Here is a 56,325-nt window from a genome sequence, read left to right as displayed (position 1 = left end):
ACCCGTTCCAGGAACTGCGCAACCAGACCATCCACCCGTACACCGACGTGCTGCTGCACGACATGGGCGCGGAGCTGGCCGACACGATGACCGAAGGCCAGGCGGGCCCGAGCATGTGGCGCACGCAGCCGCTGTGGGGCCTGGGCTCGCTGAAGTACGTGCAGAAGGAAACCGGCTTCGCGGATGCGAGCCCCGTGCGCTACCTGCACGACGGGCGGGCGCGGACGCTGGTGGAGGCCATCGGCTGGCACGGCGGCGAGGGCAGTGGCAGCCGAGCGAAGTTCGAGGCGATGAGCAAGGCGGATCGCGATGCGGTGGTGGCGTTTCTGGAGTCGCTGTGAGCGCAGCGCCCGTTCGCCAGCGTTGAACTACATGGCAATGCGCGAAATTCCTTGAAAATGGGAATTTCGCGTGTTATTTTGTAGTCATGAACGGAGTTTTACCAGCCAACAGGGCTCGTCTGGCCACAGTCCTGCGCGCCACAAAGGACGTGATTTCCATAGAGACTGCGGCGCAGTCGCTTGAACTCGACCGCAACGCAGCGGCGAAGCTTCTTTCCCGATGGTCCAGCCAAGGCTGGATGCGCCGCATCGGGCATGGACTGTATGTTCCCGTGCCACTCGACCTGGCAACAAGCAATCAGGTGGTCAGCGACCCGTGGGTGCTGGTGCCTTCTCTTTTCGGCGAGGCGTACATCGGCGGCTGGACTGCTGCCCACCATTGGGACCTCACGGAGCAACTGTTCAACGAAACCGTGGTCTTCACAACGCGGCGCGTCGGCGAGCACCGTGTGATTGCGCAGGGCGTGACCTTCCTCGCCCATCACCTTTCGAAGAAGCGCTACTTCGGCGTCAAAGCGGTGTGGCGCGGAACGACGCGAGTCAACCTTTCGGATCCTGCGCGCACGTTGATCGACATGCTCGCATTGCCGCAGACGGGAGGCGGCATTGATCACGTCGCAGACTGCCTTCTCGAGTATCGGAAGCTGCGCCATGCCGATCAGGAATTGTTGCTTGCGCACGCTGCGAATTTCGGCAACGGCGCCATCTTCAAACGCCTTGGCTTCCTGGCGGAAGTGCACCTTCACGATGAAGCGCTCGCTGCGGCCTGCCGCGAGCGCATGACCCAGGGCAATGCCAAGCTGGATCCCGGGCTGGACTGTGGTCAGCTCGTCACCGCGTGGAACCTGTGGGTTCCTGCACGCTGGAAGGAGCGGCTTGCATGATCGACAAGCGCGAGATTCTCGAGACAGCGTCATCGCTCGGCTTGCAGCCAAGCGTCGTCGAGAAGGACTATGTCCTCGGGTGGTTGCTGGCAGGGATTCACGCGCATCCGGAGCTCGCAGACGCATGGGTGTTCAAGGGCGGTACCTGCCTGAAGAAGTGCTACTTCGAGACCTACCGCTTCTCGGAGGACCTCGACTTCACGCTGCGCGATGAAGCCGGCCTCGATCAAGGCTTTCTGCGGCGCGTGCTGGGTGACGTTGTCGAGTGGGTGTCCGACGAGTCCGGCCTTGCTCTTCCTGCGGATCAACTGTCTTTCGACATCTACAAGAATCCGCGAGGCCGCCTTTCGTGCCAGGGCAAGGTTGGCTATCGCGGCCCCGTCTCGCCGACGTCGGGGGCGGGCGGTTGGCCGAAGATCAAGCTCGATCTCACGGCCGACGAAGCGCTCGTGCTTCCCTCTGTCAGGCGTGCTGTGTTCCACCCGTACACCGACAGTCCTGAAGGCGGCATGTGGATCAACAGCTATGCCTATGAAGAGGCGTTCGGCGAAAAGATCCGTGCACTTGGAGAGCGCACGCGTCCGCGTGATCTCTATGACGTCATCAACCTCTACCGCCACGGCGATACGCGGCCCTCGGCGGCATTGCTGCGCGATGTGCTGACAAGGAAGTGCGACTACAAAGGCATCGCCTTGCCCTCGCTCGAAAGCCTTGAACCGCACCGGAGCGATCTGGAAGCGATGTGGGACAACATGCTCGGCCATCAGTTGCCGGTGCTTCCGCCTGTCGCGGACTTCTGGGCGGCGTTGCCGGAGGTATTTGCCTGGATCATGGGTGGTGAGGAAGTGCCTCATCCCGCCGCGATCTCGACCAGTGGCGCCGAAATCACGGTCCGTACGCGTGAGCTTCCGCGTGGCATTCCGATGCGAACCCGAGGCCCGCTGGAGATCATTCGATTCGCAGCGGCCAATCACCTTTGCGTCGATCTGGCCTACGACGGCAGCGCGCGCCGGATCGAGCCGTACTCGCTCAGGGAAACGCGCGATGGGAATTTCGTTCTGTATGCGACACGCAGCGATTCCGGGGAGTCTCGCGCCTACAGGATCGACCGCATCCAGGGCGCGTCGGTCACCGATCAAGCATTCAGTCCACGCCATCTCATCGAATTGACGACTGAAGGACCTCTTTCCATTCCTCCGACAGCCCGCTCCGCCAACAGGGGACGGTCGAGCCGCTGATGCCTCACCGCCGAGCTGCCACCAACCACCCCGTCACCGGCTTCCCACCCTCCTGCCGCAGCGTCTCGCGGCCGATCTCCACCAGCGTGAACCCGTTCGCCGCCAGCGCCGCCTCCACGTGCGCCCGCGCATGCGCATAGCGGCCGTGCGGCTCCAGGTGGAACATCTCCGGGCGGTCGTCGGGCAGCGCCTCGACGGTGAACACCATCAGCCCGCCCGCCTTCACCGAGCCGCTCGCCGCCGCCATCAACGGCATCAGGTCGCCGAAGTAGCACAGCGTGTCGGCCGACAGCATCACGTCCCACTGGCCCGGTGATTCGCGCAGGAACTCGGTCAGCTCGGCCTTGTACAGGTCGCCGTAGACGCCCTTGGTCTGAGCGTGCTTCAGCATGCCGCCCGACAGGTCCACGCCGGCCAGCACGCGCGCCCACGGCGCCACCAGCGGGCCGCACAGGCCGGTGCCGCAACCGGCATCCAGCACGGTGAACTGCTTCGCCGCCGGCGGCAGCAGCCGCGCGAGCATCTGCGCGCACAGCTGCGGCGCGCGGTAGTCGAGCCGCTCGTTCAGCTGCGTCTCGAAGCTGTCGGCAAAGTGGTCGAAGGTGTATTCGACGTAGTCGTCCGAGGCCCGCTCCGGCGCACCGCTGCCGGAACACGCCGCGAACATGTGCTGCGCCATCGGGTGGCCCGGCTCCTCGGCCAGCCACTGGCGGAACACCTCGGCCGCCTCGCGCACCTTGCCCATCGTGTAGTAGGTCATGCCCAGCAGCTTGCGGCCGTCCGGGTGCTCGGGCAGCAGCTCGATCGACTTGCAGTACCAGCGGATCGACTCCGGCAGGTCGTCCTGCGCGGCCGCCAGCAACCCGAGGTTGTTGTGCGCGTTCAGGTGCCGCGGGTCGAGCTCGATCGCGCGCAGGTACGCGGCCCGCGCGTCGGCCGGGCGCTTCTGCGCGCGGTACAGCGAGCCGAGGTTGTTCTGCAGGTCGGCGCTGCCCGGCTGCAGCGCGCCCGCGCGCTCGTAGGCCGCGGTGGCCTCGGGCAGTTCGTGGCGCGACACATGGATGTTGCCGAGGTTGTTGTGGTAGCCCGCGTAATCAGGCACCAGCTCGATCGCGCGCCGGATCGACGCGATGCCTTCGTCGCCGCGGCCGGTCTGGTGCAGCACCATGCCCAGCAGGTGCAGCGCGTCGGGGTGGTCCGGCGCCACCGCGAGCACGCGGCGGTAGACCTGCTCGGCGCCTTCGAGCTGCTGGTTCTGGTGCAGCCCGATCGCGAACTGCAGCGCTTCGTCGAGGCCGAGGTCAGCGGGTTCGCTCACGGTGCGGTCCTCAGGACTCACATGTCCCCGAGCGTCGCGCCCAGGCGGTTGTTCGGCACGATCATCGGCACGCCGCCGCTCAGCAGCATCAGCACGTAGGCCAGCCGGGCGGCGCGCTTGTTGCCGTCGGTGAAGGCCTGCGTTGTGATGATCGCGCCCATCAGGTACAGCGCCAGCTCGTACCAGTCGTCGCTGCCCTGCGCCGGCATCGGCGAGGTGCTCAGGTCGGACAGCACGTCGCCCAGCACCTTCGCACCGCCGACGTTCGACGGGTACTTCTGCATGCCGGCGGCGTTGTTCCAGCCCCGATAGGCCGGTGCCAGCGGCACCATCCGCTGCCAGGCCGCCTGCAGCGGCGCGAGGTTGCCGCCCAGCGGGAAGCTGCCGTCGCGCTTGACCAGCCCGAGCAGCACCTGCGAGTAGGCCGACGCGTCGCCCTGCACGCCGTTCGTCAGCCAGGCCAGGCCCCGGGCCTGGTCGAGCGAGCGCTCGGAGCGCGGCGGCACCGCCGGCACGCCGGGCTTCGGGGCCACCGGTATCGGCGCCTGGTAGTAGCTGTCCTCGGACTGCGTCTCGGCCCGCAGCTGCGGCAGCAGCAGCTTGGAGCCGGCCTTGCCCTTCAAGCCGTTCGCGTAGGCCGCGCGCCGCTCGATCAGCTTCAGGTCCATCTCGAACATGCCCTCGATCGCGGTCATGAAGAAGTTCAGGCCGGCCGCATCGGCAAAGCGCAGCGCGCTCGGGTTGCCGAAGTTCGCATTGGTGCCGAAGTGCCAGAAGCCGTCGGCGCCCATCGCACGCAGCGATTCGGTGAAGGCGTTGTCGAACGCGACACCGGCCGGCAGCAGGCCCACTGCCTGGCTGTACTGCCGGTAGATCGGCCGCGGTCGCACCGTGTTGATGAACTGCGTCCTGTCCATCGTGACCGGGCCGGTCGGTGCAACGTACGGGGCGACCTTGGGCTTGCTGTCGAAGAGGGCCATGGATGTTTCCTCAGAACCCGTAGTGGAAGTTGTTGTCGACGACGCTGACCTTCACGCGCTCGATCGGCGTGCCGTCCATCATCCGCGTCAGGAATTCCTTCGAGATGTCCGGCAGCATCGTGTTGGTCAGGATCGCGTCGATCATGCGGCCGCCCGATTCGCTCTCGGTGCAGCGGCTCACGACCAGCTTGACCACGTCGTCGCCGACCTCGAACGGAATCTTGTAGCGCGTCTCGACGCGCTTCTTGATGCGCCCGAGCTGCAGCTTGACGATCTGCCCGAGCATCTCGTCCGACAGCGGGTAGTACGGGATCGTCACCAGCCGGCCGAGCAGCGCCGGCGGGAAGATCTTCAGCAGCGGCTCGCGCAGCGCCTTCGCCAGCCCCTCGGCCTCGGGCATCAGCTCCGGGTCCTTGCACATGTTGGCGATCAGCTCGGTACCGGCGTTCGTCGTCAGCAGGATCAGCGTGTTCTTGAAGTCGATGAAGCGGCCTTCGCCGTCTTCCATGAAGCCCTTGTCAAACACCTGGAAGAACATCTCGTGCACGTCGGGGTGCGCCTTCTCGACCTCGTCGAGCAGCACCACCGAATACGGCTTGCGCCGCACCGCCTCGGTCAGCACGCCGCCTTCGCCGTAGCCGACGTAGCCGGGGGGCGCGCCTTTCAGCGTCGAGACGGTGTGCGCCTCCTGGAACTCGCTCATGTTGATCGTGATCAGGTTCTGCTCACCGCCGTACAAGGCCTCGGCCAGCGCGAGCGCCGTCTCGGTCTTGCCGACGCCGGAGGTGCCGGCCAGCATGAAGACGCCGATCGGCTTGCTCGGGTTGTCGAGCCCGGCCCGCGAGGTCTGGATGCGCTTGGCGATCATCTCCATCGCATGGTCCTGGCCGATCACGCGCTGGCTCAGCAGCGACGCGACCTTCAGGATCGTTTCCATCTCGTTGCGCGCCATGCGGCCGACCGGGATGCCGGTCCAGTCGCCGACCACGCTGGCTACCGCCTGGTAGTCGACCGTCGGCAGGATCAGCGGGTGCTCGCCTTGCAGCGTGGCCAGCTCGGCCTGCACCTGCTTCAGCTCGGCCAGCGTCGCGGCGCGGTCTTCATCGGACAGCTTCGGTGTCTCGGCCGCCACCGTCGCTGCAACCTTCTCGGCGTTCTTCTCCAGCGCGCTGCCGGTGCCTTCGACCGCGCCGGCCGCGCCGCGCAGCTTCGAGCGCAGCGCGAGCAGCGTGTCGACCAGGCCCTTCTCGGCCGCCCAGCGCGTCTTCAGTTCGTCGAGCCGCTTGCGCTCGATGCCGAGCTGCTCGGTGACGAGCGCGCTGCGCTCGCGCGTGTCGATGCCGATCGCCGACTCGCGGCCGATGATGCCCTGCTCGGTCTCCAACGCCTCGATGCGCTTGCTGCAGTCGTCCACCTCGGCGGGCGTCGCATGCAGGCTCACCGCGACACGCGCGCACGCGGTGTCGAGCAGGCTGACCGATTTGTCCGGCAGCTGGCGCGCCGGGATGTAGCGGTGGCTCAGCTTCACCGCCGCCTCGAGCGCCTCGTCGAGGATCTGCACCTTGTGGTGCTTCTCCATCGTCGACGCCACGCCGCGCATCATCAGGATGGCCTTCGGCTCGTCCGGCTCGTCGACCTGCACGCTCTGGAAGCGCCGCGTCAGCGCCGGGTCTTTCTCGATGTACTTCTTGTACTCGGCGAAGGTGGTCGCGCCGATGGTGCGCAACTGGCCGCGCGCGAGCGCCGGCTTCAGCAGGTTGGCGGCATCGCCGGTGCCGGCCGCGCCGCCGGCGCCCACCAGCGTGTGCGTCTCGTCGATGAACAGGATGATGGGCTTCGCGCTCGCCTGCACCTCGTCGATCACCGAGCGCAGCCGCTGCTCGAACTCGCCCTTCATGCTGGCGCCGGCCTGCAGCAGGCCGACGTCGAGCGCGCGCAGTTCCACGTCCTTCAGGGCCGGCGGCACGTCGCCGCGCGCGATGCGCTGCGCGAAGCCCTCGACGATGGCGGTCTTGCCGACGCCGGCCTCGCCGACCAGGATCGGGTTGTTCTGGCGCCGGCGCATCAGGATGTCGACCACCTGGCGGATCTCGTCGTCGCGGCCGACGATCGGGTCCATCGTGCCGCCGCGGGCCTGCTCGGTCAGGTCGGTCGTGAAGCGCTTCAGCGCCTCCTGCTTGCCCATCGCCGCCGGCGCGATGGCCTCACTGGCCTCGCCCGGCGCGCCACCGTCGCTGGCGGCCTGCGCATGCTCGGGCGAGCTGGCCAGCAGCGAGCCGAAGCGGTCGATCAGGTCGTCGAGCTTGATGCGCTCGAACTGCTTGCTGATGGCCAGCAGCGCATTGCGCAGCGACGGCGTCTTCAGCGCGCCCACCAGCAGGTAGCCGGTGCGCACCTGGCGGTCGCCGAACATCAGCGAGCCGTAGACCCAGCCGCGCTCGACCGCGTTCTCGACGATGCTCGACAGGTCGGTCACCGAGGTGGCGCCGCGCGGCAGCCGGTCGAGCGACTGCGTCAGGTCGGCCACCAGCTGCGCGCCGTCGAGCTCGTAGTGCTTGACGATGCGGTGCAGGTCGCTGTCGTTGCCGTTGAGGATCTGGTAGATCCAGTGCTGCAGCTCGACGTACGGGTTGCCGCGCAGCTTGCAGAACACCGTGGCGCCTTCGATGGCCTTGTAGGCGATCGGGTTGAGCTTGCCGAAGAGGGCGGTGCGACTGATTTCAGCCATGGTCGTTCCTTGGGTCCCTTAGGTGGAGGAATGCGAACCAGCGGCATGCATCTGCGCCGGGTTCAGGAGGAGTTCGCCGCGGTCGGGATGCGGTGTCTTGCGGCCGAGCCAGCTGGTCAGCCCGAGCGCGGCCGGGGCGGCGTTCGACAGGCCGAGTGCCGGCACCGCGCTGCCCTGCAGGATTAGCCGCAGGTCCCACAGCATCTCGAAGCCGAGCAGCTGGCGCATCCAGTCGCGCAGCTCGACGAGCGAGCGCTGGCCGGGCAGGAACTGGCGGTACTGCGCGAGCGTCAGCGGGCCGATGTGCAGCCGCAGCTTGTACTGGCGGTCCCAGACCTTGCTGCCGGCCACTGCCGAGACACCGAGCGCCGCGCCCATGCTGCCGCGGCCGCCGAGGCGGGTGCGGTCTTCGGGGCGCAGCGGCAGCCAGTGGCCGACGTGCGCCTCGACGCGGATCGGCACCGCGAAGTACTGGCGCAGCACCTTGACGATCGATTCGGGCCGGCGCGTCGCGCTCGCCAGGTGGCCGCCCACGAAGCGCTTGGCGGCATCGGGCACCTGGTCGGCGCGGCGCAGCGTGGCGGGCGCCTGGCCGAACAGCGCGCTGACCCACTTGGCGAACTGGTCGTCGCTCGCGCGGTCGGCCTGCACGGCCGGCTGCGACTGCGCCCAGGCGCGGTAGAACAGCAGCAGCATGCGGTGGTGGAACATGTCGGCGAAGCGCGCGAAGGTGGCGTCGCCGTGGTTGCGCAGCCGGTCGCGCGCGTGTTCGGTGTAGTGCAGCGGCAGCGGCCCCATCGGGCCGAACAGCCCGAAGAAGCGCACGCCGATGCGCGGCACGTTGCGCTCGTTCGCTTCGAACGACATCACGCCGGCCGGCGCGAAATCGAGCTCCGGGTCCTGGCCCAGCCGCACCGGCTCGGCGCCGGGCCGCAGCGCCGAGCCGAGCCGCGGCGACTGCGGCCACAGCGCGTCGATCTGGCGCATCACCGCGAAGAAGTCGTGCGCCCAAGGCTGCTTCGCGATCTCGTCGAACAGCCGGGTGCGGCGTTCGTGCAGGGCCTGTGGGTCGGGCGGCGGCGTGCTCACAGCATCGCCTTCGATCCGATGCGCGGTTGCGATCGGAGGATCTCGCCGCGCGTCGCCGAGCGGACGATGGTTTCTGAAAAGCTGTTGGCCGACGCATGCCGGGCGTAGAAGTGCTCCAGCACGCAGCCGAGCAAAAAGGCGCTCGAGCCCTGGAAGCCGAGCTCGTCGACGGTGGTCGTCACCTCGACGCCGCAGCCGAAGGTCAGCGGCCCGGGGAAGGGCAGGCGGCGCACCACCGCGCGCGCGTCCACCTCCTGGATGCCCTCGACCTGCTTGGCCCAGCTGACGTCCTGCTCCGGCCCGTGCAGCGCCATCAGGCTGCGCAGCGCCGAGGCGGCGCGGCGCGGGTCTTCGCCGGCGATGCTCAGGTAGTTCAGCGTCAACAGGCTCACCAGCGACCAGCCGACATCGCCGCGCGCGATGCGCTGCACCGGCCGCGACGGGCCGCGCATCGTCTCGATGCGGCCGGCCGGCCCGGCGACGTCGAGCGCCCAGGTGCTGGCCGAGCCGGGCAGCAGCGTCGGCAGGTCGCGGTTGGTGACCAGCGCGGTCAGCGAGACCTGGCGGATGTCTTCGCGGTACGGTGCGTTGCGCGGGTCGACCAGCGACAGGAACACCTCCTGGCCGATGTAGGCCGAGCGCGGGCCTTCGAGGCGCTGCCGGCTCGACAGCAGGCGCGGCTCGCGGCGCAGCGTGTAGAACGCGCCGTGGTTGCGCGACTCTTCGTGGAAGGTGGCATACAGCGGCAGAAAGCGCTGCTCGGCGACCTGGCCGGTGCCGAAGCCGGTCACGCTCTCGATCGTGTGGACCTCGTAGTCCATCGGCCGCGTGCGGTCGGGCACCGCATGGTGCTCGAAGCTGCCCGGGCCGAGCTGGATGCGATCGAGCCGCTTCGGGAACAGGTTGATCGCCGGCGTGCAATACAGCGCGAGGCTGTTCGCATCGACCAGCGATTCGAGCGCCGGCTCGCCGCGCCCGAACAGCAGCACGATCTCGCATTCGCTGCTCTCGATGCGCGCCAGCCGCCGCGCCAAGTCGGTGACCGAGAAGAACAGGAAGCGCTGCGGCAGCGCCGCGTATTCCTGCAGCAGCCGGTGGCCGCTGAAGCCGCGCAGCGTGTCGGGCAGCAGCGCCTGGTCGTCGTCGTAGCCGACAGCCTCGACCGACGCGGCGTCGGCATAGCCCTGGTTCGGCGAACGCGACGCGCCGCCCTGCACCCAGGTCGCGAGGCTCGCGCCCAGCACCAGCTCGTGCAGGCGGAACGCGACGTCGTCGCCGGCGCTGATGTAGAAGCTCAGCTGCTCCATCGGCAGCTGGCTGAACTTGAGGCCGGCGCTCGCCTTCAGCCGGATGCGCAGCCCGCCGCGCACCTGGCGGGCCGGCGGCAGGTGTGCGATCGGCAGGTCGGGCGCGTGCGTGAAGTACTGCACCGCGTCGATCTCGACCGGCCACAGCGTCACGTCGTGCGCGGTGCGGAATTCGCAGCGGGTGTTCTGGCCGCGCAGCATGTCGCTGTGCAGCGCGCTGCCGCGCTTCACGCTGAAGCCGCGCGCCAGGTTCGGGTCGAGCGGATCGGGCCGCATGCGCGCGATCATCGTCGACGGCATCGGCGACAGGAAGCCGGGGTAGACGGTCTCGAGCAGGTGCTGGATCAGCCGCGGGTGCTCGGCGTCGATCTTCAGCTGCACGCGCGCAGCCAGGAAGGCGAAGCCCTCCAGCAGGCGCTCGACATACGGGTCGGTGACCTCGACGCCGTCCATCGACAGGCGCGCGGCGATCTTCGGGAACTCTTTCGCGAACTCGGCGCCGACCTCTTTCAGGTGGCCGAGTTCGTCGTTGTACAGGCGCAGGAGATTCGGATCCATGCTGGCGGGCGCGTCAGGTCTTGCGTTTGAGGCTGCTGCTCGCGGCGTCGCGCACCTGGATCTGGCCGGCTTCCAGGTCGACCTGGGTGCGCAGCAGCAGCTCCAGCGGCACCGGCTGGGCCCACATGAAGCCGCGGATCTCGAACTCGATCACGTTGTGCGTGTCGAGCACGCTGGACGGCTCGAGCGCACGCACGTCGAGCGAGTCTTCCATCACGCGCGGCTCGAAGCGCAGGATGGCCTGCTTGATGGTGCGTTCGAGCAGCGGCACGTCGATGCGCGACGCGAGCTGGCCCGACATCGGCGGCAGCCCGAAGTTGATCACCGATTCGCCCGCCAGCGGGTACTGCTCCGACAGCAGCGGCATCGGCTTCACGGCATTCAGCAGCCACGACAGGTCGCGCAGCACCGCCTCGCGGATCTGCGCCTTGTTCATCACGCGGCTGTCGTCCGACTCGACGCGCGAATGCGGCTCGAGGTCGGTCAGGCGGTCGAGCAGGACCGGCTGCAGGCGATCACGTACCTCTTGGGTCACGGTGCAACGGGGTCGTCGTCGTCGGGCACCGGCAGCGGATCGAGCGTGATCTCGCGCACCGCGAGCAGGTCGCTGTCGTGCTCGCCGAGCGCCAGCACGCGCTGGCCGATGCCGCGGAAGTGCTCTTCATTCAGTGCCTGCCACTCGGTGCGGCGCGCCAGCTGCGCGAGCGCATCGCCTTCGGTCGCGGTGCCGGGGTAGCGGGTCGGGATCAACGCGACCGACTGGCCGCCGTTGGTGAATTCGAGCTGCGCGGCGCTCCATACCATGTCGCGCAGGTCGGCCGGTTCCTCGATCGTGATCTTCGCCAGCGCGCTGAACGGCACCCAGCAGTAGCGGCCGTTGATCAGCGCCTCGAGCACCGGGCCGAGCCGCGAATCGGCATCGGCGATCCAGTCGAACGGCTGGCCGTTCAGCGTGCCCGGCGTCGGCGGCGCGGCCTCGAACGCATCGGTGCGCAGCTTCGCGGCCAGCGCCGCATCGCCCCGCGCATCGGCCATCAGCGCCTCGACCAGCCAGGCCACCCAGGCCTGCGGTCGGCCGAACACCATCGGCGTGGTCTTGCCGGCAAACACCGCCTCGCGCAGCGTCTCGCACTTCAGCGCCTCGCGGTAGGTGTTGACCATCGGCAGCGTCGACGCGTCGAGCTCGCCGCACACCTCCAGCTGCGTCATCGCGCGCGGCCACTGGCCGAGCACGCACAGCAGCTGGAACAGGAAGACGCGCAGCTTCGGGTCCGCCGGCTTGGCGCGCACGCCATCCTGCAGGCTCTTCAATGCGGCATCGGTGCGGCCCTCTTTCAGGGCCTGCTCGGCAGCTTGGACGGGCGTCATGTCAAGCTGCCTGTACTTCGTTCTCGAAGGTGTTGACGCCCTTGGCGGCGCCTGCCAAGTCCTGTGCGCGGTACTCGACCTTCACCTTGAAGAACGCGATGCGGATCTCCTCGATCAGCTCCGGTGCGCCATCGGTCTCGTTGCGCAGCCGGTGCGACAGGATGCGCGCCTTCTCGGCGGTGATCGTCAGGTACGGGATCGATGCGGCGCCGCCGGCCTTGTGCACCGCCAGCGTCGCCTTCTTGATGACTTCATTGCTGCGCAGCGCCGACATCAGGCCGGTGCTGGCCGAATCGACGCGCTTGCGCACGACCAGTTCCTGCATCGTCGTGCGGGCGGCCGCGCTGCCGAAGGCCGTGGCATTGCCGTCCAGGCCCCAGCTCCAGCCGACGACCTCGATCTCGTCGGTGTGATTGGCATCGCGCGATTCGCCCTTGATCGGGCCCTGCGCCGTGCCCTCGACCTTCAGGTACATGTCGGCCTTGGCCATGGTCTTTCCTTGCTGGCGTTTTCAAAAAGGGATCGCCACGAAAAGGCCCGAAGGCCGATCCGTGGCGTGCGCAGGAAGCCTGCGACCGATCACTTGACTTCGTTCTTCTCGCGATCGATGCCGACGGTGCTGGTGGAACCCTTGCCGCCGGTGTCCGACTGCGTGGTGTATTCCATCTTGAACTTCGCGAAGTTCAGGCTGATGTTTTCCGTCAGCCGGTCTTCACCACCGCTGCCGCCGGTCGACAGCGACGACACGATGACGCTCTCGAGCGTGATCTTGATGTACTCGAGCGGCTTGTCGCCGGCCTTGCGCACGGTCAGCACGGCCTGCTTGATGTGCGTGCCCTTGAAGCTGGCCATCGCCAGTGCGGTCGACGATGCGTCGACGTACTTGGTCAGCGACAGGTCCTGGATGCTGACCTTGCCCGAACCGCCGCCGGCGCCGTTGCCGAACGAGGCGCTCTGTGCGCAGCCCCAGTTCCATGCCAGGACGTCGATCTCGTCCTTGTGCGAGCTGTCCTTCGACTCGCCCTTGATGTCACCGATCTTGATGAACATGTCTACAGCCATGATGCTTCTCCTTCAACTAAGTTGACCCGCTTGTGGGATGCCGGGAGAGGGGTGCCGCGACGTCTGGGTGATTCCGTCGCGCGCCCGGCGTTTCTGTTTCGTTTCCCGGCAAGCTGAACCTCCCGGGCTGCGATTCGCGCGGCACGCCGTGGGAGGTTCCACGTCGGCCACGCTTTCCTGCACCTGTGTGTCAGGCCACCTTCTGCGAGGGCAGCTTCGACACCAGGCGCAGAGACACTGTCAAACCTTCCAGCTGGTAGTGGGGGCGCAGGAAGAACTTCGAGCTGTAGTAGCCCGGGTTGCCCTCGACCTCTTCCACCACCACCTCGGCCGCCGCCAGCGGGCGACGTGCCTTGGTGTCTTCCGACGAGTGGGCAGGATCCCCATCGACGTAATTCATGATCCAGTCCTGCAGCCAGCGCTGCACTTCGTCGCGCTCCTTGAACGAGCCCACCTTGTCGCGCACGATGCACTTCAGGTAGTGCGCGAAGCGGCAGGTCGCGAACAGGTACGGCAGGCGCGCGGCCAGGTTGGCGTTGGCGCTCGCGTCCGGGTCGTCGTACTCGGCCGGCTTCTGCAGCGACTGCGCACCGATGAAGGCCGCGAAGTCGGAGTTCTTGCGGTGCACCAGCGGCATGAAGCCGTTCTTGGCCAGCTCGGCCTCGCGCCGGTCGCTGATCGCGATCTCGGTCGGGCACTTCATGTCGACACCGCCGTCGTCGGTCGGGAAGGTATGCGTCGGCAGGCCTTCGACCGCACCGCCCGACTCGATGCCGCGGATGCGGGAGCACCAGCCGTACTGTTTGAAAGAACGATTGATGTTGACCGCCATCGCGTACGCCGAGTTCGCCCAGGTGTACTTGGTGTGGTCGGCGCCGCCGGTGTCTTCTTCGAAGTTGAATGCCTCGACCGGGTTGGTCTTCGCGCCGTACGGGATGCGCGCCAGGAAGCGCGGCATCGCGAGGCCGATGTAGCGGGCGTCGTCCGATTCGCGCAGCGAGCGCCAGCCGGCGTATTCGGGCGTCGTGAAGATCTTGCTCAGGTCGCGCGGGTTCGCGAGTTCCTGCCACGAGCCCATCTGCATCAGGCCCGGGTCGGCGGCGGCGATGAACGGCGAGTGGGCCGCAGCCGAGACCTTGGCGATCTCGCCCAGCAGCTCGACGTCGGGCGGGGTCTGGCCGAAGTAGTAGTCGCCGACCAGGCAGCCGAAGGGTTCGCCGCCGAACTGGCCGAACTCTTCTTCATAGACGCGCTTGAAGATCGGGCTCTGGTCCCAGGCCGTGCCCTTGTAGCGCTTCAGCGTCTTGCCGAGTTCCTGCTTGCTGATGTTCATCACGCGGATCTTCAGCTGCTCGTCGCTCTCGGTGTTGTTGACGAGGTGGTGCAGCCCGCGCCACGCGCTTTCCAGTTGCTGGAATTCGGGGTGGTGCATGATCAGGTTGATCTGCTCGCTGAGCTTCTTGTCGAGCTCGGCGATCATCGCCTCGATCGAGTTGACGACATCGGTGCCGATCAGCTTGGTCTGCGACAGCGCCTGCTGCGCCAGCGTCAGGATGGCCGTCTCGACCGCGGATTTCGCCTCGTCGCTCTTGGGCTTGAATTCCTTGTTCAACAGGCTCGCGAAATCGCCGCCCTGGAATTCGACGCCCTGCAGCGCGGAGGATTGGTTCTGTGCTTCTGCCATGTCTTTCTCCTGTGACGCGCTGCGCTTACTCGGCCTTCGGCTCGTCGCCGGCCTTCTTGGCCCCGGCCAGGCTGCTCAGCAGCGCCGGGTCGGCCATCACCTTGGCCAGCAGTTCCTCGGCGCCGCTCTTGCCGTCCATGTAGGTGATCAGGTTCGACAGCTGCTGGCGGGCTTCGAGCAGCTTGCGCAGCGCGTCGTTGTTGCGCGCGATGGCGGCCGGCGAGAAGTCGTCCATGCTGTTGAAGGTGAGGTCGACGCTGACGTTGCCTTCGCCGGTCAGCGTGTTGGGCACCTGGAACGCGACGCGCGGCTTCATCGACTTCATGCGGCTGTCGAAGTTGTCGACGTCGAACTCGAGGAACTTGCGGTCGGCCACGGGCGCGAGCGGATCGGCCGGCTTGCCCGACAAGTCGGACAGCACGCCCATCACGAACGGGAGCTGCACCTTCTTCTCGGCGCCGTAGAGCTCCACGTCGTATTCGATCTGGACGCGCGGCGCACGGTTGCGGGCGATGAATTTCTGACTGCTGGTGGCCATGGTGGACTCCTCTGGGGCGGGTTCGGTGGTTTAGGGCCTGTTGACCTGGTTCACTGGTCGGGACTGCCGGCGATGCGTTCGACCTGGCCGAGGCCGTCGGACGCGAGGTCGCGGATGATGTCCATGAAATTCTTGCCCATCAGCCGCTGCGCGCGGCGGATCAGCAGCGGCGCCGGGTTGCTGGGCTCGTTGCGTTCGATCCATTCGCAGACGCGGTCGAGCGTGCGGCTCACGTCTTCGCGGCTGCGCAGTGCGCCGACCGCGACGGCGCTGCCGCCGGTGGCCGCGCCGCCGGCATCGGCGCCGTCGCCGGCTTCAGCGGCGGCCGCGTCGGCATCGGAGGCCAGCGCCTGCGCGGCGGCGCTCGCCAGGCACTGGGCCAGCACGCGCAGCGGACGCAGCTCGGGGCCCTGGCTGCCGCCGACCTTGTCGATCAGCACCGCCTCGATGCGGGCCATCTCGTCGCCGGTCTGCTTCAGCGCGGCCAGCGTGCCGGGGGTCTGCGCCTCGGCCGCCTTCAGCGCCTGCTGCACGCCTTCGGCCGTGGGCACGGTTTCGCTGCTGCCGGGCTGGGCCTTGCCGGCGGCGAGTTCGATCTGGCGCACGGTGAGCTGGGAGCGGCCGCCGCCGACCGGGGCGTGGCGCAGGTCAGCGAGGCCGAACGACGGGTCGACCAGCGGCGCCAGCGCGTTCAGGCGCATCGTCGGGTCGTTGTTGTCGTCGGCGTCGAGCAGCGGGTAGGCGTGGTCCCAGTGGCGTTCCAGCAGGCCGGCGATCAGCGCCAGCGCGCCGGCATAGACCGTCACGCCGTGCTGGCGGGCGCCGGAGCGGGCCAGCAGCACCGCCACGCGCAGGTCGCGGGTGCGTTCGGCGAGCTGGCGGGATTGCTCGAACACGGTGCGCCAATCGGGGTCTTCGGCCGGGATCACGGTGTCGCCGAACTGCTGCTCGGGCTTGCCGCGCGAGGCTTCTTCCAGCGCGAGGAACGCCGGGTCGTACTCCAGATCGGGCCCGCAGGGCGCGTCGTCGGAGAGCGGCGCCAGCAGTTCTTCGACGGGGAGGGCGTTCATGGAGGTGCGCGACGGCAGACAGTGACGATGGGGTGGACTCTAGAAAGGAGGGGAGCCCTCCACATCTGCCGAAAGTCACTTCTTCACGTTCTGGCCTCGCTTGTGCCCTCTCAGGCCCCCACGTCCGAGGGGGTGGCGCCGAACCTGACCGAGACCTCGAGTCCCGGTTCGGCCGCGCGGATCTGCAGCGCGCTGCCGTGCGCCTGCGCGACCAGCCGGCACAGGTAAAGCCCGAGGCCGACACCGCCGGTGGTGCGCTGGCGCGAGCGGTCGAGCCGGTAGAAGGCCTCGCTGAGCTGCGCCAGCTGCTCCGGCGGCACGCCCGGGCCGTGGTCGCGCACCGTGAGCGTCACGCCGCCGTCATCGGCGAGCCGGGTGCTGACGACCGGCGGCCGTGCCGCGTCGGCCGCATGCCTCAGCGCGTTGTCGACCGCATTGCGCAGCAGCAGCCGCACCCGCACCCGGTCCAGCGCCAGCATCGGCAGCGCCGGCGCGAGCTGCTGCTCGACCGGCTGGCCGGCGAAATGCGCCGTCAGCGTGTCGGCGACCAGCGCGTTCAGGTCGGTCGGCTCGCGCTGCAGCGCGGCATGGCCGGACGCGAGGCGCTCGCTTTCCAGCAGGTCGCTGACCAGGTCGCGCATCTCGGCCAGGTCGCGCAGCAGCGCGCTGCGCTCGGGGCTGTCGTCGACCAGCTCGGCATTCACCCGCGCCCGCGTCAGCGGCGAGCGCAGCTCATGGCTGATGGCCAGCAGCAGGCCGCGCTTGGCGTCGAGCATCGCGCGGATCTCCTGCGCCATCGTGTTGACCTGGCGGGCCAGTTCGCCCAGCTCGTCGTCGCGCCGCACCGGAATCGCGTCGTCGAACTCGCCGCGGCCGAAGCGGATCGCGCCGGCGCGGATGTCGTCCAGCGGGCGCATCAGCCGCCGCACATGGCCGAACGCCAGCCAGGTGATCACCAGCAGCAGCGTCAGCGTGCCCCAGCCGACCCATTTCGGGTGGGCCGCCGGGCTGGGCGGCGCGAGGCCGAACACCAGCCGGTGGCCGTCGGCCAGCGTGCGGATGTGGATCATCCCCTCTTGGTCGCCGGGCGACGGGAGGCGCTGCCACGGCGCCGAGCGCTGCGGGTGCGAATTGGGGTGCGAGTCCCACTGCACCTGCGGCCCGTCGATGTGCAGCGAGATCGGCAGCCGCGCGACCAGCGCCTTCGCGCGCTCGATGTCGGGCGGTGTGCCGATGTCGGCGGCCAGCAGCGTGACGTAGTCGGCCAGCAACGGCCGGCCCCAGCCCTGCCAGCCCTGGCGCACGATCTCTTTCACGCCGACCAGGAAGATCACCGTGGTGCCGATCGCCAGCAGCAGGAACAGCCGCACCAGCTTCCACTTCAGCGAGTGCCTGACCCGCTGGCGGGCCTGGTGCCAGGGCCTGGACCAGGGATTCATTCAGCGGGGTTCCCGATGCGCCCCGCGGCGAAGCGGTAGCCCGCGTTGCGCAGCGTCTTGATGCAGTCCAGCGGTTCGAGCTTCTTGCGCAGCCGGCTGACGAGGATGTCGACGGCGCGGGTGACGAGGTCGTCGGCCGACTGGCCGCGCAGCTGTTCGAGGATTTCCTCGCGCGTGAACACCCGGCCGGGCATCTTGGCCAGCAGTGCGAGCAGCGCGAACTCGGTGCTGGTGAGTTCGAGCACCTGGCCGTCGCGGCGCGCCTCGTGGCGTTCGAGGTCGATCTGCAAGCCGTCGAAGTTCAGCACCGTCGCGACGCCGAGGCGCAGCGAGGCCGGCCGCGTGCGGCGCAGGATGGCTTGCATGCGCACCAGCAGCTCGCGCGGCTCGAAGGGCTTGGGCAGGTAGTCGTCGGCGCCGAGTTCGATGCCGACGACGCGGTCCATCACGTCGCCGCGCGCGGTCAGCATCAGGATCGGGATGTCGCTGAAGCGGCGGATCTCGCGGCAGACCTGGAAGCCGTCCATCTCGGGCAGCATCACGTCGAGGATCGCGAGGTCGTAGGCGTGGTCGCGCAGCAGCGGCAGCGCGGCGCTGGGCCTCGTCACTGCATCGAGATCGAGGTCATGGCGGTGGAAGTAGGTCCGCAGCGGCCCCGCCAGGTGCTCGTCGTCGTCGATCAGCAGGATGCGTTGCATGGACGGATTGTCAGCTCCACGGGCCGTGCCTTCGCTGGAGGAAATCTCGCACCTGCCGCTGCTGCTCCGGCCGCAAGCTGTCATAGAAATCCCCGACCGCCGCCACCAGCTTCGGGCTGCCGTCGCGCACGCTCGCGAGCTTGCCGTTGATCAGGTCCTGCGCATGCCAGCGGTCGAAGGTGCCGTCGCCCATCAGCGCCTGGAACTGTGCGCGCGGGTCGGCGCTGCCGCGCAAGGCCTGGCGCTGCTGCTGCAAGGTGTCGATCAGCACGCCGAGCCGCGCCTGCTGCACCGCGTCGAGGTCGAGGCGGCGGGTCGCATGGTCGATCGCCCGCGACTTGAAGCGCGCGACATCGGCCTCGCTCATCGATTCCCAGCGCCCGAAGCCGTGCGGGTGCTGCGACCAGGCCGCGAAGCCGCCGAACAGGGCCGAGGCGCCGAAGACGCCGATCAGGGTGCGTTTGAGCCAGGGTCGCATGAAGATTCCTCCTGCAGGTGTGAACATGGCCTGCATGGTCGGCGCTGCGGCACCCGGCGGCTTGTCGTGGCGGTATCGCTGTGTTTCGTTTCTTTTCAGCGCACCGCGAACACGTAGTGCAGCGCCTGCTCGAAGCGCTGCCCCGGCCGCAGCACGCAACCCGGCCACTCCGGGTGGTTCGGCGTGTCGGGCGAGTACTGCGGCTCGAGCGCGAAGCCGGCGTGCTGCGCATAGGTGGCGCCGGCCGTGCGCGTCGGCGTGCCGGGCAGGTAGTTGCCGCTGTAGAACTGCAGCGCCGGCAGCCGCGTGTGCAGCGCGAGCGTGACGCGGCCGTCGCCCGACAACACCTCGGCGGCCGGCGCCCGGCCGTCGGCGCAAGCGTCGTCGAGCCAGTACGAGTGGTCGTAGCCGCGCGTGAGCTGCTGCTGCTCGTCGCGCATCAGCGCTTCGCCGATCGGGCGCGGCGTGCGGAAGTCGAAGCCGGTGCCGGCCACGTCGCGCCGCTCGCCGGTCGGGATCGATTCGGCATCGATCGGCAGGAACTGCTGCGCCGCGATGCGCAGGCGGTGCGCGCGGATGTCGCCGGCGGGCGCGTCGCCATCGAGGTTGAAGTAGGCGTGGTTGGTGAGGTTGACCGGGCACGGCGCGCTGACGGTGGCGCTGAGCTCGACGTGCACGCTGAGGTCGTCGCCGAGCCGGTAGCGCACGGTGGTCTCCATGCGGCCCGGGTAGCCCTGGTCGCCGTCTTCGCTGACCAGCGACAGCACCAGCTCGGCCGGCGTGTGCGAGACCAGCGTCCACAGCCGCTTGTCGAAGCCGACCGGCCCGCCGTGCAGCTGGTTGTGGCCTTCGTTCGCGGCCACGCTCACCTCGCGCCCGTCGAGCGGGAAGCGCGCGCCGCCGATGCGGTTGGCATAGCGGCCGATGGTCGCGCCGAGGTAGCCGGTCTGCCGGCGGTAGTCGTCGAGGCGCGCACAGCCCAGCAGCACCTCGCGCGCTGCGCCGCCGGGCAGCGGCACGCGGCAGGACACCCAGGTGGCGCCATGGTCCATCACCTGGATGGAGAGGCCGGCGGCGTTGGTCAGCGTGAAGACGGCGGTATCGAGGTCGAGGCTCATGCGGATGTGGCGGATGTAGGCGAAGGACTGCAGCGAAATCAGCCCGCCAGTGTGCCTCGGGTTGAGGGTCCTCTGCTAAGGTCGCCCGGATGCACGCCTTCCACCTCCTGCTGCTGGCGAGCGGGCTGTTGATGTTCGTCAGCCTGCTCGCGGGGGTGTTCTCGGCGCGGCTCGGGCTGTCGTTCCTGCTGGTGTTCCTGGCCGCGGGCATGCTGATCGGCGTCGACGGCCCGGGCGGCCTGCGCTTCGACGACACGCAGATGACGGCCTGGGTCGGCAACGCCGCGCTCGCGGTGATCCTGCTCGAAGGCGGCATCAGCACGCCGATGGCCAGCGTGCGCGTGGGGCTCAAGCCGGCGCTGTGGCTCGCGACGCTGGGCGTGATGCTGACGGCGCTGGTGATCGGCGCGGTCGCGATGGCGGTGATGGGCGTCGACTGGCGCTACGGCTTCCTGCTCGGCGCGATCGTCGCGTCGACCGACGCGGCGGCGGTGTTCTCGCTGCTGCGCCATGCCGGCATCCAGCTGCCGGAGCGGGTGTCGGCGACGCTCGAGATGGAGTCCGGCCTGAACGACCCGATGGCGGTGTTCCTGACGCTCGCGATGACGGCCGTGATCCGCACGCATGCCGGGGCGGGCGAACTCGCGCTGCTGCTGGCACAGCAGGCCGGCTTCGGCCTCGCGATCGGGCTGGCCGGCGGCTGGGGCGTTGCATGGCTGCTGAACCGGCTGACGCTGACCGTCGAGCACAGCGGCCTGCTCGCGCTGATCGTGCTGTCGGGCGGGCTGGCGGTGTTCGCCGCGGCGGGGCTGGTCGAGGGCTCGGGCTTCCTCGCGGTGTACCTGTTCGGGCTGCAGGTGCGCGCGCGCGCCGAGGCGGCGGCGCATGGCGCGTCGTCGGCGCTCGACGGCTTTGCGTGGGCCGCGCAGGCCAGCCTGTTCATGCTGCTCGGGCTGCTGGTGTCGCCGCGGCAGATGCTCGGCATGGCGGTGCCGATCATCGCGGTGGTGGCGGCGCTGCTGTTCGTCGCGCGGCCGCTGGCGGTGTGGCTGTGCCTGGCGCCGCTGCGCTTCTCCGCGGCGCAGCGGCTGTTCATCGGCTGGGTGGGGCTGCGTGGCGCGGTGCCGATCGTGCTGGCGCTGTTCCCGCTGATGGCGCAGGTGCCCGACAGCTATCGCTTCTTCAACGTCGCGTTCGGCGTGGTGCTGGCATCGCTGCTGATGCAGGGCATCTCGCTGCGCTGGGTGGCGAACCGGCTCGGCGTGGTCGAGCCGCCGGCGCTGCCGCCCGACACCGAGCGCGCGGTGCAGGGCCGACTGACGCTCGATGCTCATCTGCCGCTGGCCGACGTGTTCGCGTTCTTCCAGCTGCCGGTGCCGCACAAYGCCGGGCCCTCGCTCGGTGACTGGCTGACCGACAGCCTCGCGCGCGGGCACACCGAGGGCGATGGCGTCGAATGGCACGGCGCGCACTTCGAGGTGAGCGAGATGGTGGACGGGCGGGTGTCACGGGTCGCGATGGCGCTGCGCTCGCGGGACCCGCAGGCGGAATGAGCGGGCGGGYCGGCCTCGGCGCGCGCTGGTTCGCGCAGCGCGGCTGGAAGCCGTTCCCGTTCCAGCGCGAGGTCTGGGCCGCGATGGCCGAAGGCCGCAGCGGCCTGCTGCATGCCACCACCGGGGCCGGCAAGACCTACGCGGTGTGGTTCGGCGCGCTCGCGAACGCCGCGCGCTGCGGCATCGACCCGCTGGCGCCGCAGGCCCCGCGGCTCGGCGTGCTGTGGATCACGCCGATGCGCGCGCTGGCCGCCGATTCGGCGCGCGCGTTGCAGGTGCCGCTGGCCGAACTGGGCAGTGGCTGGAGCCTCGGGCTGCGCACCGGCGACACCGCCTCGGCCGAGCGCGCGCGGCAGGACCGGCGCTTCCCGACCGTGCTTGTGACGACGCCCGAATCGCTGAGCCTGATGCTGACGCGCGAGGCCGCGCGCGATGAACTCGCCGGCGTGCACACCGTGATCGTCGACGAATGGCACGAGCTGATGGGCAACAAGCGCGGCGTGCAGGTGCAGCTGGCGCTGGCGCGGCTGAAGCGCTGGAACCCGGGACTCGTCACCTGGGGCCTGAGCGCGACGCTCGGCAACCTCGACGACGCGATGCGCGTGCTGCTGGGCGACACGCCGGGCACCGCCGTGCGGGGCGGGCTCGACAAGACGCTGGTGATCGACACGCTGCTGCCGCACGAACCGGGCCGCTTCTCGTGGGGCGGGCACTTGGGCAAGCAGATGCAGCAGCCGGTGGTCGACGAGATCGAGCGATCCGGCACCACGCTGGTGTTCGTCAACATGCGCTCGCAGGCCGAGGCCTGGTACCAGATGCTGATCGCGCAGCGCCCAGAGTGGGCCGGAACGGTCGCGCTGCACCACGGATCGCTCGACCCTGCGGTGCGCGAGTGGGTGGAGCTGGGGCTGAAGGAGGGCCGGCTGAAGGCGGTGGTCGCGACCTCGTCGCTCGACCTGGGGGTCGATTTTTTGCCGGTCGAGCGGGTGCTGCAGATCGGTTCGGCCAAGGGCATCGCGCGGCTGCTGCAGCGCGCCGGCCGCAGCGGCCATGCGCCGGGCCGGCCGAGCCGCATCACCCTCGTGCCGACCAACACGCTGGAGCTGGTGGAGGCGGTGGCCGCGCGCCGGGCCGCGCAGCAAGGCCGCATCGAGAAGCGCGCGACGCCCGACAAGCCGTTCGACGTGCTGGTGCAGCACCTGGTGACGGTGGCGCTCGGCGGCGGCTTCACGGCCGATGCGCTGTACGGCGAGGTGATCACCGCGCACGCCTACCGCACATTGGCGCGCGACGAGTTCGACTGGGCGCTGGCCTTCGTCGAGCGCGGCGGCACCAGCCTGGGCGCTTACCCGGAGTACCACCGCGTGCAACTGGTCGACGGCGTCTACCGCGTGCCCGACCGCGGCATCGCGCGGCGCCACAAGCTGCAGGTGGGCACGATCGTCGCCGACTCGGCGATGCAGGTGAAGTACCTGAGCGGCGGGCGCATCGGCACGGTGGAAGAGGGCTTCATCTCACGGCTGCGCGCGGGCGATTGCTTCGTCTTCGCCGGCCGCACGCTGGAGTACGTGCGCACGCAGGAGATGACCGCCTACGTGCGGCGCGCCGAGGGCCGCAAGGGCGTCGTGACGAGCTGGAACGGCAGCAAGATGCCGCTGTCGAGCGAGCTGGCCGACGCGGTGCTGGAGGTGCTGGCCGCGGCCGATGCCGGCGATTTCGATGCGCCCGAGCTGCAGGCCGCGCGACCGATGCTGCACGCGCAGCAGCGCATCTCGCGGCTGCCGACGCCGGGCACGCTGCTGGTCGAGCGCATCCAGTCGCGCGAGGGCCAGCACCTGTTCCTGTACCCGTTCGGCGGGCGCAACGTGCACATCGGCCTGGCGAGCCTGCTGGCCTGGCGGCTGGCGCGCGACGCGCCCAACACCTTCAGCATCTCGATCAACGACTACGGGCTGGAGCTGCTGAGCGCGTTGCCCATCGACCCGCAGCCGCTGCTGGCGGGCGCGCTGTTCGGCGACGAGCACCTGCAGGACGACGTGCTCGCGAGCCTGAACTCCAGCGAGCTGGCGCGCCGGCGCTTCCGCGAGATCGCGCGCGTGGCCGGGCTGGTCTTCACCGGCTACCCGGGGCAGCCCAAGAGCGCGCGCCAGCTGCAGGCGTCGAGCACGCTGTTCTACGAGGTGTTCCGCAAGTACGACGGCGGCAACCGGCTGCTCGGGCAGGCGGAGAACGAGGTGCTGAGCCAGGAGCTTGATATCCGGCGGCTCGCCGCCAGCTTGGAGCGCATGCGCGGGCAGCGCATCGCGTTCGTCGAGCTCGCGGTGCCCAGCCCGTTCGCGTTGCCGCTGATGGTGGAGCGCTTTCGCGAGAAACTCAGCACCGAGAAGCTCAACGACCGCCTGGCCCGCATGCTCAAGGACATGGAGCGCGCGGCCGGCTAGTGTCAACCGTCCCGAGGACCCCTGATGATGTTGCGCAAATCACGGCTGCTGCGCGCGGCCAACGCCGCCCGGCTGGCCACCTACCTGATCGCGCTGTGGAAGCTGTTCAAGCACCCGCAGGCGCCGCGCGGCGCCAAGTGGGTGGCGGTGGCCGTGCTCGCGTACGCGGCGAGCCCGATCGACCTGATCCCCGATTTCATCCCGGTGCTCGGGCAGCTGGACGACCTGCTGATCATTCCGCTGGGCGTGGCGCTGGTGCGACGCATGACGCCGGATCCGCTGTGGCAGCAGCTGCTGCTCGACGCCGAGAAGACGCGCGAGAAGCTGCCGCGGTGGTGGTGGGGCGCGCTGCTGGTGGTCCTGGTGTGGCTGCTGCTGTTCGGTGGCTTCGTCTGGTGGCTGGTGCGCGGGGTCTTCGGCGAATGAGGTGGCTGGGGGGTGTGGGGCTGGCCGCGCTGTTGGCGGCAGGGTCGGTGCACGCGGCCAGCGGCGTCGTGACCCACGTGACCGATGGCGACACGCTGTGGGTGCGGGTCGATGGCGCGTCGCCGCGGGCCAAGCCGAAGAAGCTGCGCTTGCGCGGCGTCGATGCCCCGGAGCATTGCCAGGCCTGGGGGCCGCAAGCCAGTGAGGCGCTGGCGCGGCGCGTGCTGCACCGGCGCGTGCAGTTCGAGACCGTCGCGCAGGACAGCTACCACCGCAGCGTGGCGCGCGTAGCGATCGACGGCGACGACGTGGCGGCGTGGATGGTGGCGCACGGGCATGCGTGGAGCGATCACTACAAGCGCCGCGATGGTGGTGCGTACGGCGCGCTCGAAGCGCAGGCAAAGGCCGCGCGGCGAGGCCTCTTCGCGCAGCCCGGCGCGATCGAACCGCGGGTGTTTCGTAGGATGCACGGTCGCTGCGAGGTGATTGCGCACTGACCGTTACATCGCTTGCCGGTGCAGAAGACGAATCGATGACAGCCGCGCCCTACCATCCGCGCGGGTTCAACAGGAGCGTCGATGAGCAGGACGATCAGGCGCTTCGCGCGAGGGGGTGTCGTGGCCGCGTACAGCGTGGCGGCGGCCTGTGTGCTGAGCGCTTGCGGCGGTGGAGGAGATGGCGGCGCAGGCCCGACCACGCCCGACCCGGGGCCGCCGACACCGACCGGGCTGACATTGAGCGGCAAGGTGATGCGCGGCTACCTGCAGGGCGCGGTGGTGTGCGTCGATGCGAACGACGACCTGCAGTGCAATGGCGACGAGCCCTCGGCCGTGACCGATGCACAGGGCGACTACACGCTGGTGCTGAGCGCGGCGCAAGCGGCGCTGCTGGCGAGTGCACGGCTGGTGGCGCAGGTGCCGGCCTCGGCGATCGATGCATCGACCGGCGCGCCGGTGGGCAGCGAGCAGGTGCTGCTGGCCCGGCCGTATGAGGCGGGGCGCACGGCGTACTTCTTCACGCCGGTGCGTACGCGCGTCGAGCAACTGGTGTGGGGCGGGGTTGTGCGCGAAGAGGCCGAGGCCGTCGTGCGGCGCGGGGCCGGCCTGGTGGACCTGGCGATCGATGACGACTACATCGCCGGTGTGGCCGGATTGCATGGCGACGAGGCCGCGTGGGTGCGCGAGCAGGCGGTGGCGTGGTTCGGCCAGCAGACGCGCGGGCTGATGGCGATGCTGCACCGGCCGTCGGACGCGTGGTTCAACGCGCAGGCGGGTGCCGGGGCATTCGAGCTGTCGGCGGATCCGGGCCGTGATGGCACGGTGTTCACCGCGACGGCCACGAACCTGGCGCCAAGCCCGGTGGCGGGCGAGATGCTGGCCTCGCGGCGCACCTGGAGCTTCGATCCGGCGGTCGATACCGCGTTTCACGGCTACGCGCCGATCAGCGAGCGATCGGATTTCCTCGACGAGACGGCAGGCTGGCTGGACGGCGATCCGCAGGGCACGCTGGCACAACGGCTCGACGCAGGGCGGGTGCTGCAACTGCGCAGCGGGATCGCGATCGCGGCCGAGTTCCGCGACGTCGAAGACCTCGCGGGCCGTGCGATCACGCGCGATGACGTGGGCGGCAGTGCTGACGTGGCGGTGACCGGCACCTACCCCGAGGGCGCGCAACGCTTTCGCCACCACGCCCGCGTGCAGTGGCGCGCGGGTGGCTATGCGCGGGTGCACGAGGAGGGCGAGCCGTTCGGGATGACGCTCGCGAGCCTCGACCAGTTCATCGCACTGCGCCAGGTGCAGCCCGACGGCAGCGGCTCATGGCGCGCGCTGCGCGGGATGGACGCGAGCGCGGTCGAGATGGGCTTTGACGGACAGGGCGGCGTGATCTTCCGCGACACCGCGACGCTGCAGCCGCTGGGCGGGGCTGCGATCGAGACCTTTACATTCGGCGGCGTGCCGGTGCTGCGCGTGCCGCTGAGCGATCAGGCAAGCGCGGCGGAGTTCGGGGCGTTCGGGGTCAGCCTGTATTTCGCGGTGTACCGCGGGGTGCATCAGCTGGACATGGTGGAGGCGGGGGGGATGGAGGTGGGTGCGGAGGGGCGGTGGGTCAACCGGGTGGCGACAAATGCGCTGACGCAGGCCCTGACAGTGCCCGTCATCGGAGATTGACGTCAGACGAAGATGCTCGCGGCTGCCAAGCCTTCGGCGTACTCATCCGATGTCTTGTCGGTGCCTTTGACGGTGCGCCTGTCGGCCTTCGGGCCGGCACCGATGTCGTAGGGTTCCTCCGAATCACTGCCGCTGGAAACGTCGCCCCTTGTCATTTCCGGCGGCTTCTTTCTCCGTCGTGCCAGCCTCGACGTCGCTTGAGGATCGAGGTCCGGCGACCTGGGCGGTTCCAACGTCGCTTGAGGATCGGGGTCCAGCGAGCCGGGCTTGCGAAATGGTGGGCCGGCCCACTTCTTCAACACCTTGCTGGAAAACAGCGGCTGCGGCTTCGTCATCTGCTCCCACATGTCGCGCATCACCGAGATTTCACACTCGTAGTCGAAGGGCGGTGGAACATCTTCCGGTGCGATGAACGGCGGGATGAGGGTGTCGAAATTGTCGGCTCGCCGCCGCATGGTGGACAGGCTGAACACCGGCATGAAGTCGTGTTCGCCCTGCATCTGAATGCCGCTGTTGGGTGGCGCGATCACGTCGGCTTCCTTGTCGGCCGCACGCCCCTCGTTCTTCAGCTTCACGGTCCTGTATGCATAGCCGGAGGTCGAGCCGCAGACGGGGCCGCAGCAGGAAAAGACTGCCGTGGCGAGATCGATCCAGTCGCTGGCCTCGCTCGGACTGTCGATGCCTGCCCCCAGTTGCACGCCCGATGAAACCGCGGTGCCAAGGGCCTTGATGGCGAAGAAGCTGCCGTTGCCACCAAAGATGTTGCTGAAGGTCGGTCCCCCTTTGGCCGAGATCTGTTTGCCATTGCCGGTCAGCACGCGAATCTCGGTTTCCGCTCCCCAGCGGACGAGACGTTCGTCGCACCCATAGGCGTAAGCGTCATAGTCATCGCCCGAGTACAAGTGCTGCGCATGCTGGAGTGCTCCGACGAGCACGTTCATGACCTCGGGCGCGAGAAGCTCGTCTTCGTCGAGTTCGCTCAGCCTTCCCCTCTTGCACGCCTTCACCGCACGATCGTTGGTCGAAATCTGTCGACAAAGGCGTTTGACGGACGCCTTGGTTTCATCACGCACCCGGATGCGCTGCAGTGTTTTCTTGACAAAGGCATCAATGGGTTCGTCTGCCTTGATGAGGGCATTGAACTCGCGCTGAAGTCCCAGGAACGTCAGCGGCACTTTCCTGTGGCCATCGAGGCTGAGAACGTCACTGATCACTGCGGACGACTTGATGTGACCAATGATGGCCAGCATGTGGACGGCGCTGTTGAAGTTCAGTCCCTTGACCAAGGTCGTCATGCGAGTCATGCGAGGGCCGATCACAAGCTTGTCCAGCGCCTTCGGGTCGATCCTGCCGGTCCTGGCGGACCGCAGGTCCCCCCGCCTGGTCTGGCCGATCAGCGCGAACAGGCTGGCGATCTTGGCGCAGTGGTCCTCGCCCGAGGCCGACCCCTGCGTGCATCGATAGAGCAACACCTGAGTGACGGTCAAGGCAGTTGAAACCAAGCCGGCAGTGATGATGCCAAAGTCATAGCCACTCGCGTGGCCATCGGCGATTTCGTGAGTAGCCTTGATGATCGAGGTCAGGCCGTTGCTCATGTTGAACATGCTGCGCCACCACTTGCCATTGCCGACACGGTGCTGGACATTGGCGCGAAGCAATCGGTCTGCGACCGCCAGTTCGTCGGACAGTCGTGCCTGGTGCCGGAAGACGAGCATCACCGGATCGGGGCGAGGTCCCTCGAATGTGTCTTCATCGCCGTCGGCCGAGCCTGTGTCATCCGAGTTGGTTTCGACTGGCGTCAACGCCTTGAGAAGATCCTCGATCAGGCCACGGTGTTCATCCAGTCGCTTCAATTCGAGTTTCTGGTGTCCCGCCGGGTCCGGATGCTTCCTCCTCTTCTCCTCGATGGCGCGTTCAACCCGCTCACGCCGCGTCTGCAGGCTCTGCAACAAGTTCTCGGCCGATTCGCATCCTGCATCCTTCCGGATGGTGCGGACGACCGCATTGACAAGCCTGAGGCTTTTCTTGACGTGGGGCAACGAAGGAGGAGGCGCCTCGTCGCCGAGCACGTTGGTGTAGCTGGTGGTCGGCTGGTCGGGCATGAATTCGGTTGCGAGGTGCAATGTCCTCTGGTAGACATCGCTTTGATGCGTACCGCTGCCCACCGTGCTTACACAGCATGTGACGAACGACTGAAGAACGGCGTAGCTGAGATTGAAGGCGATCTTGGTGCCATGCAATGCAACTGCATGCGCCGGTGACCCCATCGCCGCGACGTCGAGAATCAAGCCCAGGAGTGTCTTTGCGATGAGGAGTCCGCTGCTGAGGTCATTGACGAACACGGACGGATAGACGTAGGCATCGCCCATCTCCTTGCACCGGCGCTTCGTCTCGTCCGTCCAGCCCTGTTCGTTGGCAAGTCCGTATACGCGCGCGAGCAAGGTTCCGAGCGCGGTTGCACGATGCTCCATGTCGTCGATGCTGACGGTGCCGGCCTCGCGCTCCGTCAGCAGCCTCTGATAGCCGGCGTCGTACTCGTCTATCAGTTTCCGCAGTGCGTCGCCGGACTCGGACTTCGACTTGTATTTCTTTTGCCACGTCGAGCGTTCGGCCTTGATGGCTTTGTCCAGCGCATCAATCGTCTTTCGGAGGCCGTCCTTTGTTCCCAGAATGGACGGGACATCGACGTGGGTCGAGAAGTTTCCGCGAGGAAGAGACCTGTCGCGACGGGCCGATGCGGATTTCATGCCCTCATCGACAGGGGCCTCGCTTGCGTCGTCGAACGCGTCGACGACGATGTGCTCCGGTTGATGGTTGCGAAAGGTCTTGAAGCAATCGAACATGATGGACAAGGAGTACGAATTTCGGAATCAGGCACAAGAAGGGCGTGCGGTTCGGATCGGCCTCAGGCATCTGTCTCGGACAGGATCCGGCGCCATTGGCGAACGGACGCCGCGAGGTGAACCGCACTGCCGTAGATCTCGTCAGGGCTGGTCGCGTCGAGCCGGTACGTCGAGGCGCAGATCACGTCCGCGCTATTCGGGCAGAGGCTGAAGCCGCTGCGTTGCAATGTGCAAAGCTGGAAATTCAGCGTGAGCAATCGTTCATGCCAGAGCGCTTCACGACCGGGCGGAATGCGGCCCAGCCGACACTCGATGACCAGTTGATCGCCCGTTTCGATCCCGCAGACGCGTGTCAGCGTCAACGACTCCCCGTGCAGGGTGAGATTGATCGACACGGACGGCATGACGCCGTTCGAAGCGGTGAACAACGCGTCCGACATGCTGAAGTCGCGCCTCGCACATCAATGGCACGCCTGCGGAATCAATGCTCTCCAATGGTGAACCATCGGGACCATGCCTTCCATCGTTCGCAGTACGCCGGGCGCGGATGCGTCTTGCAAGGGCGACAACAGGCTGAAGATCAGCTCCCGCGTATCGGCATCGAACACGAACATTCCGGCAGCTTGCCGGGCAAGTCCGTGGTTCAGTTCCAGCGCGGCCAGCATCAGATCGGCCGGCGGTTCTTCCGCAATACTGCAGAAATGACACTGCAGCAAGAAGTTGCCGATGCTGTCGTCGGGATCGTCATGCAGAAGACGGAATCTGACGTCGCGCAGCTGCAGCGTTGTCTGCCAACTGCCCTCGAGCGCGTCGGCAACGGGTGGCGGCACCTGGCCCCGAAGTCGGTACAGAGATTCGGTCAGCTCGATGAAGCGTCTCCGCCATAAGCGACTCTCAGTCGTCATCTTGTCTCCTGCAATTGCTTTTGTGGCTGCAGGCAACATCCCTGCAGCATCGTGCAGGCTGAGTAACGCTTCGCGGCAGACAGTTCCCTCGCCGGGAAACGGATGACGCGTCTGGGCCTTGGAGCGGCCTGTTCGCCCCTACTTCCTCATCAACGTACTCTTCCCGAACAACGACTCGATCAGATCCACCGCCACCTCGGCCGTCCGGTTGCGCACATCCAGCGCCGGGTTCAGCTCCATCACGTCGAGCGACCCCAGCCGCCCGGTGTCGGCGATCATCTCCATGCACAGCTGCGCCTCGCGGTAGGTCGGCCCGCCGCGCACCGTGGTGCCGACACCCGGCGCAACGTCCGGGTCCAGGAAGTCCACGTCGAAGCTCACGTGCAAATGCGTGTTCGCGTCCAGCGTGGCCAGCGCCAGCTCCATCGCATGCCGCATGCCCATCTCGTCGATGTAGCGCATGTCGAACACTTCCAGGTCCATCTCGTGCACGAAGCGCTTCTCGCCTTCGTCGACGCTGCGGATGCCGATCTGGCGGATCCATTTCGGGTTGATCGCCGGCACGTGCCCGCCGATCTCGATCAGCTCTTTCGGGCCGTGGCCGCACAGGCAGGCCACCGGCATGCCGTGCAGGTTGCCGCTCGGCGTCAGGATGTTGGTGTTGAAATCGGCATGCGCATCGAGCCACAGGATGCGCAGCTTCTTGCCCGTCTCGCGGCAGTGCCGCGACACCGCGCTGATCGACCCCAGTCCCAGGCAGTGGTCGCCGCCCAGCAGGATGGGCAGGCGCCCCAGCGCCAGCTCGGCATGCACCGCGTTGTGCACCGCCTGGTTCCACGCCACCACCTCGTGCAGGTGGCGGTAGCCGTCGACCGGCGGCAGCCACGGGTTCGACGGGCCGGCCAGGTTGCCGCGGTCGGCCACCTCCAGCCCGTGGCCCTCGAGCACCGGCACGATGTTGGCCACGCGCAAGGCCTCCGGCCCCATGCTGGAGCCGCGGGTGCCGGCGCCGATGTCGGTCGGCGCGCCGATGATGCTGATCTGTTTGCTCATGTCACAGGTCCGTGGCGAAGTGGTTCTTGTCGTCGGGATCGACGTCCTTCAGTTCGAAGCCGTACTCGGCCTCCAGCAGCGCCCAAGCCTCTTCCGCCGTCTCGACGAAGCGGAACAGCTGCAGGTCGACCTCGCTGATCATGCCGGTCTGCACCAGCAGCTCGAAGTTGACCAGCTGCGTCCAGAACTCGCGCCCGAACAGCAGGATCGGCCGGCGCCGGCACTTGCCGGTCTGGATCAGCGTCAGCGCCTCGAACATCTCGTCGAGCGTGCCGAAGCCACCCGGGAAGCACACCAGCCCGATGCTGCGCATCAGGAAGTGCATCTTGCGCATGCCGAAGTAGTGGAACTGGAAGCACAGCTCCGGCGTGATGTAGGGGTTCGGCGCTTGCTCGTGCGGCAGCACGATGTTCAACCCGATGCTCTTGCCGCCGATCTCGTACGCGCCGCGGTTGCCCGCTTCCATGATGCCGGGGCCGCCGCCGGTCACGACGTAGATCGGCGTGCTCAGCGCCTTCGATTTCAGCGTGACGATCTCGGCGAAGCGGCGCGCCTCTTCGTAGAAGCGCGACATCGCCACGTGCCGCTCGGCGATGCGCAGCGCGGTGGCATCGCCGGCAGCCTGGGCATCGCCCAGCAGGCGCTGCGCGACCTCGGGCGACACGATGCGCGCACTGCCGAAGATCACGATCGTCGATTCGATCCCCTGCTCGGTCTGCACCAGCTCGGGCTTCAGCAGCTCCAGCTGCATGCGCACCGGGCGCAGCTCTTCGCGCAGCAGGAAGGTGGTGTCGGTGAACGCCAGGCGGTAGGCGCTCTCGGGGCCGTCATAGCGGTTCGGTGCGCTCGGTTTGTCGGCCTCCTGGCGGGCCGATGGGAAGTTGCGGGCGGTGAGGTCGGTTCGCTTGTCCATGGCGCGCAGCTTAACGCCGTCTCGGGGGTGAATTCAGCCCCGCAATCACCCCGTGTGCGACAGCAGCGCGTCGAAGGCCTCGCGCATCGCCGGCGTGCTGGCGGCGAGCGAGCGGCTCTCGAGCAGCGGCAGCCCGTCGCGCGCGACGATGCCGGCCCCCGCCTCCTGCAGCAGCACGATGCCGGCGGCGGCGTCCCAGGCGCCCATGTCGTGCTCCCAGAACGCGTCGATCCGGCCGGCGGCCAGGTAGGCCAGCTCCAGCGCCATCGAGCCCGAGCGCCGCACGCCGCCGAAGCTGCGCAGCACCCGGCCGAACTCGCCCAGGTAGCTCGCCATGCGCGGCGAGGTGGGCTTGGGGAACACCGTCGCGGCCAGCGCATCGATCGGCCGGGCCCGGTCGGCGCATTGCAGCGCCGCGCCGTTCAGCCGCGCGCCGCGCCCGCGAATGGCCGCGAAGAACTCGTTGCGGCAGGGGTCGAAGATGGTGCCCAGCACCGGCGTGCCGTCCACCACCAGCGCGATCGACACCGCGTACTGCGGGTAGCCGCGCAGGTAGTTGGCGGTGCCGTCCAGCGGGTCGACGACCCACAACGGCGGCTCGCCGCCACCGGCCACCACCGCCTCGTGCCGGCCGATCTCCTCGCCGAGGAAGGCGTGGCCCGGGTAGGCGCGGCGCACCACGTCGAGGATCTGCTGCTCGGCCTCGTGGTCGATCTCGCTGGCCAGGTCGCCCGGCTGCTTGCGCATCAGCGCCACCGCGTTCAGCCGCGAGCGCGAGGCCTGCAGGTGGGCACCGGCCGCGCGCGCCGCGCGTTCGGCCACCTTGTAGGCGGCGAGCAGGTCGAGGGTGTCTGTCATCGGGCGGCGTCCTTTCGGGACAACAGGCTCACGTAGTCGTGCTGCGCGGTGTTGATGATCGATTCGCGGTGCTCCACCGGCTTGTCGCCGAAGGTCAGCGCGACGCGGTGCACCTGCATCACTGGCAGCCCGGCCGCGATGCCGAGCAGCCGCGACACGTGGCGGTCGGCTGCGGCGGCGCGGGCGCGCTCGCGCGCATGCACGACGGTGATGCCGAACTCGCTCTGGTACAGCTGGTACAGCGTGCTCGGCCGCTCGCGCAGGCGCTTCTCGGTCAGGCCCTTGAACAGGCCGGCCGGCAGCGTCAGGCGGTCGAGCATCACCGCGCGGCCCTGCAGCGCGAGCCGGTTCTCGAACTGGAACGCGGCATCGCCGGCGCGCAGGTTCAGCATCTCGGCCTGTGCGTCGTCGAGCTTCACGCGGTCGAACGACAGCAGCTCGACCGACGGCGCTTCGCGCAGCCCGTCGGCGCGCTCGACGTGGAAGAACTGGAACAGGAAGCGGTCGGGCGAATGCGTCGCGACGAAGGTGCCGCGGCCCTGGCGCCGCACCAGGATGTGCTCGGCCGAGAGTTCGTCGACCGCCTTGCGCAGCGTGCCGATCGACACGCCGAACGCCAGCGCCAGCTCGGTCTCGCTCGGCAGCGTGCTGCCGGGCGCCCAGGTGCCGCCCTCGATCGCCTGCAGCAGCGCGCGCTTGACGACGCGGTACAGCGGCATGCCCGCCGCCTCCGGGGCAATGGCCGCGAAATGCAGGCTGGCGGGCCGGGGTGAGGACGCTGGCGCGGGCGCGGTCGGCATCCGGGTATTCTACGTCTGGGTGATCCAGGTCAATCAAGTCATCTGAATGACTCGTTTGACAGCCGACGGGCGCGGGCAGATATTGGCCGCCATCGTTGCAGGCAGCCGCCGTTGCGCGGCAGGAGTTTCCGGATGATTCATTTCGTATTGCATGACGCGCACGACAGTGTCGCGGTGGTGGTGGTCGAAGGCGTCAAGGCCGGCATGCCGCTGGCCGGCTGGATCATGGACGAGGACCGCATGACCGAGCTGGTCGCGCGGCAGGACATCCCGATGGGCCACAAGGTCGCGCTGCGCGACATGGCGATCGGCGACACGGTGCTGAAGTACGGCATCGACATGGGCAAGGTGGTCGCGCCGATCATGGCGGGCGAGCACGCTCATGTGCAGAACATTAAAACGAAGCGCTGGTAACGGGATCCACCATGGCAGTCATTTCAACTACTTCCACCTTCCTCGGCTACCGCCGCGAGAACGGCCGCGTCGGCGTTCGCAACCACGTGATCATCCTGCCGCTCGACGACCTGTCGAACGCCGCGGCCGAGGCCGTCGCCCACAACATCAAGGGCACGATGGCGATCCCGCACCCGTACGGCCGCTTGCAGTTCGGCGCCGACCTCGACCTGCACTTCCGCACGCTGATCGGCGCCGGCTGCAACCCGAACGTCGCCGCGGTCGTCGTGATCGGCATCGAGGACGGCTGGACCAAGAAGGTGGTCGACGGCATCGCCGCCACCGGCAAGCCGGTCACCGGCTTCGGCATCGAGGGCCACGGCGACCACGACACCATCCTGCGTGCTTCGCGCATCGCCCGCGAGTACGTGCAGTGGGCGAGCGAGAAGCAGCGCGAGGCCTGCCCGCTCAGCGAGCTGTGGGTCTCCACCAAGTGCGGCGAATCCGACACCACCTCCGGCTGCGGCGCGAACCCGACGGTGGGCAACGCCTTCGACAAGCTGCACCCACTGGGCAGCACGCTGTGCTTCGGCGAAACGTCCGAGATCACCGGCGGCGAGCAGATCGTCGCGGCGCGCTGCGCGAACGACACGGTGCGCGAGCGCTTCATGTTCATGTTCAACCGCTACCAAGACATGATCAACCGCCACAAGACCAGCGACCTCTCCGACAGCCAGCCGACCAAGGGCAACATCGCCGGCGGGCTGACGACGATCGAGGAGAAAGCGCTCGGCAACATCCAGAAGATCGGAAAGATCTGCACCGTCGATGGCGTGATCGACAAGGCCGAGATCCCGACGCACCCCGGGCTGTGGTTCATGGATTCGTCGTCGGCTGCGGCCGAGATGGTGACGCTGTGCGCGGCCTCCGGCTTCGCGCTGCACTTCTTCCCGACCGGCCAGGGCAACGTGATCGGCAATCCGATCGTGCCGGTGATCAAGATCTGCGCGAACCCGCGCACCGTGCGGCTGATGGGCGAGCACATTGACGTCGACACCTCGGGGCTGCTGCAGCGCGAGATCACGCTCGACCAGGCCGGCGACCAACTGCTCGAATCGATGCTGCGCACCGCCAACGGCCGCCTCACATCGGCCGAGGCGCTGGGCCACCGCGAGTTCGTGCTGACCCGGCTTTTCGAGAGTGCATGATCCGGCGATGAAGATCCTCATCACCGAATTCATGGATGCGCCGGCGGTGGCGCGGCTGGCCGCGAAGCACGAGGTGGTGCACGACGCGACGCTGGTCGACCACCCGGCGCGGATGATCGCGCTGGCCTCCAGCGTCGACGCGATCATCGTGCGCAACCGAACGCAGGTCAGGGGCGAACTGCTGGCGGCGCTGACACGCTGCAGGGTGGTCGGGCGGCTGGGCGTCGGGCTCGACAACCTCGATCTGGCCGGCTGCGAGGCGCGCGGCATCCGCGTGATTCCGGCAACGGGTGCCAATGCGCAGAGCGTGGCCGAGTACGTGATCGCGACCGCGATGCTGTTGCTGCGCGGGGCTTACGGTTCCACCGCCGAGGTCGCCGCCGGCACCTGGCCGCGCGCCGCGCTGACGAACGGCCGCGAGATCGGCGGCAAGACGCTGGGGCTGATCGGCTATGGGTCGATCGGGCAGCTCACGGGGCGGCTCGCGAGCCTGATGGGCATGCAGGTCGTCGCGCACGATGCGGCGATGCCGGCCGGTTCCGACGTGCCGTCGCTCACGCTCGAGGCCTTGCTGGCGCAGTCCGATGTCGTCAGCCTGCACGTGCCGCTGCTCGACAGCACGCGCCACCTGATCAACGCGCAGCGGCTGGCCGCGATGAAACCCGGTGCGGTGCTGATCAACACCGCGCGCGGTGGCGTCGTCGACGAGGCGGCGCTGGCCGATGCGCTGACCGCCGGGCGCCTGGCCGGTGCGGCGCTCGATGTCTTCGAGGCCGAGCCGCTGCCCGCCGGCAGCCCGCTCGCCGGCTGCCCGAACCTGCTGCTGACACCGCACATCGCCGGCGTCACGGCCGAGGCGAACGAGCGCGTCTCGTCGCTGATCGCCGAGAAGGTGCTGGAGGCCCTCGCATGACGGTGATGACGATGGAGGAGGCCCGCGCGAAGGTGGCGGCCGCGCTGCAACGCGCCGGCGCCGGGGCCGCGATGGCCGAATCGACCGCTCGCGCGCTGGTGCTGGCCGAGGCGCAGGGCCTGGCCTCGCACGGGCTGAGCCGCGTCGCGCAGTACAGCGGCCACCTGCGCTGCGACCGCGTGAACGGTGCCGCGCAGCCGCAGGTCGTCAAGCGCAAGGGCGCGGCGCTGGTCGTCGATGCGCAGGAGGGGCTCGCGTTCCCGGCTTGCGACCTGGCGATCGCCGAGGCCATCCGCAGCGCCGGCGAGTTCGGCATCTGCATCGTCGGCATCGTCAACAGCCACCACTGCGGCGTCGTCGTCGACCACCTGCGCGCGGTCACCGCGGCCGGCATGGCGGGGCTCGGTTTCTCGAACTCGCCGTCGGCGATGCCGGCCGCCGGCGGGCGGCATCCGATCTTCGGCACCAACCCGGTCGCCGCGGCCTTCCCGCGGCGCGGCGCCGACCCGCTGCTGATCGACCTGAGCCTCAGCGAGGTCGCGCGCGGCAGGCTGATGGTGGCCGCCAAGGAGGGCCGCAGCATCCCGCTCGGCTGGGCGCTCGATGCGAACGGCGAGCCCACCACCGACCCGAAGGCCGGCATGGAGGGCTCGATGCTCGCGATCGGCGCGGCCAGCAGCCCGAAGGGCGCGATGCTGGCGCTGGTGGTCGAGCTGCTGGTCACCGCGCTGATCGGCGCGAACTTCGGCTTCGAGGCATCGAGCTTCTTCGTCGACGAAGGCAACCGCCCGCACCTGGGGCAGACCTTCATCGTGATCGACCCCGGCGCGCTGGCCGGGCGCGAGATGTTCCTGGACCGGCTGGAGGTGCTGGTGCACGAGATGCTGCGCGACGACGGCGTGCGGCTGCCGGGCGCGCGTCGCGAGCAGCTGCGGCGCAGCGCGGAGCGTGATGGATTGAACGTGTCGGAGGCGCTAGCGCAACAGCTGTCCTGAGGCTACGACTTTCCGCGCATAACGATAGGTTTGCAGGTGTCCCGCATCGCGGGCAGCATGCCAGCCATCTGACGAAGGAGACGAGCGTGAAACGACGAGCAGTACTGATCGGTGCCGCGGGCCTGTGGCCTGCCGTGGGCTTTTCACAGGCGGGCGACTATCCGAAGCCCGGCGCGACGATCCGCTACGTGGTCCCGTTCCCGCCCGGCGGCCTGACCGATGTGATGGCCCGCCTGGTCGGCCAGCAGCTGGGCGAGCGCTGGAAGGTCAGCGTCGTGATCGACAACAAGCCCGGCAGCGGCGGGCAGATCGGTGCCGACGTGGCGGCCAAGTCGCCCGGCGACGGCAACACGCTGCTCGCGATCACGCTGACGCATGCGGCCAACGTCACGCTGTTCCCGAAGGCGGCCTACAGCTTCACGAAGGACCTGCGCCCGGTCGCGTTGCTGGCCGGCTCGCCGATCCTGATCGTGGTGCCGGCCGCGAGCCCGATCCAGACGCTGAAGGAACTGACCGCCGCCGCGAAGGCGCGCAACCTGAACGCCGGCTCCAGCGGCAACGGCACGCCGCCGCACCTGACGCTCGCGCTGTTCAACGAACTGGCCAAGACCAACATCCAGCACGTGCCTTACAAGGGCGGTTCGCCGGCGATGACCGACCTGATCGGCGGCCAGCTCGACGTGGTGTTCTCGAATTTCCCCGAGAGCATCGCGCACGTGAAATCGGGCAAGCTGCGCGCGATCGCCATCGCGAGCGCCGCCCGCCACCCGTTGGTGCCCGACGTGCCGACGACCGCCGAGGCCGGCCTGCCGGAGCTGCTGACCGAGAACTGGACCGGCCTGATGGCGCCGGCCTCGATGCCCGACGCCGCGGTCAAGAAGCTCGCCGCCGAGGTCGTGCGCATCATGCAGACGCCCGAGCTGGAGGAGCGGGCGCGCACGCAGGGCTTTCGGGTCGATGCGCGCGGGCCGGAGGCTTTCGCCGCCTTCCTGCACGACGAAGTGGCGCGCTGGGCAAAAGTGATTCAGTCGGCCAACATCAAGCCCGACTGATCAGGCGTGCCGCGCTGCCCGCACACCGGGCAGCCGGCCTGGCGGGCGAGGCGTATCTCGGTCCATTCCATCGTGCGGGCATCCAGCATCTGCAGCCGCCCGGCCAATGAACTGCCGATGCCGGCCAGCAGCTTCAGCGCCTCGGCGGCCTGCATGCTGCCGATGATGCCGACCAGCGGGGCGAGCACGCCCATCGTCGAGCAGGCGACCTCTTCGAACGCGGCATCGGGCGGGAACAGGCAGGCGTAGCAGGGCGCGGTGTCGCTGCGGGTGTCGTAGACCGAGATCTGGCCGTCGAAGCCAATCGCCGCGCCGGACACCAGCGGCTTGGCGTGCGCGACGCAGGCGGCGTTGACGGCATGGCGGGTCGCGAAGTTGTCGCTGCAGTCGATCACCACATCGGCCGCGGCCACCAGCGTGTCGAGCCGCTGCGCATCGGCACGCTCGGTCAGTGCGTGGACCCGCACATCGGGGTTGATCGCCGCGATCGAGCGCGCGGCCGAGGCGGCCTTTGGCTGGCCGACGCGCGACAGGTCGTGCGCGATCTGGCGCTGCAGGTTGGTCAGGTCGACAGTGTCGTGGTCGATGATCGTCAGCGTGCCGACGCCCGAGGTCGCGAGGTACAGCGCCACCGGTGAGCCCAGGCCACCGGCGCCGATCACCAATGCGTGCGAATCGAGCAGCCGCTGCTGGCCGGCGATGTCCAGCTCGTCGAGCAGGATGTGGCGGGAGTAGCGCAGCAGCTGGTCGTCGTTCATCGGGGCAGGATACTCAACAATGAAAAACGCCCGCGCGGGGCGGGCGTTCGGTGCGAAGCGAAGTGCCTCAGTTCGTCGCCGGCGCCTCGGCACGCCGTTCGACCACCGTCTTCGAGACGATGACCGGCTTGCCCTTCAGGCGGTTGATCGCCTGCGCCAGCGGGAAGTCTTCGTCGCTGCCGAACTCGGGCAGCGGCTTCAGCGGGTTCTTCTTCGCGGCTTCTTCCTCGAACTTCTTGCGCGCTTCCTCGCGCGCCTTTTCGCGGGCTTCGTCTTTCTGCTCGGCGCCCTGGCCGCTGGCGATGTGCTTTTCCAGGTCGGCTTCGCGCACGCGCAGCGCCGAGAACAGGTTGCCGTCGGCGGTTTCGTCGATCATCACGTCGGGCACGATGCCCTTGGCCTGGATCGAGCGGCCGCTCGGCGTGTAGTAGCGCGCGGTCGTGATCTTCAGCGCCGTCTCGGGCGACAGCTGGCGCACGGTCTGCACCGAGCCTTTGCCAAACGTCTGGGTGCCCATGATGGTGGCGCGCTGGTGGTCTTGCAGCGCACCGGCGACGATCTCGCTCGCCGAGGCCGAGCCTTCGTTCACCAGCACGACCAGCGGCACCTTCTTCAGCGCGTCCGGCAGCTTGCGCAGCGGGTCACCGCCGCCACGGCGCAGGTAGTCGCTCGGCGAGGCCTTGAAGGATTGCTTCGATTCGGCGATCTGGCCGTTGGTGGTCACGACCACCGCATCGGCCGGCAGGAAGGCCGCCGACACCGCCACCGACGCCTCGAGCAGGCCGCCCGGGTCGTTGCGCAGGTCGAGCACCAGGCCCTTCAGGTTGGGTTCCTGCTTGTAGATCTCTTCGAGCTTGCGCGCGAAATCATCGACCGTGCGGTCCTGGAACTGGCTGACGCGCAGCCAGGCGTAGCCGGGCTCGACGATCTTCGAGCGCACGCTCTGCACGCGGATCTCTTCGCGCGTGATCGTGACGGGGAAGGTGCGGTTCTCGGTCTTGCGGAAGATGGTCAGCAGCACCTTGGTGCTCGGCTCGCCGCGCATGCGCTTGACGGCCTGGTCCATCGTCAGGCCCTTGACCACGGTGTCGTCGATCTTGGTGATCAGGTCGCCGCTCTTCAGGCCGGCACGGAAGGCCGGGGAGCCTTCGATCGGCGAGACGATCTTGACGAGACCGTCTTCCATGCCGATCTCGATGCCGACGCCGACGAAGCGGCCGGTCGTGCCTTCACGGAATTCCTTGAAGGTCTTCTTGTCGAAATACTGGGAGTGCGGGTCGAGGCCGGCCACCATGCCGCCGATGGCGTCGGTGATCAGCTTCTTCTCGTCGACCGGCTCGACGTAATCGCTCTTGACCATCCCGAAGACGGCGGCGAGCTGCTGGAGTTCTTCCAGCGGGAGTTGCGCAGCGGTGTTGCGGGCTGTGGCCTGCAACTGCATGGTAGTGAGCGCGCCAGCGACGGCCCCCAGCGTGATCCAGCCTGCGACCTTGAGTTTGGCACCCATCATTGACCCACTTCCTGCCTGATATGAAGACTTCACGCGGACCCAGTATAGAGCTGTGACCGCGTTTGGAGCCGCGGAGCTGCAGGAAGTTTCAAGGCTATTTCGGGGCTTTGCACGGCATGGTGTCGCCACGTGACGCGGGGTTTTCCCGCGGCTGTGTCAGACACGCATGCCGTCCGGCGGCGGATGAGGCCGCTCGGTTCACTGCTTCGTGGCGTTCCAGGTGCCGGTCGCCGACGCGCTCGGGCGCGACCAGGTGCCCGAACCGGTGGTGGCGCCCAGCGTGCCGCTGAAGCTGGCGTCGCTGCTGGTGCTGCCCACCGAGAGGCCGCCGGAGGCATCGACCGTGCCGCTGACGATGAAGCTGCCGCCCACGCCGGACGAGGTGCAGGTGCCGATCACGTGGGCCGCGGCATTGACCGACAGCGCGGTGCAGCTGCCGGTGTCGCCGCCGGCGTAGGTGACGCTCCAGGTGCCGGCCGTGGTCGCCGGGTGGTCGGGAATGGCCGGTGGCGCGAAGACGAGGCTCGCGGCGAGCGCCTCGAACGCGACCTTGTTGAGGCGGGTCTGCTTCGCCATCGTGGCCGGCTTGTCCTGGAAGCCCTGGTAGACGTGGCCGCCGCGCTGCACGAAGACGCGCGTGAAGGTCTGGGCGGAGATGGCCGCCGGCAGGCCGGTGAAGGTCATGACCGGCGTCGCGCCATCCGCCGCGTTGCCCACCTGGTAGCTGGCGGCGGCGAGGCTGCTGCAATTGGAGATCGCACCCGACACCGTGTCGAGGTCGCACAGGTGCAGGGTCACGGCGCCGCCGGCGCTGAAGCTGGCCCGCACCCGTTCCTGGGCGCAGACCTGGGTTCCGCAGCCATTGCTGCCGTGGATGTTGCCCATCGACACCGTGTTCGCCGTCGAGACCGACGCGCTGTTCGACACGGCCGGGTAGTTGGCAATCAGCTGGGCCAGCGTGGTCACGCTGTTGCCGACGAAGCCGTCCGACAGCCGGTAGCCGACCGGGGTGCTGCTCTCGGTGTTCGAGATCGCGCGGATCTTCGCGCCGGCCGGCATCATGCCGGTCAGGTTCGCTGCGGTGACGCCGATGATGGTGGACGAGGTGTTGGTGCCCAGGTCCTGCGCCTTGGCGACGACGCTTGCGATCGTCTGGCCGGCCACGTCGGTGTCGACCCAGGTCGATTGGCCGATGTAGCCGTGGTTGTAGTCGTAGGCGCCGTTCGGGCCGCTGTGGTTCGGCGTCGCGCCGTCCAGTGGCGTATGCCAGCCCTCGGCGGTGACGAACTGGACGGTGTCGTACACCACCACCGCAGGCTTGCCGGCCGACAGCGCTTCACGCACGTCGTAGTAGGTGCCGCGGCCGGTCGAGTCGACGACGTTGTCGGAGTAGTAGTAGCGCAGCACGTAGGTGCCGACCGAGGTGTACGTGAAGGCGCGGGCCCAGTAGCTGGCCGGTGCCGCGGCGGGCGTGGGTGCGGGCGGGGTGCCTGCGACAGGGGCCGGGGCAGGTGCATCGTCGCCACCCCCACCGCCGCAGGCGGCGAGCGTGGACAGTGAAACGGCCAGGACCGACGCCCACAGGGCGCGCGTGGAAGCAGAAATCATGGATCTCCCTCGTGAGATGACGTTGTGATCGTTGTGGTCCGGGCGCGATCTCGGCCGCGACCGGTCGGGCCAGATTCTGGGGGGGGCGTCCGCTGTCTTACAAGCCCTCACATTGATGAGGCGGCGTTCGCATGTGTGTCATCGGTGACACGAATGCCAGGGCTCATGTCCGCTGGCCCGTGGCGGGTTGCGGTTGACACGGCGGGCATCGCGATTGCCCGCCGAAGGCAGCGGCCGTCAGCGTGCGCGGCGTTCCCTTCATTCCATGCAGGAGCCATTCCGATGAGTCGATCACCTGGTCACCAGCAGCATCCCGAGCACAGGGTTCGGGAGTCCCGCGCCGAAGGGCGCATGAGCGTGAACGTCAACGGCCTCGTCGTCGCGGACTCGCGCAACGCGGTGAAGCTGGACGAGGACGGCCATCCACCGCGCTTCTACTTCCCGCGGGAAGACGTGAAGATGGAGTTTCTCGAACGCAGCGACACGACGACCGAGTGCCCGTTCAAGGGCCACGCGAGCTACTTCGACCTGCACAACGGCGGCCAGACGATCAAGGATGCCGTCTGGAGCTACGAGACGCCGTACGACGAGCATCTCGGCATCAAGAAAATGCTGGCCTTCGACGAATCGAAGTCGGCGGGCATCCAGATCCGCAGCTTGCCCTGACGTGTGGAAAGGCCGTGATGACCTTCGTCAGGCAAGCAGACCCAGCAAGCGCAACCAGGCATGTACCTGCCCGAAAGCATCAAGCTGCCATTGGTCCGGCGTGCGATGCTCGAGCACCCGACTTTCTTCAACGAACTGTCGGACGCATGTGGGTCCGAAGCCGTCCGGCGAATCGAATTTCCCAGCGATGAACTTGTAGCCGGCAAGGCCGTCCTTGTGACTGAGCAAGGGCCGACAGGCTTGCGCGAGCGCTTCGATGCCGCCAGGGTAGTTGCGGACGCAGTAGTAGATGTCGTAAGCGTCCTTCTGCTTGTAGCGGCCCTCGATGGCGTGTCCCTTCATCGCGAGCAGCGCAGGAATGGAACAGACGGCCACCTCGATCTTGTTCATTGCTCCGTTGGGCATCGTTCCGGAGATCGCGACCAGCTCGTTGAACCGCAACGCCAGCTCGGCGCCGCTGGCTCGCTGGACTGCGAAGTCGTCGATCATGGGCGGCTTGTTCTTGACGATCACCGCGTCCTTCGGCATCAGAAAGTCGACGATGACGTCGACAGGCGGACCGTCGTCACGAACCTCGATCTGCCGCACAAGTTGGAAGCGCTTCAGGTACTCGCGCTTTTGGTACCCGTGGGTCTTCAACAGCTCAATGAGGTGGGCGTACTCGCCATCGCCCAGTGCTTCTGCGTCCAGGCTCAGGTCGACGTCCAGCGTGCCGACGTGGCGCATGTCGTCGCTTTGGTTCAGAAGCAACCAGGGCACCGCGCCACCCACGATGGCGTACTTGCCCTTGTAGCTGCCGAGGATCTGCCCGATCTCGATCAAGACGGACTTGACGGCCGCGGTCGTTCGGTCGTCGTAGGCATTGGCGGACTGAGGCTCGCCAGCGGTCATTTCTGCCATTGCAGCCTTTCCTGCCGAAGATGCTCGGCGGCTTCGCGCCCTCGTTCACCTGACACGTACAGATCCAGATAGGTTTGAACCGGACTGGTGCAGTGGATGCCTTCCGTTGGCTCCACCGAATCATTCAAAAGGGCGACATCGGCGAACACCGTGACGACGACGTTCTCGCCACGTGTCGCTGTCGAAAGATCCAGAATCTGGCGCAGTCGATCGAGGCCTTCCTCATCAGCGTAGAAGTGATGGGTGCCGGTGCGTGCGTATGGCGCGAGCCAGTTCGCCGCCGAGAATGACGCGAGGATTGCGAATCCGTCCTGCGCCGGTGCAGTCGCCCCTCGGCGAAGCGCTTCTTCGAGTGCACTTCCGTGCAGCGTGGTGTAGAACACTCTGCGTTCACCGGCTGGCGGCGCGTAGTCCTCGCGCCAGGCGTCCAACAGCCCGTCGGGATTCGAGAGGAATACACCGTCATCGGACACCTCGGCCCAGCCCCGTTCCAGCAGGCTGTTTCGCACGTTGCTGACGTGTCCCACACTGACGAGCGATGCATTGGCCAGGTCAGCGACACGCCAATGCTTCGCCGGATTTCTCAACATGGTCCGCAGCACTGAAGCGGATTTTGGCTTGAACAGCGAGCGCAACTCTCGCCGCTCGGCCGGCGGCTTCCCGGCCACGCTGCGTGACATGAAGAAACCGGGGAACACAATGCGAGCGTTGCCCTCCAGGTCGAGGTACCCGACTTCGTTGTCGATGCACAGGGATCGGGCCTCCTCGGACAAGTACGGGGCGATGAAGATCGGCGTGACCGGCCCCTTCTGCTTGTCAACGTATTGCTTCAGCTGCAGCAACGCGCCTTGCACATGCCGAGGCTGCCCGCTAGCCTTCACTTCGCCGACGAGGACGTGCTGCTGACCATTGAAGTCGATGCGGAAGACGAGGTCGATCGAGTTGCCAGCCAGATCGTCAGAGGTTTGAACGTCGAGCACCTCGAGTTCGGGGGCGCCGCCAAGCGCTTCTCGCAGTGCCTCCACCGCTCGTTTTTCGACGTTCACTGGATTCGACGTTTTCAGCATTCGGTGAAAATAGCATTTCTGGTGAACAACACAAGGAATTTTCACCAAATCGGCTCGGTTCAACAACCGTTGACCTGCACGCCGGGCCGGCGGGAACCTTCATCCGCAGCTGCCGATGTGCCCGCACGCGGTGCAGAACTCGCACCCATCCTTGTGGATGACGGCGTGGTTGCCGCACTCCGGGCAGGCCGCGCCGGCCAGCGGGGCGGCCGCGGCCGATTCGTCCGGGCCCGGCGGTTGCAGGATGCCCATGTCGCGCAGCGGGTAGCCCTCTTCGTTCAGCACGCCGAGCATCGTGTAGCGGTGGATCACCAGCCGCGCCAGGTAGGCCACCGTCGACGGCCAGGTCTGCTGGCGCTGCTGGCCGGGCGCGAGCCCCGGCACGAAGGCCATGAAGTGGCCGAGCGGCTCGGCATAGCTCAGCAGCTTGCGCAGCTTCATGCCGATCCACGCCGGGTCGAGCACGCGCATGTCCAGCGACAGGATGCGCGCGAGTCCGTCCATCGCTCGCGGGTAGTTGCCCGACAGCCCGATCGCGCACGGCAGCGTGACGATGCCGCCCTGGCCGCCCAGGCCTTCCGGCAGCTGCACCTCTTTCAACGACAGCGTGAAGGCCTCGTCGCTGGCCGGGTTGTGGATGTCGACCGACCACGCGAGCGTGCCGTTCGGGCCGGTCAGCGGCTCCTGGCGGCTGAACATCGCGTCGATCACCGGCGTGGAGGCGGCCGTTCCATCAGCCCCCGACCACAGCCCAAGCTGCTCGCAGCGCCAGCGGATCACCGCCGCGGTGGCCGCCACCACGCCGGGAAAACGCCGCGGCGTGCCGTCGGGCGGGAAGGGCATGTCGAAGGCGCGCTCCTCCTGCACGGTGGCCAGCGCGTCGAGCTTCAGCCGGACCCACGCGGGGTCCTTCGCGCGCAGGTCCATCGACAGCGTCTTCGCGAGCGCCCCCAGCCCGCGCGGCTGCTCGGCGCCGTTCACCCACACCTCGAACGGCGCGCTGCGGCCGTCCTGCGGCAGCTCGCCGATGAAGAGCGCGAACTCGCCGTGCGGGTGCCGGATCATGTAGGTCCACGCGGCATTGCCGGCCGCCAGCTCGGGCCGGCCGGGCCAGCGCAGCGACGCCAGCACCGGCTGCGGCGGGCGCTCGATCGCCAGCCGCTGGTTGGCATGCCCCGCCGGCGCCAATTGCAGTGGCAGAGCCGCCGGCTCCACGCTCAGCACCGAGCCGAGCACCGCGTTCGGCCGGTAGGTCGCCAGGCCCTTCAGGCCCGAGGTCCACGCGCGCAGGTACAGGTCCTGGAAATCCGCATACGGGTAGTCGGCCGGCACGTTCACCGTCTTCGAGATCGCGGTGTCGACGAAGGGCGAGACCGCCGCCACCATCTCCTCGTGCGCCTGCGCGCTCATCTCCAGCGCGGTGACGAAGGCGTCGGTCAGCGGCGCCTGCGGGCCGCGCAGGTGGCGGAACAGTCGCCAGGCATGGTCTTCCACCGGGTACTGCTTCATGCTGCCGTCGGCCATGCGCTTCTTGCGCTGGTAGCTCCACGAGAACGCCGGCTCGATGCCGTTGCTCGCGTTGTCGGCGAAGGCCAGGCTGATGGTGCCGGTGGGCGCGATCGACAGCAGGTGCGAATTGCGCAGCCCCTGCTGGCGGATGCGCTCCTTCAGCGGCCCGGGCAGGCGCGACGCGAAGGTGCCGCGGCTCAGGAACATGTCGGCATTGAACAGCGGAAACGCACCGCGCTCGGCCGCGAGATCGCAGGACGCGGCATACGCGGTGTCGCGCAGCAGCGTGGCGATGCGGCGCGCCTCGTCGCGCGCGGCGGCGCTGTCGTAGCGCAGGTTCAGCATCACCAGCGCGTCGCCGAGGCCGGTGAAGCCCAGGCCGATGCGGCGCTTGTTGCGCGCCTCGCGGGCCTGTTGCTCGAGCGGCCAGAAGCTGATGTCGAGCACGTTGTCGAGCATGCGCACCGCGAGCGCCACGAGGCGCGCGAAGCCGGCGTCGTCGAAGCGTGCGCCGGCGTCGAACGGCGCGCGCACGAAGCGTGTCAGGTCGATCGAGCCGAGGCAGCAGCAGCCGTAGGCCGGCAACGGCTGCTCGCCGCACGGGTTGGTGGCGGTGATGGTTTCGCAGTACGACAGGTTGTTGTCGAGGTTGATGCGGTCGAGGAACAGCACGCCCGGCTCGGCATGGTCGTAGGTGGAACGCATGATCTGCTCCCACAGCGCACGGGCCGGCAGGTGGCGATACACCCACAGCCCGTCGCTGCGCTGGTGCGCGCCGGCGGCCACCTGCTGCGGGCCGGCCGCGGCGCGGTGCACCAGGTCGACCGGGGCGTCGCGCTGCACCGCTTCCATGAAGGCATCGGTCAGGCCGACCGAGATGTTGAAGTTGCTGAGGTCGCCCTTGTCCTTCGCGTGGATGAACTCCTCGATGTCCGGGTGGTCGCAGCGCAGCACGCCCATCTGCGCGCCGCGCCGCGCGCCGGCCGATTCCACCGTTTCGCAGGAGCGGTCGAACACCCGCATGTACGACACCGGGCCCGATGCGCTCGCCTGCGTGCTCGCGACCCAGGCGCCGCGCGGGCGGATGCGCGAGAAGTCGTAGCCGACGCCACCGCCGCGGCGCATCGTCTCGGCGGCCTCGGTCAGCGCGGTGTAGATGCCGGGGTGGCCGTCCTCCTCCTGCGCGATCGCGTCGCCCACCGGCTGCACGAAGCAGTTGATCAGCGTCGCGGTGAGCTCGGTGCCGGCGGCCGAGTTGATGCGGCCGGCCGGGATGAAGCCGGCCTGCAGCGCCTCGAGGAAGCGCGATTCCCACTGTTCGCGCGATCCGGCACGCGATTCGGCGGGCTCGACCTGGGCCAGCGCGCGTGCCACGCGGCGGCGCACGTCGTCGGGCGTGCGCTCGTCGCCCTTGGCGTATTTCTCGAGCAGCACCTCGGTGCTGATGTCCTGCGGGAGGAGGGCGGTGGCCCTCGTGTCGGCGGGCTTGTCGGTGGAGGTGTCGGTCTTCATCGGGCTCCTTCGATGCAGCAGGCTGCCATCGTGACCCCGGCACGAGCGCGCGTAAAGCGACCCTTCGGTCAGATACCGATCCTCGTTACGGTTCGACGCAGATTCGTGGCCGCGAACTTCCGCGGGGCGATCTTCCGCTTCGCATTTCCGTCGCTGGCCGGGTTGGCCCGCTTCAACACTGCAGAAGCGTCGAAACGGGCTGCAACCCGCCGTCTTCGCCCCTCGTCCCCACACAGGAAGCCATTGCCATGATGAAACTCAACCAGACCAACGGAGCTCGCCCTGCCTCCGCAAGATCCGAAACGCAGCGGCCGGACAGCACTCCCACTTCGAACGCCCCCGCCGGCGCGCGCTCGCGATCGGTGGATGGCTCGCTTGGAACGTTGTCGACGCGCACCTCGAGGGCGTCCAGCACATCGAGCGCCAACCGCGGCCCCACCAACAGCGGCTTCGAGCTCTCGAGCGCCGTGACCTACCAGCCCGGCAGCGGCCAGAAGCCGTCGCAGCCCAATGGCGAGCCGTATGTGACAGCTCATTTCATCCATCCGAAAACGGGCGAGCGCGCCCTCGTCACGGGCGTCGAGTCCTCCGGTGTCTTCATGGTCACGAACCACCAGACGCACGAGGCCGTGGCGCGCCTGCGCAGCTCGGGCCACGGCGACGAGAAGGTCGCCGTGCCGCCCGAGAACTACGGGGCGAAGGGCGGCGCACGCGACAGCCAGGGCAACCGGCTGCGCAACTCGAGTTCGTCCCCGCGTCGCACGCGCACCGCCTATGAAAGCTCCGGCCTGAGGCTCAGGCGCGATTCGGGCGACAGTGACGATTCCAACCACTCGCACTACTCGGGCAGCGCCCTCATCGGCGGCGCGCCGTCGCGGGCCGAAATCGAGCGGCGCACCAGAGACCTGGAGCAACGCGGCTTCCGGCCCATGGGCTACCACGGCACCAACCAGGAGGGGATGAACTCGCTCGTCCAGCATGGCCCGCGCCGCGGCCATGGCGGCGCCAACAGCGGGCTCGAACGCGGCGAGGGCTTCTACATGTCGCGCGAGCCCGGGTACGCCCGAGACTGGGCAGACAGCGCCACCCAATCGGGCGATCCGCAGCCGCCGCGCTATGAGACGCCGCGCTACCCCGGCGAGCGCGGCATGCCTGCCGTCGGCACCGTCTACATGCAGCATCCGCAATACAACACCCCGGGACGCGATATCGCCTGGGGCCAGCAGGCCTCGCAGGGCGACCCCAATTACGACCGCCGCCCGTCGGCCCACGACACCCACGGCGACATGGCCGACGGCCGCTACGCGACCGAGGCCGTCATCGCTCCGCGCCAGTACCGCAACACGCGCATCGTGCCGTCGGACTCCTCGCACGGTCGCATGGGATCGTATCCGTCGCACGAGACGCCGGAATACGGGCGGCCGTTCTATCCGGACCGATAGTGAGGGAGGGGAGCAGGCCCGAACCGCCGACAGTTCCGGCACCCGGCAAACTCGGGGCGCGCGACCCGGATCAGCGCCCCGAGCCAACGCATGCACCCAGGTTGAGACATTCAACCGCTCGACGGCTCAAGGCGCCCCGGCGAAGACCGACAACCCTCTTACGTCATTGCGCCCCGCGGGAATTTTCCCCTGGGCGGTCCGTGCCGAAGCTCGGCCATCGCCATGAACAAGCTCAAAGTTTCCACTCGGTTGATGATGCTGATCGGCGTCCTCTCGGCGCTGCTCGTGGCGATCGGCGGCCTCGGCCTGTTGGGCATCGGCCGGTCCAACGACGCATTGAAGGCCGTCTACGCGGATCGCACCGTGCCCTCGTCTCAACTGGGCGAGATCAGGGCCTTGCAGTTGATCAACCGCATGGACCTCAATATCGCGCTGGTCACCCCGACGCCCGAGAAAATCGCCGAGACGACCGGCCAGATCGAAGCCAACATCGCCAAGGCCAGCAAGGTCTGGGATGACTATGCGGCGTCAAACCTGACGCCGGAGGAAGAGAAGATTTCGAAGGCGTTCGTCGAGTCCCGCAAGCAGTTTGTCCAGGAAGGATTGATGCCGGCCGTGGCTGCGCTTCGTGCCAACGACTTGACGCAGGCCAGGCATTTGGTGACGGAGAAGATTCGGCCGTTGTTCATCCCGCTCGCACAAGGCATCGATGCGCTCGTCAAGATCCAGATCGACGAGGCGCGCAAGGAATACGAGGAAGCCGACGCACGCTATGCGACGATTCGTGCCACCTCGATCACGGCCATCCTGGCGGGCTTGCTGTTTGCCGGGATCTTCGGTTTCGTGCTGGTGCGTTCCCTCGGACGCCAACTCGGAGGCGAGCCGGGCGAGGCTGCGGATCTGGCGCGAAGCGTCGCCGCCGGCGACCTCAGCGTGACGATCGACCTCAAGCGAGGCGACACCACGAGCATGATGGCCCAACTCAAGGAGATGCAGGCCAGGCTCTCGACGGTGGTATCGAGCGTGCGGCAGAACTCGGAGTCGGTTGCCACCGCCTCGGCGCAGATCGCTCAAGGCAACATGGACTTGAGCCAGCGCACCGAAGAGCAGGCCTCGGCGCTCGAAGAGACCGCGGCCTCGATGGAGCAACTCAGTTCCACGGTCAAGCAAAACGCCGACAACTCCAGGCAGGCCAATCAGCTCGCGATGAACGCCAGCACCGTGGCCATCAAGGGCGGCGACGTGGTCGGCCAGGTCGTGAGCACCATGAAGGCCATCAACGACAGTTCGAAGAAGATCGTCGACATCATCGGGGTCATCGACGGTATCGCCTTCCAGACCAACATCCTCGCGCTGAACGCTGCCGTCGAAGCAGCGCGCGCCGGCGAACAGGGCCGCGGCTTTGCGGTGGTCGCGACCGAGGTGCGCAGTCTGGCGGGCCGATCGGCTGAAGCGGCCAAGGAAATCAAGAGCTTGATCGGCGCCAGCGTGGAACGTGTCGAACAGGGCACGGCACTGGTCGATCAAGCCGGCGTCACGATGACCGAAGTGGTCGACTCGATCCGGCGCGTGACCGACATCATGGGGGAAATCAGCTCGGCCAGCACCGAGCAGAGCGCCGGGGTCTCGCAGGTTGGAGATGCCGTCAACCAGATGGATCGGGTCACGCAGCAGAACGCAGCCCTGGTCGAGGAAAGCGCTGCTGCGGCCGAGAGCCTGAAGGTGCAGGCGCTGCAACTGGTGCAGACCATGGCGGTCTTCAAGCTGGCGCACGGCGACGTGGCGCGAGCTCCGTTGGGCAGGGCCAGACTGGCTACTTGACCGTGAGCGTGGTGCCGAAGCGGAAGGCCCCCAGCGACGCGTCCCATCCCTGCCGGCTACCGGCATTGTCTGCATTGGCCGGTCGCACGGCGAAGCGTGCATCGCTGCCGAGCTGCCCTGCGCCATCGGGCAGCGCGATGTAGACGTCGTGCTCTCCCGCCTGCGTGCCTGCGGGAACGGTCACCGACACCTCGTGCGTGAAGGTGTTGCCCGCGGTCCAGCTCCGGGGATCGACGGAGGTCGCCAGCTTCACCACCGTGCCGCTGGTTCGATGCTTCAGCAGCAGGCCGACCGGGCGCGCCTTGAAGGGCCGGGCCCAACCGACATTGCGCACGGTGAATCGCGCGGACAACGCGGTACCGGCCGTGGCACTCGCGGCATGTTCGGCCGAGACGAACTCCAGCCGGTAGCCCATCAGGCGCTTGACCTCGTCATAGCACCCGTCCTGTTTCCAGCGGGTGTGGAACGCCTCGGTGTAGTAGTCGTTGTTCAGGTAGGTCAGCGAGAACTGCTTGCCTTCTGCAAGGATGTCCGCGCAGCTTGTCCGAGGCTGCGCGCCCGCGTCGTCCGCCGGGTTGCAGGTTTCGCCGCCGAAGGGCGTGACCTTCGCGAGGGCCATGGTGTAGTTGCGCTGCTGCTGCCTCGTGGCGGCGTTGTCGCTGTAGGTGCCGACGTCGGTCGCGCTGGCCAGGAAGCAGTCGTTGTGCACGCCCGAGCGTGACGCGGCCGATCCGTTGAAGGCGCTCGACTCCGTCGGTGGCGTGGCGAACCACTCCATCACGTAGGGCGGGTAGCGGAACTGGACGAACTGCTCCTGGGGCAGGGCGCCGAGCAAGGCATCGCGGATGCTCGTGCGGTTGCCGGCGCTGGTCAGGCCGTTCGACGAGGTGTGCCACTCGCCCCAGGCCCCGATGAAGCCCGCTTGCAGGTAGGCGATGACATCGGTGTTCTCCTGCAGCACCGGCTTGAGCTGGGCGATGTGGGCGAGCACCTGGCTGAGCGATGCGTCCGTGGCGTTGCGGTACTCGGTTTCGCCGTCCGGGTAGTTGTAGACGAAGCGGGGGATGATCTTCACGCCCGACTGCCGCGCGTTGGCGAAGCCGGTGCGCAAGCCGTCGAGCAGGCTGCTGGGCAGGGCGGTGCTCTTGTAGGCATCGAGCCGGACCATCGCGTAGAGGACACGGAAGCCGTTCGCGTACGCATCGGCACCGTCGTCCTTGCTGAACTGGTTCAGGTCCGACCAGGCCCAGCGGTAGAAGCCGCGCTCGGGGTTGGGGATCTCGGCGTTGCTCGCGGTGAATTGCGCGGACACCATCGGAGCCGGAGCCGGAGCCGGAGCCGGAGCCGGAGCCGGAGCCGGAGCCGGAGCCGGAGCCGGAGCCGGAGCCGGCGAAGGTGCAGCTTGCTGCGGGGCGTTCGAGTTGCCGTCACTGTCCGAGCTGCCGCCGCAGCCCGCCACCAGCGCGGTGCTGGCGCACAAAGCCGTCAAGGCCAGCAGCTTGCGGAATCTCTCTTCATTTCTGTTCATGGAGTGGGCTGTGGCCAATGGATTGGAGGCGTCCGGATTGTCGTGAATCGCGCTGTGCAAGCGGTTGGAATTGGTATCTTTGAGAAACCGGCCCGTCCACCGGCGCATGCTGCGCCATCAACTCGGCCACCCACTCGATGAACACCCGCAGCTTCGCGCTGACGTACCGGTTCGGCGGAAACGCCACGTAGAGCGGCATCGGATCGAAGCGCCAGTCGGGAAACAGCGGCACCAGCTCGCCGCGCGCGCGATGCGCCTGCGACATGTAGTCCGGCAACCAGAGCGCCCCCAGGCCCGCCAGGCCGGCCGCGAGGTAGGCGTTGCCGTCGTCCAGCGCCACCACGTAGCGCCCCAGCACCTCGATGCGCTCGCCATCGCGCTGCATCGCGTAGGGCACGACCTTGCCGGTGCGCGAGCCCTTGAAGCCGACGATGCGGTGGTGCGTGTCTGCCAGCTCCCGCGGATGCGCCGGTATCCCCGCGCGCTGCAGGTAGCTTGGCGCCGCACAGACCCGGGCCTGGAGATCGCCGACGCGGCGCGCCATCAGCGACAGGTCGGTGAGTTCGCCGCCGCGCACGACGCAATCCACCTTCTCGCCGATCAGGTCCACCATGCGGTCGCTCACGCCCAGGTCGAGCTGGATGTCGGGGTAGCGCGCATGGAAGGCCGGCAAGGCCGGCACCAGGATCGTCACCGCCAGCGGGCTCGGCACGTCGACCCGCAGCCGGCCGCGCGGCGACGACGACGCGCCGGGCAGGCTCGCCTCGGCATCGTCCATGTCGGCCAGCAGCCGCAGCACGTGCTCGTAGTACGCCTCGCCGTCGGCCGTCACGTTGACCCGGCGCGTCGTGCGGTTCAGCAGCTTCACGCGCAATCGCGCCTCCAGCTGCTGCACCAGTTGCGTCACGCTGGTCTTGCTCAGCTGGAGTGTGTCGGCCGCCTTCGTGAAGCTGCCGGTTTCCACCACGCGGGCGAATGCCTGCATCGCATCGAAACGGTCCATCGCTGCCCTCGTTCGCTTGATTGTTCGGTTTTCGCAAACGGTGATTGTTGACGGGGCCCGTTGATCCGGTCGGCGCGGATCCCTAGAGTCCCTTCATCGCAAACAACGGGTCGGCTTCGACCCCTTCAAGGACGACATCGATGGGCCAACGTGATGTGGTTTTCCCGGCCGGGCGCCAGGCGCTCTATGACAGGAATCGCTATTCCCCGGCGATCCGGTCGAACGGCTTCCTGTTCGTCTCGGGGCAGGTCGGCAGCCGGCCGGACGGCTCGCCCGAGCCCGACCTGCAGGCGCAGGTGCGGCTCGCGTTCGACAACCTGAACGCCGTCCTGGCGGCGGCGGGTTGCAGGTTCGACGACGTGGTCGACGTGACGGTCTTTCTGGTCGATCCCGAATCGACCTTCGACACGGTCTGGAAGATCCTGCCGGAGTACTGGGGCGACGCCCCGCACCCGACGCTCACCGGCGTCGGCGTGACCTGGCTTTACGGGTTCCAGTTCGAGATCAAGGTGATCGCGAAGCTGCCCGAGGCCGCCCCGATCTGACGAAGCGAGGGCGACGGCGTCAGACGCCGACGATCAGGACCTCGCTGTCGGCCGCCACGCGGGTCGCGTGGCGCGCATCGCTGCGGCTCTGCGCGGCGGCGGGCAAGCGCTGCGGCTCGGCGTTGCGGCGCGGCGCATCACCGCGCTGCGAGGGCCCGGCCTGCGGGCGTTCCGCTGCGGCGGGCCGCGGGCTGGTGTTCTGAGGGCGCATGTTCATCGTGGACTCCTTCTGGTTCGGTGCCGGTGATGGTCGCCCTTGCTTGAGGCCTGGTAAAGCGATCTTTATTGGCCGATAAAAGCAATAATCTTGCATTCAAATCGGCTCCGGAGGCCCCGTGGACGTGACCCTGGCCCGCACCTTCCTCGACATCGTCGACACCGGCAGCTTCGTGCGCGCGGCCGAACGGCTGCACGTCACGCAGACGGCGGTCAGCGCCCGCGTGAAGGCGCTCGAGGAAGCGGTCGGTGCGACCCTGTTCGTGCGCAGCAAGGCCGGCGCGTCGCTCACGCCGGCCGGCGAACGCTTCGTGCGTCATGCGTCAATGATGGTGCAGGTGTGGGAGCGTGCGCGCCACCAGGTGGCGGTGCCGGCCGGCCATGAGTCGGTGCTGACGGTCGGCTGCGAGATGAGCCTGTGGGATCCGCTGCTGCTCGACTGGCTGCTGTGGATGCGCAACGCGGCACCGCACCTGGCGCTGCGCACCGAGGTGGGCGTGGCCGGCGAGCTGATGGACCGCGTGGCCTCCGGCATGCTCGACATCGCGGTGGTCTATGCGCCGCAGCGCCGCCCGGGCCTTCGCATCGAGCTGCTGATCGAGGAGAAGCTGGTGCTGGTCACCACGCACAAGCGGGCGCGCCGACTCGACCCGGCCGACTACGTCTACGTCGACTGGGGTCCGGAGTTCGCGCAGCAGCACAGCCTGGCCTTCCCGCAGCTCGGCCATGCGGCCGTGTCGGCCGGGCTCGGGCCGCTCGGCCGCGAGTTCGTGCTGGCGGCCGGCGGCTCCGGCTACTTCCGGCTGGCGGTCGTGCGCAAGCACCTCGACAGCGGCCGGCTGCACCGCGTGAAGGGCGCGCCCGAGTTCCTGTACCCGGCCTATGCGGTATTCGCCGAAGAGTCCGATGCCGCGGTCGTGCAGCCGGCGCTCGACGGGCTGCGCCATGCCGCCGGCGGCACGACGGCCGACCACGAGTAGCGCCCCGCCATCGGTCAGCCCGCCGGTGCCATGCCGGCTTCGAGTTCGCGCTCGGCGCGCAGGCTCGCCAGGTCGCGACCGAGGGTCACGACCGCGAGCACCCGGCCGCCGAGCAGGTAGCGCACGCTGCAGTCGCGTGCCGCCAGCGAGCCGTCGATCTCGATCGCATCCCAGCGTTCGGCGTGGCCCACGTACTGGATCGTCACGTCGTAGTGCTGGCTCCAGAAGAACGGACTGATGTCGAACGCGCGGCGCTGGCCGAGCATGTTCAGCGCGGCGACCTGGCCCTGGCGCTCGGCCAGCGCCCAGTGCTCCACGCGGATGCGCTCGCCCGAATGCGGATCAGGCCAGCGCGCGATGTCGCCGGCCGCGAAGATGCCCGGCGCGCTGGTCTGCAGCCAGGCGTCGACGCTGACGCCGCGGTCGACCGCGAGCCCGGCCTGCTCGGCCAGCGCGAGCGCGGGCCGCACGCCGACGCCCGCGACGACCATGTCGGCCATGATCACCGTGCCATCGGCCAGCCGGGCCTGCGTGCCATCGAGGCGTTCGAGCTTGGTGCCGAGGTGGAAGACCACGCCGTGCGAGGCATGCAGCTCGCGCACGAAGGCGCCGAGCTCCGGGCCCAGCACGCGCTGCATCGGCACCGCATCGGGCGCGACCACGTGCACCTCCAGGCCGCGAGCCCGCAGCGATGCCGCGACCTCGAGGCCGATGAAGCTCGCGCCGACGACCAGCGCCGAGCGGGCGGACGCCGCCCGCGCGACGATCGCACGGCTGTCGGCGAAGCTGCGCAGGCTCAGCACCTGGCCGGGCGCGGCGCCGGGCACCTCGAGCCGCACCG

51 protein-coding genes (1 of these 51 only partly in view) are annotated in these 56,325 nt (G+C 68.2%); 18 read left to right on the top strand and 33 right to left on the bottom strand.

Going from position 1 to position 56,325, the window contains the following annotated elements; genetic code table 11:
* The 3 genes from ACXJLU_RS12505 to ACXJLU_RS12495 form a co-directional block, all read left to right on the top strand.
* Positions 1-341: the 3' end of a di-heme oxidoreductase family protein gene (locus ACXJLU_RS12505; RefSeq protein WP_457331304.1), read on the top strand. It extends 2,071 nt beyond the left edge of the window; the window shows 341 of its 2,412 coding nt (coding positions 2,072-2,412); its start codon lies beyond the left edge, outside the window; it ends in the stop codon at positions 339-341.
* A gap of 86 nt (positions 342-427) precedes the next feature.
* Entirely contained in the window at positions 428-1,225 is a 798-nt protein-coding gene (locus ACXJLU_RS12500) for a type IV toxin-antitoxin system AbiEi family antitoxin domain-containing protein (protein ID WP_457331302.1), read from the top strand.
* Positions 1,222-2,463, top strand: coding sequence for a nucleotidyl transferase AbiEii/AbiGii toxin family protein (locus ACXJLU_RS12495; RefSeq protein ID WP_457331300.1), 1,242 nt, complete (start codon positions 1,222-1,224; stop codon positions 2,461-2,463). The genes ACXJLU_RS12500 and ACXJLU_RS12495 overlap by 4 nt, the downstream gene beginning before the upstream one ends.
* Before the next feature lie 4 nt (positions 2,464-2,467).
* On the opposite strand, the gene ACXJLU_RS12490 is transcribed toward ACXJLU_RS12495, so the two are convergent.
* From ACXJLU_RS12490 to galM, 16 genes are all read right to left on the bottom strand, one after another.
* Complete coding sequence (locus tag ACXJLU_RS12490; protein ID WP_457331298.1) at positions 2,468-3,781, bottom strand: tetratricopeptide repeat protein; 1,314 nt, start codon at positions 3,779-3,781, stop codon at positions 2,468-2,470.
* A 17-nt stretch (positions 3,782-3,798) separates the two neighbouring features.
* Positions 3,799-4,761 (bottom strand): hypothetical protein, encoded by a 963-nt coding sequence (locus ACXJLU_RS12485; RefSeq protein WP_457331296.1) that lies wholly within the window; start codon positions 4,759-4,761, stop codon positions 3,799-3,801.
* Positions 4,762-4,771: 10 nt separating this feature from the next.
* A complete protein-coding gene (gene tssH / locus ACXJLU_RS12480) occupies positions 4,772-7,489 on the bottom strand; it encodes a type VI secretion system ATPase TssH (RefSeq protein ID WP_457331294.1) in 2,718 nt (905 codons plus the stop codon).
* Positions 7,490-7,507: 18 nt separating this feature from the next.
* On the bottom strand, positions 7,508-8,578 hold the full coding sequence (gene tssG / locus ACXJLU_RS12475) for a type VI secretion system baseplate subunit TssG (RefSeq protein WP_457331292.1): 1,071 nt from the start codon (positions 8,576-8,578) through the stop codon (positions 7,508-7,510).
* A complete protein-coding gene (gene tssF, locus ACXJLU_RS12470) occupies positions 8,575-10,443 on the bottom strand; it encodes a type VI secretion system baseplate subunit TssF (RefSeq protein ID WP_457331290.1) in 1,869 nt (622 codons plus the stop codon). The genes tssG and tssF overlap by 4 nt, the downstream gene beginning before the upstream one ends.
* A gap of 13 nt (positions 10,444-10,456) precedes the next feature.
* Positions 10,457-10,978, bottom strand: a complete 522-nt coding sequence (gene tssE, locus ACXJLU_RS12465; protein ID WP_457331288.1) for a type VI secretion system baseplate subunit TssE — start codon at positions 10,976-10,978, stop codon at positions 10,457-10,459.
* Entirely contained in the window at positions 10,975-11,811 is an 837-nt protein-coding gene (locus tag ACXJLU_RS12460; RefSeq protein ID WP_457331286.1) for a type VI secretion system accessory protein TagJ, read from the bottom strand. The genes tssE and ACXJLU_RS12460 overlap by 4 nt, the downstream gene beginning before the upstream one ends.
* 1 nt (position 11,812) lies before the next feature.
* Positions 11,813-12,301 (bottom strand): Hcp family type VI secretion system effector, encoded by a 489-nt coding sequence (locus ACXJLU_RS12455; RefSeq protein ID WP_457331284.1) that lies wholly within the window; start codon positions 12,299-12,301, stop codon positions 11,813-11,815.
* An 89-nt stretch (positions 12,302-12,390) separates the two neighbouring features.
* Positions 12,391-12,873, bottom strand: a complete 483-nt coding sequence (locus ACXJLU_RS12450; protein WP_073463634.1) for an Hcp family type VI secretion system effector — start codon at positions 12,871-12,873, stop codon at positions 12,391-12,393.
* Between the two features lie 190 nt (positions 12,874-13,063).
* Positions 13,064-14,557 carry a type VI secretion system contractile sheath large subunit gene (gene tssC, locus ACXJLU_RS12445; RefSeq protein WP_457331281.1) on the bottom strand — a complete coding sequence of 498 codons (1,494 nt, stop codon included), beginning with the start codon at positions 14,555-14,557 and terminating at the stop codon, positions 13,064-13,066.
* A gap of 25 nt (positions 14,558-14,582) precedes the next feature.
* On the bottom strand, positions 14,583-15,095 hold the full coding sequence (tssB, locus tag ACXJLU_RS12440; RefSeq protein WP_073463630.1) for a type VI secretion system contractile sheath small subunit: 513 nt from the start codon (positions 15,093-15,095) through the stop codon (positions 14,583-14,585).
* 50 nt (positions 15,096-15,145) lie between these two features.
* Positions 15,146-16,165 (bottom strand): type VI secretion system protein TssA, encoded by a 1,020-nt coding sequence (gene tssA, locus ACXJLU_RS12435; RefSeq protein WP_457331279.1) that lies wholly within the window; start codon positions 16,163-16,165, stop codon positions 15,146-15,148.
* Between the two features lie 110 nt (positions 16,166-16,275).
* Entirely contained in the window at positions 16,276-17,604 is a 1,329-nt protein-coding gene (locus ACXJLU_RS12430; RefSeq protein WP_457331277.1) for a sensor histidine kinase, read from the bottom strand.
* The gene (locus tag ACXJLU_RS12425; RefSeq protein WP_457331275.1) at positions 17,601-18,302 is read right to left on the bottom strand and encodes a response regulator transcription factor; all 702 of its coding nucleotides are present in this window, start codon (positions 18,300-18,302) and stop codon (positions 17,601-17,603) included. The genes ACXJLU_RS12430 and ACXJLU_RS12425 overlap by 4 nt, the downstream gene beginning before the upstream one ends.
* A 10-nt stretch (positions 18,303-18,312) precedes the next feature.
* Positions 18,313-18,780: a Spy/CpxP family protein refolding chaperone gene (locus ACXJLU_RS12420; protein ID WP_073463622.1), complete on the bottom strand. Its 468-nt coding sequence runs from the start codon at positions 18,778-18,780 to the stop codon at positions 18,313-18,315.
* A gap of 95 nt (positions 18,781-18,875) precedes the next feature.
* On the bottom strand, positions 18,876-19,898 hold the full coding sequence (gene galM / locus ACXJLU_RS12415) for a galactose-1-epimerase (protein ID WP_457331273.1): 1,023 nt from the start codon (positions 19,896-19,898) through the stop codon (positions 18,876-18,878).
* Between the two features lie 89 nt (positions 19,899-19,987).
* Between galM and ACXJLU_RS12410 the strand changes: the two genes are divergently transcribed.
* The 5 genes from ACXJLU_RS12410 (at position 19,988) to ACXJLU_RS12390 (ending at position 26,486) form a co-directional block, all read left to right on the top strand.
* Positions 19,988-21,451: a potassium/proton antiporter gene (locus ACXJLU_RS12410; RefSeq protein WP_457331271.1), complete on the top strand. Its 1,464-nt coding sequence runs from the start codon at positions 19,988-19,990 to the stop codon at positions 21,449-21,451.
* Complete coding sequence (locus ACXJLU_RS12405) at positions 21,448-23,892, top strand: ligase-associated DNA damage response DEXH box helicase (RefSeq protein ID WP_457331269.1); 2,445 nt, start codon at positions 21,448-21,450, stop codon at positions 23,890-23,892. The genes ACXJLU_RS12410 and ACXJLU_RS12405 overlap by 4 nt, the downstream gene beginning before the upstream one ends.
* A 24-nt stretch (positions 23,893-23,916) precedes the next feature.
* The gene (locus tag ACXJLU_RS12400) at positions 23,917-24,318 is read left to right on the top strand and encodes a YkvA family protein (RefSeq protein WP_457331267.1); all 402 of its coding nucleotides are present in this window, start codon (positions 23,917-23,919) and stop codon (positions 24,316-24,318) included.
* Entirely contained in the window at positions 24,315-24,815 is a 501-nt protein-coding gene (locus ACXJLU_RS12395; RefSeq protein ID WP_457331265.1) for a thermonuclease family protein, read from the top strand. The genes ACXJLU_RS12400 and ACXJLU_RS12395 overlap by 4 nt, the downstream gene beginning before the upstream one ends.
* A gap of 81 nt (positions 24,816-24,896) precedes the next feature.
* Positions 24,897-26,486, top strand: a complete 1,590-nt coding sequence (locus ACXJLU_RS12390; RefSeq protein ID WP_457331263.1) for a hypothetical protein — start codon at positions 24,897-24,899, stop codon at positions 26,484-26,486.
* Positions 26,487-26,488: 2 nt separating this feature from the next.
* Here the strand turns inward: ACXJLU_RS12390 and ACXJLU_RS12385 are convergent, their stop codons facing one another.
* The 7 genes from ACXJLU_RS12385 to ACXJLU_RS12355 form a co-directional block, all read right to left on the bottom strand.
* On the bottom strand, positions 26,489-29,338 hold the full coding sequence (locus ACXJLU_RS12385; protein ID WP_457331261.1) for a hypothetical protein: 2,850 nt from the start codon (positions 29,336-29,338) through the stop codon (positions 26,489-26,491).
* 53 nt (positions 29,339-29,391) lie between these two features.
* Positions 29,392-29,769: a CesT family type III secretion system chaperone gene (locus tag ACXJLU_RS12380; protein WP_457331259.1), complete on the bottom strand. Its 378-nt coding sequence runs from the start codon at positions 29,767-29,769 to the stop codon at positions 29,392-29,394.
* A gap of 21 nt (positions 29,770-29,790) precedes the next feature.
* Complete coding sequence (locus ACXJLU_RS12375; protein WP_457331257.1) at positions 29,791-30,234, bottom strand: type III secretion system chaperone family protein; 444 nt, start codon at positions 30,232-30,234, stop codon at positions 29,791-29,793.
* A gap of 138 nt (positions 30,235-30,372) precedes the next feature.
* Positions 30,373-31,287, bottom strand: coding sequence for an arginase (gene rocF, locus ACXJLU_RS12370; RefSeq protein WP_457331255.1), 915 nt, complete (start codon positions 31,285-31,287; stop codon positions 30,373-30,375).
* A gap of 1 nt (position 31,288) precedes the next feature.
* On the bottom strand, positions 31,289-32,200 hold the full coding sequence (locus tag ACXJLU_RS12365) for an LOG family protein (RefSeq protein WP_457331253.1): 912 nt from the start codon (positions 32,198-32,200) through the stop codon (positions 31,289-31,291).
* Positions 32,201-32,245: 45 nt separating this feature from the next.
* Positions 32,246-33,058, bottom strand: a complete 813-nt coding sequence (locus ACXJLU_RS12360) for an inositol monophosphatase family protein (RefSeq protein WP_457331251.1) — start codon at positions 33,056-33,058, stop codon at positions 32,246-32,248.
* Complete coding sequence (locus ACXJLU_RS12355; RefSeq protein WP_457331249.1) at positions 33,055-33,858, bottom strand: GntR family transcriptional regulator; 804 nt, start codon at positions 33,856-33,858, stop codon at positions 33,055-33,057. Before ACXJLU_RS12355 ends, ACXJLU_RS12360 begins: the two co-directional genes overlap by 4 nt.
* 132 nt (positions 33,859-33,990) lie before the next feature.
* Between ACXJLU_RS12355 and ACXJLU_RS12350 the strand changes: the two genes are divergently transcribed.
* From ACXJLU_RS12350 to ACXJLU_RS12330, 5 genes are all read left to right on the top strand, one after another.
* Positions 33,991-34,272 carry a UxaA family hydrolase gene (locus ACXJLU_RS12350; protein WP_457331247.1) on the top strand — a complete coding sequence of 94 codons (282 nt, stop codon included), beginning with the start codon at positions 33,991-33,993 and terminating at the stop codon, positions 34,270-34,272.
* Positions 34,273-34,283: 11 nt separating this feature from the next.
* On the top strand, positions 34,284-35,459 hold the full coding sequence (locus tag ACXJLU_RS12345; protein ID WP_457331245.1) for a UxaA family hydrolase: 1,176 nt from the start codon (positions 34,284-34,286) through the stop codon (positions 35,457-35,459).
* Positions 35,460-35,466: 7 nt separating this feature from the next.
* Entirely contained in the window at positions 35,467-36,372 is a 906-nt protein-coding gene (locus ACXJLU_RS12340) for a hydroxyacid dehydrogenase (RefSeq protein WP_457331243.1), read from the top strand.
* Positions 36,369-37,367 (top strand): Ldh family oxidoreductase, encoded by a 999-nt coding sequence (locus ACXJLU_RS12335; RefSeq protein WP_457331241.1) that lies wholly within the window; start codon positions 36,369-36,371, stop codon positions 37,365-37,367. Before ACXJLU_RS12340 ends, ACXJLU_RS12335 begins: the two co-directional genes overlap by 4 nt.
* Before the next feature lie 86 nt (positions 37,368-37,453).
* Positions 37,454-38,419, top strand: a complete 966-nt coding sequence (locus ACXJLU_RS12330; RefSeq protein ID WP_457331239.1) for a Bug family tripartite tricarboxylate transporter substrate binding protein — start codon at positions 37,454-37,456, stop codon at positions 38,417-38,419.
* Here the strand turns inward: ACXJLU_RS12330 and ACXJLU_RS12325 are convergent.
* From ACXJLU_RS12325 to ACXJLU_RS12315, 3 genes are all read right to left on the bottom strand, one after another.
* A complete protein-coding gene (locus ACXJLU_RS12325) occupies positions 38,392-39,177 on the bottom strand; it encodes a HesA/MoeB/ThiF family protein (protein WP_457331237.1) in 786 nt (261 codons plus the stop codon). The genes ACXJLU_RS12330 and ACXJLU_RS12325 overlap by 28 nt on opposite strands.
* Positions 39,178-39,244: 67 nt before the next feature.
* Positions 39,245-40,684, bottom strand: coding sequence for a S41 family peptidase (locus ACXJLU_RS12320; RefSeq protein ID WP_457331235.1), 1,440 nt, complete (start codon positions 40,682-40,684; stop codon positions 39,245-39,247).
* Positions 40,685-40,885: 201 nt separating this feature from the next.
* Complete coding sequence (locus ACXJLU_RS12315) at positions 40,886-42,295, bottom strand: hypothetical protein (protein ID WP_457331233.1); 1,410 nt, start codon at positions 42,293-42,295, stop codon at positions 40,886-40,888.
* A gap of 351 nt (positions 42,296-42,646) precedes the next feature.
* Here ACXJLU_RS12315 and ACXJLU_RS12310 point away from each other — a divergent pair, with 351 nt between their 5' ends.
* A complete protein-coding gene (locus ACXJLU_RS12310) occupies positions 42,647-42,961 on the top strand; it encodes a DUF427 domain-containing protein (RefSeq protein WP_457331231.1) in 315 nt (104 codons plus the stop codon).
* 27 nt (positions 42,962-42,988) lie between these two features.
* Here the strand turns inward: ACXJLU_RS12310 and ACXJLU_RS12305 are convergent, their stop codons facing one another.
* From ACXJLU_RS12305 to ACXJLU_RS12295, 3 genes are all read right to left on the bottom strand, one after another.
* The gene (locus ACXJLU_RS12305; protein WP_457331229.1) at positions 42,989-43,861 is read right to left on the bottom strand and encodes a nucleotidyl transferase AbiEii/AbiGii toxin family protein; all 873 of its coding nucleotides are present in this window, start codon (positions 43,859-43,861) and stop codon (positions 42,989-42,991) included.
* Complete coding sequence (locus ACXJLU_RS12300) at positions 43,849-44,928, bottom strand: type IV toxin-antitoxin system AbiEi family antitoxin (RefSeq protein ID WP_457331227.1); 1,080 nt, start codon at positions 44,926-44,928, stop codon at positions 43,849-43,851. The genes ACXJLU_RS12305 and ACXJLU_RS12300 overlap by 13 nt, the downstream gene beginning before the upstream one ends.
* A 99-nt stretch (positions 44,929-45,027) precedes the next feature.
* The gene (locus tag ACXJLU_RS12295; RefSeq protein WP_457331225.1) at positions 45,028-47,949 is read right to left on the bottom strand and encodes an adenosylcobalamin-dependent ribonucleoside-diphosphate reductase; all 2,922 of its coding nucleotides are present in this window, start codon (positions 47,947-47,949) and stop codon (positions 45,028-45,030) included.
* 248 nt (positions 47,950-48,197) lie between these two features.
* On the opposite strand from ACXJLU_RS12295, the gene ACXJLU_RS12290 reads away from it, so the two are divergent.
* Together ACXJLU_RS12290 and ACXJLU_RS12285 are read left to right on the top strand one after the other, a co-directional pair.
* Positions 48,198-49,391: a hypothetical protein gene (locus ACXJLU_RS12290; RefSeq protein ID WP_457331223.1), complete on the top strand. Its 1,194-nt coding sequence runs from the start codon at positions 48,198-48,200 to the stop codon at positions 49,389-49,391.
* A 222-nt stretch (positions 49,392-49,613) separates the two neighbouring features.
* Positions 49,614-51,212 carry a methyl-accepting chemotaxis protein gene (locus tag ACXJLU_RS12285; protein ID WP_457331221.1) on the top strand — a complete coding sequence of 533 codons (1,599 nt, stop codon included), beginning with the start codon at positions 49,614-49,616 and terminating at the stop codon, positions 51,210-51,212.
* On the opposite strand, the gene ACXJLU_RS12280 is transcribed toward ACXJLU_RS12285, so the two are convergent.
* Positions 51,205-52,527: a DUF4832 domain-containing protein gene (locus tag ACXJLU_RS12280; RefSeq protein ID WP_457331219.1), complete on the bottom strand. Its 1,323-nt coding sequence runs from the start codon at positions 52,525-52,527 to the stop codon at positions 51,205-51,207. The two genes, ACXJLU_RS12285 and ACXJLU_RS12280, sit on opposite strands and share 8 nt — an antisense overlap.
* A gap of 199 nt (positions 52,528-52,726) precedes the next feature.
* The gene (locus ACXJLU_RS12275; RefSeq protein ID WP_457331217.1) at positions 52,727-53,743 is read right to left on the bottom strand and encodes a LysR family transcriptional regulator; all 1,017 of its coding nucleotides are present in this window, start codon (positions 53,741-53,743) and stop codon (positions 52,727-52,729) included.
* Positions 53,744-53,883: 140 nt separating this feature from the next.
* On the opposite strand from ACXJLU_RS12275, the gene ACXJLU_RS12270 reads away from it, so the two are divergent.
* A complete protein-coding gene (locus tag ACXJLU_RS12270) occupies positions 53,884-54,288 on the top strand; it encodes a RidA family protein (RefSeq protein ID WP_457331215.1) in 405 nt (134 codons plus the stop codon).
* A gap of 19 nt (positions 54,289-54,307) precedes the next feature.
* On the opposite strand, the gene ACXJLU_RS12265 is transcribed toward ACXJLU_RS12270, so the two are convergent.
* Positions 54,308-54,505, bottom strand: coding sequence for a hypothetical protein (locus ACXJLU_RS12265; RefSeq protein WP_457331213.1), 198 nt, complete (start codon positions 54,503-54,505; stop codon positions 54,308-54,310).
* A gap of 118 nt (positions 54,506-54,623) precedes the next feature.
* On the opposite strand from ACXJLU_RS12265, the gene ACXJLU_RS12260 reads away from it, so the two are divergent.
* Positions 54,624-55,484: a LysR family transcriptional regulator gene (locus tag ACXJLU_RS12260; RefSeq protein WP_457331211.1), complete on the top strand. Its 861-nt coding sequence runs from the start codon at positions 54,624-54,626 to the stop codon at positions 55,482-55,484.
* Between the two features lie 14 nt (positions 55,485-55,498).
* On the opposite strand, the gene ACXJLU_RS12255 is transcribed toward ACXJLU_RS12260, so the two are convergent.
* The coding region (locus ACXJLU_RS12255; protein WP_457331209.1) for an NAD(P)/FAD-dependent oxidoreductase at positions 55,499-56,325 on the bottom strand (827 nt) is incomplete at its 5' end.

This window comes from Rhizobacter sp. P5_C2 (assembly GCF_054049715.1).
The sequence above is the reverse complement of the archived record's forward strand: the minus strand, read 5'-3'. Positions and strand labels throughout refer to the sequence as shown.

Bases quoted from the DNA above. Each gene is read 5' to 3' on its own strand.
- ACXJLU_RS12355 (WP_457331249.1), bottom strand. From the start codon at position 33,858: ATGCCGACCGCGCCCGCGCCAGCGTCCTCACCCCGGCCCGCCAGCCTG.
- tssB (WP_073463630.1), bottom strand. From the start codon at position 15,095: ATGGCCACCAGCAGTCAGAAATTCATCGCCCGCAACCGTGCGCCGCGC.
- ACXJLU_RS12495 (WP_457331300.1), top strand. From the start codon at position 1,222: ATGATCGACAAGCGCGAGATTCTCGAGACAGCGTCATCGCTCGGCTTG.
- ACXJLU_RS12350 (WP_457331247.1), top strand. From the start codon at position 33,991: ATGATTCATTTCGTATTGCATGACGCGCACGACAGTGTCGCGGTGGTG.
- ACXJLU_RS12365 (WP_457331253.1), bottom strand. From the start codon at position 32,200: ATGGACAAGCGAACCGACCTCACCGCCCGCAACTTCCCATCGGCCCGC.
- ACXJLU_RS12430 (WP_457331277.1), bottom strand. From the start codon at position 17,604: ATGAATCCCTGGTCCAGGCCCTGGCACCAGGCCCGCCAGCGGGTCAGG.
- tssA (WP_457331279.1), bottom strand. From the start codon at position 16,165: ATGAACGCCCTCCCCGTCGAAGAACTGCTGGCGCCGCTCTCCGACGAC.
- galM (WP_457331273.1), bottom strand. From the start codon at position 19,898: ATGAGCCTCGACCTCGATACCGCCGTCTTCACGCTGACCAACGCCGCC.
- ACXJLU_RS12265 (WP_457331213.1), bottom strand. From the start codon at position 54,505: ATGAACATGCGCCCTCAGAACACCAGCCCGCGGCCCGCCGCAGCGGAA.
- tssF (WP_457331290.1), bottom strand. From the start codon at position 10,443: ATGGATCCGAATCTCCTGCGCCTGTACAACGACGAACTCGGCCACCTG.
- ACXJLU_RS12310 (WP_457331231.1), top strand. From the start codon at position 42,647: ATGAGCGTGAACGTCAACGGCCTCGTCGTCGCGGACTCGCGCAACGCG.
- ACXJLU_RS12335 (WP_457331241.1), top strand. From the start codon at position 36,369: ATGACGGTGATGACGATGGAGGAGGCCCGCGCGAAGGTGGCGGCCGCG.
- ACXJLU_RS12305 (WP_457331229.1), bottom strand. From the start codon at position 43,861: ATGGCAGAAATGACCGCTGGCGAGCCTCAGTCCGCCAATGCCTACGAC.
- ACXJLU_RS12340 (WP_457331243.1), top strand. From the start codon at position 35,467: ATGAAGATCCTCATCACCGAATTCATGGATGCGCCGGCGGTGGCGCGG.
- ACXJLU_RS12300 (WP_457331227.1), bottom strand. From the start codon at position 44,928: ATGCTGAAAACGTCGAATCCAGTGAACGTCGAAAAACGAGCGGTGGAG.
- ACXJLU_RS12285 (WP_457331221.1), top strand. From the start codon at position 49,614: ATGAACAAGCTCAAAGTTTCCACTCGGTTGATGATGCTGATCGGCGTC.
- ACXJLU_RS12390 (WP_457331263.1), top strand. From the start codon at position 24,897: ATGAGCAGGACGATCAGGCGCTTCGCGCGAGGGGGTGTCGTGGCCGCG.
- ACXJLU_RS12485 (WP_457331296.1), bottom strand. From the start codon at position 4,761: ATGGCCCTCTTCGACAGCAAGCCCAAGGTCGCCCCGTACGTTGCACCG.
- ACXJLU_RS12290 (WP_457331223.1), top strand. From the start codon at position 48,198: ATGATGAAACTCAACCAGACCAACGGAGCTCGCCCTGCCTCCGCAAGA.
- ACXJLU_RS12295 (WP_457331225.1), bottom strand. From the start codon at position 47,949: ATGAAGACCGACACCTCCACCGACAAGCCCGCCGACACGAGGGCCACC.
- ACXJLU_RS12380 (WP_457331259.1), bottom strand. From the start codon at position 29,769: ATGTCGGACGCGTTGTTCACCGCTTCGAACGGCGTCATGCCGTCCGTG.
- ACXJLU_RS12360 (WP_457331251.1), bottom strand. From the start codon at position 33,058: ATGACAGACACCCTCGACCTGCTCGCCGCCTACAAGGTGGCCGAACGC.
- tssC (WP_457331281.1), bottom strand. From the start codon at position 14,557: ATGGCAGAAGCACAGAACCAATCCTCCGCGCTGCAGGGCGTCGAATTC.
- tssH (WP_457331294.1), bottom strand. From the start codon at position 7,489: ATGGCTGAAATCAGTCGCACCGCCCTCTTCGGCAAGCTCAACCCGATC.
- ACXJLU_RS12450 (WP_073463634.1), bottom strand. From the start codon at position 12,873: ATGGCTGTAGACATGTTCATCAAGATCGGTGACATCAAGGGCGAGTCG.
- ACXJLU_RS12345 (WP_457331245.1), top strand. From the start codon at position 34,284: ATGGCAGTCATTTCAACTACTTCCACCTTCCTCGGCTACCGCCGCGAG.
- ACXJLU_RS12395 (WP_457331265.1), top strand. From the start codon at position 24,315: ATGAGGTGGCTGGGGGGTGTGGGGCTGGCCGCGCTGTTGGCGGCAGGG.
- ACXJLU_RS12460 (WP_457331286.1), bottom strand. From the start codon at position 11,811: ATGACGCCCGTCCAAGCTGCCGAGCAGGCCCTGAAAGAGGGCCGCACC.
- ACXJLU_RS12420 (WP_073463622.1), bottom strand. From the start codon at position 18,780: ATGCGACCCTGGCTCAAACGCACCCTGATCGGCGTCTTCGGCGCCTCG.
- ACXJLU_RS12315 (WP_457331233.1), bottom strand. From the start codon at position 42,295: ATGATTTCTGCTTCCACGCGCGCCCTGTGGGCGTCGGTCCTGGCCGTT.
- ACXJLU_RS12400 (WP_457331267.1), top strand. From the start codon at position 23,917: ATGATGTTGCGCAAATCACGGCTGCTGCGCGCGGCCAACGCCGCCCGG.
- ACXJLU_RS12375 (WP_457331257.1), bottom strand. From the start codon at position 30,234: ATGACGACTGAGAGTCGCTTATGGCGGAGACGCTTCATCGAGCTGACC.
- ACXJLU_RS12455 (WP_457331284.1), bottom strand. From the start codon at position 12,301: ATGGCCAAGGCCGACATGTACCTGAAGGTCGAGGGCACGGCGCAGGGC.
- ACXJLU_RS12425 (WP_457331275.1), bottom strand. From the start codon at position 18,302: ATGCAACGCATCCTGCTGATCGACGACGACGAGCACCTGGCGGGGCCG.
- ACXJLU_RS12275 (WP_457331217.1), bottom strand. From the start codon at position 53,743: ATGGACCGTTTCGATGCGATGCAGGCATTCGCCCGCGTGGTGGAAACC.
- ACXJLU_RS12500 (WP_457331302.1), top strand. From the start codon at position 428: ATGAACGGAGTTTTACCAGCCAACAGGGCTCGTCTGGCCACAGTCCTG.
- rocF (WP_457331255.1), bottom strand. From the start codon at position 31,287: ATGAGCAAACAGATCAGCATCATCGGCGCGCCGACCGACATCGGCGCC.
- ACXJLU_RS12270 (WP_457331215.1), top strand. From the start codon at position 53,884: ATGGGCCAACGTGATGTGGTTTTCCCGGCCGGGCGCCAGGCGCTCTAT.
- ACXJLU_RS12280 (WP_457331219.1), bottom strand. From the start codon at position 52,527: ATGGTGTCCGCGCAATTCACCGCGAGCAACGCCGAGATCCCCAACCCC.
- ACXJLU_RS12325 (WP_457331237.1), bottom strand. From the start codon at position 39,177: ATGAACGACGACCAGCTGCTGCGCTACTCCCGCCACATCCTGCTCGAC.
- ACXJLU_RS12320 (WP_457331235.1), bottom strand. From the start codon at position 40,684: ATGGGTGCCAAACTCAAGGTCGCAGGCTGGATCACGCTGGGGGCCGTC.